The organism is Rhizobium leguminosarum (assembly GCF_010668065.1).
Taxonomy (GTDB): domain Bacteria; phylum Pseudomonadota; class Alphaproteobacteria; order Rhizobiales; family Rhizobiaceae; genus Rhizobium; species Rhizobium leguminosarum_S.
Map to the genome: position 1 here is coordinate 56,829 of NZ_WUEN01000020.1, position 42,932 is coordinate 99,760.

The 42,932-nt window shown below is 60.4% G+C and carries 37 protein-coding genes (1 of these 37 only partly in view); 22 read left to right on the forward strand and 15 right to left on the reverse strand.

Annotated elements, in window-relative coordinates:
• A protein-coding gene (locus tag GR198_RS32650) for a TonB-dependent hemoglobin/transferrin/lactoferrin family receptor (protein ID WP_164022815.1) crosses the window boundary here: on the reverse strand, positions 1–2,173 show its 5' portion. The gene continues 83 nt to the left of window position 1, outside the view; 2,173 of the gene's 2,256 nt are visible here — the first part of the coding sequence; its start codon is at positions 2,171–2,173; the stop codon falls past the left edge of the window.
• 209 nt (positions 2,174–2,382) lie between these two features.
• Between GR198_RS32650 and GR198_RS32655 the strand changes: the two genes are divergently transcribed.
• Positions 2,383–3,396, forward strand: a complete 1,014-nt coding sequence (locus GR198_RS32655; protein ID WP_204337300.1) for an extensin-like domain-containing protein — start codon at positions 2,383–2,385, stop codon at positions 3,394–3,396.
• Between the two features lie 395 nt (positions 3,397–3,791).
• Entirely contained in the window at positions 3,792–4,274 is a 483-nt protein-coding gene (locus tag GR198_RS32660) for a GNAT family N-acetyltransferase (RefSeq protein WP_164070324.1), read from the forward strand.
• Between the two features lie 67 nt (positions 4,275–4,341).
• On the opposite strand, the gene GR198_RS32665 is transcribed toward GR198_RS32660, so the two are convergent.
• Positions 4,342–6,021 carry a formate--tetrahydrofolate ligase gene (locus tag GR198_RS32665; protein WP_164046754.1) on the reverse strand — a complete coding sequence of 560 codons (1,680 nt, stop codon included), beginning with the start codon at positions 6,019–6,021 and terminating at the stop codon, positions 4,342–4,344.
• 259 nt (positions 6,022–6,280) lie between these two features.
• On the opposite strand from GR198_RS32665, the gene GR198_RS32670 reads away from it, so the two are divergent.
• Entirely contained in the window at positions 6,281–6,811 is a 531-nt protein-coding gene (locus GR198_RS32670; protein WP_164070325.1) for a TIGR00645 family protein, read from the forward strand.
• Between the two features lie 81 nt (positions 6,812–6,892).
• On the opposite strand, the gene GR198_RS32675 is transcribed toward GR198_RS32670, so the two are convergent.
• On the reverse strand, positions 6,893–8,575 hold the full coding sequence (locus tag GR198_RS32675) for a hypothetical protein (RefSeq protein WP_164070326.1): 1,683 nt from the start codon (positions 8,573–8,575) through the stop codon (positions 6,893–6,895).
• Positions 8,576–9,054: 479 nt separating this feature from the next.
• Between GR198_RS32675 and GR198_RS32680 the strand changes: the two genes are divergently transcribed.
• Both GR198_RS32680 and GR198_RS32685 read left to right on the forward strand, forming a co-directional pair.
• Positions 9,055–9,780 (forward strand): helix-turn-helix transcriptional regulator, encoded by a 726-nt coding sequence (locus GR198_RS32680; protein ID WP_003541839.1) that lies wholly within the window; start codon positions 9,055–9,057, stop codon positions 9,778–9,780.
• A gap of 46 nt (positions 9,781–9,826) precedes the next feature.
• Positions 9,827–10,288: a PAS domain-containing protein gene (locus tag GR198_RS32685; protein ID WP_029873247.1), complete on the forward strand. Its 462-nt coding sequence runs from the start codon at positions 9,827–9,829 to the stop codon at positions 10,286–10,288.
• An 11-nt stretch (positions 10,289–10,299) separates the two neighbouring features.
• On the opposite strand, the gene GR198_RS32690 is transcribed toward GR198_RS32685, so the two are convergent.
• The 3 genes from GR198_RS32690 to GR198_RS32700 all read right to left on the reverse strand — a co-directional run bounded on the left by GR198_RS32690 (position 10,300) and on the right by GR198_RS32700 (position 13,332).
• Entirely contained in the window at positions 10,300–11,430 is a 1,131-nt protein-coding gene (locus tag GR198_RS32690; protein ID WP_164022820.1) for a DUF2333 family protein, read from the reverse strand.
• A 150-nt stretch (positions 11,431–11,580) separates the two neighbouring features.
• A complete protein-coding gene (locus GR198_RS32695) occupies positions 11,581–12,654 on the reverse strand; it encodes a hypothetical protein (protein ID WP_164070327.1) in 1,074 nt (357 codons plus the stop codon).
• A gap of 75 nt (positions 12,655–12,729) precedes the next feature.
• The gene (locus GR198_RS32700; protein ID WP_029873244.1) at positions 12,730–13,332 is read right to left on the reverse strand and encodes a thymidine kinase; all 603 of its coding nucleotides are present in this window, start codon (positions 13,330–13,332) and stop codon (positions 12,730–12,732) included.
• Between the two features lie 236 nt (positions 13,333–13,568).
• On the opposite strand from GR198_RS32700, the gene GR198_RS32705 reads away from it, so the two are divergent.
• The 5 genes from GR198_RS32705 (at position 13,569) to GR198_RS32725 (ending at position 17,706) form a co-directional block, all read left to right on the forward strand.
• The gene (locus tag GR198_RS32705; protein WP_164070328.1) at positions 13,569–14,525 is read left to right on the forward strand and encodes a choline ABC transporter substrate-binding protein; all 957 of its coding nucleotides are present in this window, start codon (positions 13,569–13,571) and stop codon (positions 14,523–14,525) included.
• Between the two features lie 72 nt (positions 14,526–14,597).
• A complete protein-coding gene (gene choW / locus GR198_RS32710) occupies positions 14,598–15,443 on the forward strand; it encodes a choline ABC transporter permease subunit (protein ID WP_164070329.1) in 846 nt (281 codons plus the stop codon).
• Positions 15,440–16,492: a choline ABC transporter ATP-binding protein gene (choV, locus tag GR198_RS32715; RefSeq protein ID WP_020051154.1), complete on the forward strand. Its 1,053-nt coding sequence runs from the start codon at positions 15,440–15,442 to the stop codon at positions 16,490–16,492. Before choW ends, choV begins: the two co-directional genes overlap by 4 nt.
• Before the next feature lie 31 nt (positions 16,493–16,523).
• Entirely contained in the window at positions 16,524–17,273 is a 750-nt protein-coding gene (locus GR198_RS32720) for a HugZ family pyridoxamine 5'-phosphate oxidase (protein ID WP_164022824.1), read from the forward strand.
• Positions 17,274–17,388: 115 nt separating this feature from the next.
• On the forward strand, positions 17,389–17,706 hold the full coding sequence (locus GR198_RS32725; protein WP_003541857.1) for an ArsR/SmtB family transcription factor: 318 nt from the start codon (positions 17,389–17,391) through the stop codon (positions 17,704–17,706).
• A 265-nt stretch (positions 17,707–17,971) separates the two neighbouring features.
• Here the strand turns inward: GR198_RS32725 and GR198_RS32730 are convergent, their stop codons facing one another.
• On the reverse strand, positions 17,972–19,945 hold the full coding sequence (locus tag GR198_RS32730; RefSeq protein ID WP_029873241.1) for a PhoX family protein: 1,974 nt from the start codon (positions 19,943–19,945) through the stop codon (positions 17,972–17,974).
• 271 nt (positions 19,946–20,216) lie between these two features.
• Here GR198_RS32730 and GR198_RS32735 point away from each other — a divergent pair, with 271 nt between their 5' ends.
• Entirely contained in the window at positions 20,217–21,542 is a 1,326-nt protein-coding gene (locus GR198_RS32735) for an aspartate aminotransferase family protein (RefSeq protein WP_029873240.1), read from the forward strand.
• A 186-nt stretch (positions 21,543–21,728) separates the two neighbouring features.
• Here the strand turns inward: GR198_RS32735 and GR198_RS32740 are convergent, their stop codons facing one another.
• Positions 21,729–22,643, reverse strand: coding sequence for an HD-GYP domain-containing protein (locus GR198_RS32740; RefSeq protein WP_164070330.1), 915 nt, complete (start codon positions 22,641–22,643; stop codon positions 21,729–21,731).
• Positions 22,644–23,133: 490 nt separating this feature from the next.
• Here GR198_RS32740 and GR198_RS32745 point away from each other — a divergent pair, with 490 nt between their 5' ends.
• Both GR198_RS32745 and ade read left to right on the forward strand, forming a co-directional pair.
• Positions 23,134–24,237, forward strand: a complete 1,104-nt coding sequence (locus GR198_RS32745; protein ID WP_029873238.1) for a branched-chain amino acid ABC transporter substrate-binding protein — start codon at positions 23,134–23,136, stop codon at positions 24,235–24,237.
• Between the two features lie 119 nt (positions 24,238–24,356).
• Positions 24,357–26,054: an adenine deaminase gene (gene ade, locus GR198_RS32750; protein ID WP_029873237.1), complete on the forward strand. Its 1,698-nt coding sequence runs from the start codon at positions 24,357–24,359 to the stop codon at positions 26,052–26,054.
• Between the two features lie 28 nt (positions 26,055–26,082).
• Here the strand turns inward: ade and GR198_RS32755 are convergent, their stop codons facing one another.
• The 3 genes from GR198_RS32755 to bglA all read right to left on the reverse strand — a co-directional run bounded on the left by GR198_RS32755 (position 26,083) and on the right by bglA (position 28,392).
• A complete protein-coding gene (locus GR198_RS32755) occupies positions 26,083–26,373 on the reverse strand; it encodes an addiction module antidote protein (protein ID WP_029873236.1) in 291 nt (96 codons plus the stop codon).
• A complete protein-coding gene (locus tag GR198_RS32760) occupies positions 26,366–26,671 on the reverse strand; it encodes a type II toxin-antitoxin system RelE/ParE family toxin (RefSeq protein WP_029873235.1) in 306 nt (101 codons plus the stop codon). The genes GR198_RS32755 and GR198_RS32760 overlap by 8 nt, the downstream gene beginning before the upstream one ends.
• Positions 26,672–26,745: 74 nt before the next feature.
• The gene (gene bglA, locus GR198_RS32765; protein ID WP_029873234.1) at positions 26,746–28,392 is read right to left on the reverse strand and encodes a beta-galactosidase BglA; all 1,647 of its coding nucleotides are present in this window, start codon (positions 28,390–28,392) and stop codon (positions 26,746–26,748) included.
• A gap of 286 nt (positions 28,393–28,678) precedes the next feature.
• Here bglA and GR198_RS32770 point away from each other — a divergent pair, with 286 nt between their 5' ends.
• The 6 genes from GR198_RS32770 to GR198_RS32795 all read left to right on the forward strand — a co-directional run bounded on the left by GR198_RS32770 (position 28,679) and on the right by GR198_RS32795 (position 35,272).
• A complete protein-coding gene (locus tag GR198_RS32770; RefSeq protein ID WP_029873233.1) occupies positions 28,679–30,259 on the forward strand; it encodes a peptide ABC transporter substrate-binding protein in 1,581 nt (526 codons plus the stop codon).
• Positions 30,260–30,307: 48 nt separating this feature from the next.
• Positions 30,308–31,231 (forward strand): ABC transporter permease subunit, encoded by a 924-nt coding sequence (locus tag GR198_RS32775; protein WP_029873232.1) that lies wholly within the window; start codon positions 30,308–30,310, stop codon positions 31,229–31,231.
• Positions 31,228–32,145, forward strand: coding sequence for an ABC transporter permease (locus tag GR198_RS32780; RefSeq protein ID WP_018495229.1), 918 nt, complete (start codon positions 31,228–31,230; stop codon positions 32,143–32,145). The genes GR198_RS32775 and GR198_RS32780 overlap by 4 nt, the downstream gene beginning before the upstream one ends.
• 2 nt (positions 32,146–32,147) lie before the next feature.
• Complete coding sequence (locus tag GR198_RS32785) at positions 32,148–33,155, forward strand: ABC transporter ATP-binding protein (protein ID WP_029873231.1); 1,008 nt, start codon at positions 32,148–32,150, stop codon at positions 33,153–33,155.
• Entirely contained in the window at positions 33,148–34,134 is a 987-nt protein-coding gene (locus GR198_RS32790; protein ID WP_012758516.1) for an ABC transporter ATP-binding protein, read from the forward strand. The genes GR198_RS32785 and GR198_RS32790 overlap by 8 nt, the downstream gene beginning before the upstream one ends.
• 217 nt (positions 34,135–34,351) lie before the next feature.
• Positions 34,352–35,272 (forward strand): sugar kinase, encoded by a 921-nt coding sequence (locus GR198_RS32795; protein ID WP_164070331.1) that lies wholly within the window; start codon positions 34,352–34,354, stop codon positions 35,270–35,272.
• Positions 35,273–35,509: 237 nt separating this feature from the next.
• Here the strand turns inward: GR198_RS32795 and gstI are convergent, their stop codons facing one another.
• The gene (gene gstI / locus GR198_RS32800) at positions 35,510–35,701 is read right to left on the reverse strand and encodes a glutamine synthetase translation inhibitor GstI (RefSeq protein WP_027664062.1); all 192 of its coding nucleotides are present in this window, start codon (positions 35,699–35,701) and stop codon (positions 35,510–35,512) included.
• 432 nt (positions 35,702–36,133) lie between these two features.
• Here gstI and GR198_RS32805 point away from each other — a divergent pair, with 432 nt between their 5' ends.
• A complete protein-coding gene (locus tag GR198_RS32805; protein WP_003541898.1) occupies positions 36,134–37,174 on the forward strand; it encodes a glutamine synthetase beta-grasp domain-containing protein in 1,041 nt (346 codons plus the stop codon).
• Between the two features lie 245 nt (positions 37,175–37,419).
• Positions 37,420–38,601 (forward strand): glycosyltransferase family 4 protein, encoded by a 1,182-nt coding sequence (locus tag GR198_RS32810; RefSeq protein ID WP_164022832.1) that lies wholly within the window; start codon positions 37,420–37,422, stop codon positions 38,599–38,601.
• Positions 38,602–38,607: 6 nt separating this feature from the next.
• Here GR198_RS32810 and GR198_RS32815 read toward each other — a convergent pair whose 3' ends face one another.
• A complete protein-coding gene (locus GR198_RS32815) occupies positions 38,608–39,621 on the reverse strand; it encodes an alpha/beta hydrolase (protein ID WP_017961550.1) in 1,014 nt (337 codons plus the stop codon).
• A gap of 159 nt (positions 39,622–39,780) precedes the next feature.
• Here GR198_RS32815 and GR198_RS32820 point away from each other — a divergent pair, with 159 nt between their 5' ends.
• Positions 39,781–40,218 carry a MarR family winged helix-turn-helix transcriptional regulator gene (locus GR198_RS32820; RefSeq protein WP_164070332.1) on the forward strand — a complete coding sequence of 146 codons (438 nt, stop codon included), beginning with the start codon at positions 39,781–39,783 and terminating at the stop codon, positions 40,216–40,218.
• Between the two features lie 267 nt (positions 40,219–40,485).
• Here GR198_RS32820 and der read toward each other — a convergent pair whose 3' ends face one another.
• Entirely contained in the window at positions 40,486–41,907 is a 1,422-nt protein-coding gene (gene der, locus GR198_RS32825) for a ribosome biogenesis GTPase Der (RefSeq protein WP_003541907.1), read from the reverse strand.
• An 18-nt stretch (positions 41,908–41,925) separates the two neighbouring features.
• Positions 41,926–42,609: a tetratricopeptide repeat protein gene (locus GR198_RS32830; RefSeq protein WP_029873228.1), complete on the reverse strand. Its 684-nt coding sequence runs from the start codon at positions 42,607–42,609 to the stop codon at positions 41,926–41,928.
• Between the last annotated feature and the right edge of the window lie 323 nt (positions 42,610–42,932).

Here is a 42,932-nt window from a genome sequence, read left to right on the forward strand (position 1 = left end):
TGAGGTTGACCTCGCGCACGCCAAGCGCATTGAAATATTCCTGGTCGAAGATGTTGTAGACGCCTGCCTGCACGCGCAGACCCGGCACCTGTTCCGGCGTCCACCAGCCGGTCAGATCGACGATTGCATAGCCGGGCGCATCGAAGGTCGTGTCGTTGGTGTTGCTGACGGGCGTATCGAGATGGTCGGTGAGCATGCCGGCCGACAGCGTCGAGGAAAGGTCGAAGCCGAAATTCTCGTTGTTCCAGCCGCCGCCGACGATCGCCTTGAACGGTGCCACCGAGCGCAGGCGCTGGGTGGTTTCTTCGTTCCTACCGTAAGCATAGACAAGTGACGCATGCAGATTGATGCCATTGTTGAATGTCTTGGCGGCGCTGGCTTCAATACCCGAGATCGTCGCCGCAGCCACGTTGGTGTAATTAAACTCCGTAAAGTTGGCCGTGGCATCGAAGGTCCGCACCGTCTCAATAAAGTTCTGGTAGCGAGTGTGGAAAGCTGCGACCCTGCCGGTGAAATCGCCCGTGTCGAAATTGGCGCCGATTTCGACGCCTCGGCCGATTTCGGGTTCCAGATCGGGATTACCGAGCTGGGCGTAGCGGCCCGTCGGGTTGTAGAAGCGGCTGTAGAGTTCGTCCACGGTGGGTGCGCGGAAGCCGACTGCCAGCTGCATGTAGAGCTGCACGTCAGGCGTCAGCTCGTATGTCGCAAGAATCTTCGGCGACAGGCCGGCTTCCGTTCGGTCGTTCAGGTCCCCGAAACGGGTAAGCCCGGTATTGCTTGCGAAACTCCCGCCGGTCGAGGGATTGTAGTTGAACCAGTCGAAGCGGAAGCCGGGTGTCAGCGCGAAGCCGGTATTGCCGATTTCGATCTTGTCTTCAATAACAAGTCCAAGATTCTGGCTGTCGACATTGGGCACTTCCGCCTGGTTGTTCAGCGACGGGCAGGTCGTCGATGTCGGGCAAAGGGCCCAGCTATACTGGCTCCAGCTGGAAACGCCGACGTCGAGGCCCACCCGAACGGAGTGGCTGAGACCGGAATATTCGAAATCCTTCGTTGCCGTGCCGCTGAAGCCCCAGGTTTCGTTTTCAATCTCGTTGTTGCGGCCATAGGCCACATTGGCAGTCGTACGGCCCCTGCTGCCGGCTTCCTTCTTCAAATCCTGCCAATAGAGCGTGGCACGCGCACTGCTGAAGAACGCGTCGGAGGACTGCGATTCATAATCATAATCGAGCGATACACGATCGCGATCACGCAGTTCGCGACCGTCATAATTGTCGATCATATAAGTGCGGCCGGTACCCTGCTGTTCACGCAGATCGGTCTGTAGATCACGACGGAAACGCTCGGCAGTCAGACCGATACGATGGCCACCTTCCAGCTCCTGGCGCAGTTTGAAGAGCAGGTTGTTCTGATCGAAATCAGCCGGATCCGCCTCGGTGCGGAAACGACCGTAGCTGTCGTTGTCGCCCATATTGTCGCGTTCATGGCCCTTGCGGTAGCCGCCCTGAAAGAGGATCGACGTGTTGCCGATCTTCTTGGCAGCGGCGGCCGAGCCGGAAATGCTGCGGTCTTCGCTGTCATAGGTCGACTTGACGATCGCACCCCAATCCCGGCCTTCGGGAATAAGATCCTCCGGCTCCAGCGTATTGAGAACGATGGCGCCGCCGAGCATGCCGGAACCGCCCTTGCTCGAATCCGCGCCGCGCACGATATCGAGCGAGGACAGTGAATCGAAATCGAAGGTGTCGCCGCCGCCGTTGGCGTTGGCCGGCGCAAAGGCACCCTGACGCGAGCTGTTCGAAATATAGGGGATCGGAATGCCGTCGATCGTGGTCAGGATGCGAGCGCCGGAAAGGCCGCGCAGGTTGAAGCCTGCGTCGCCGCGCGAATAGTTCACACCTGCATCGATGCTGCGGCCGATATCGTCAAAATTGGTGACCTGCTTTTCTTCGAGCTGCTTGGCAGTGATCTCGGTGGCAAGCGGCGTGTCGGCGACGCTGCCCGGCGCCACGCGTTTGCCCTTGACGACGATCTTCTGCAGGACGGTACTGTCCTCCGACGTGGCTTGCGGCGTGGCTGCCGTAGCGCTTTGCGCGAAAGACTGCGAAACAGGAAGAACAACTGTGGCTGCCGTGCAGACCAATAGAACCGAGCGCCAATGCCGGACGATCATAACCTACCCTCTAATGATGATTACCGGGCTGGCTGGTCGTGGCGTGTCGTACGCTCGAGGGGCTGGCTGGGCTTTTATGGATGAAGACGAAGCAGAATTCCGCCTTCTTTTCGCCGCATAAAAAACATGAGGCGCATTGTCAACATAAGTCGCCGCTTTATGTTGAATATATCTATCAAGTTTTAGCGATCTTCAATCACGTTGCACAATTGCAACGAAAAACGCCCTCATGCGTTGTCTTTAGCCACGGATACGAGGAATCGGACGCGTTGAGAAAACTTTCGACATTGGCAATTCTTTTCGCCGCTACCGCCTGTCTTGCCGGCGCCCGTCTGCCCCCGCAAGGCCCGATGCCCGAACCTCGGCCAGATGCCGGACAGGCGACCAACCCAACCTCCCCGTCCTCGGAAAAGGCGGAACCGCCCCCGCCCGAAGAGGTCCCGGCTCCTCAGCCGAAGCCCGATGTAAAGGATCCGCAGGCACCGGTATCGAGCACGCCGCCAGTGCCGCAGGCCGCACCGTCAAAGCCCGGGTCGGCAGAACCGATGCAAGGTCCGCCACGACCGCCGGGCAGCCCTGAAAGCTCGCAGCCGCCGACGGAGGAAGGTAAGCCGCCCGGCGAGCAGACACTTGAAGAGCAGCATCTGACGATTGAGCCCGAAAGCGATGCCGAGCATGCCGAATGCACGGCCGCACTCCAGTCCCTGGGCGTCGTCTTCAAGGACACGCCGCGCATCGATGACGGTAACGGCTGCGGCATCGACAAGCCGATCATCGTCTCCGAAGCTCTGCCCGGAATCAAGCTGAAGCCGGAGGCGACGATCCGCTGCCCGGCAGCGCTTGCCCTCGCCCGCTGGATGAAGGACAGCGTGATCCCGGCGGCTTCCGCCGCCCTGCCGGAGCAGGGCCGCATCACCACCGTCAACCAGGCAACGTCCTATATGTGCCGCCTGCGCAACGGCGCCGGAACCGGCAAGATCTCCGAGCATGCCCGCGGCAACGCCATCGATATTGCGAGCTTCCATTTCGAAAAGGGTGAGGATGTCGCCGTCCGCTCCCGTCGCGAGGATCCGACGCTGACCGGCGCCTTCCAACGCACCGTCAGCGCCGCCGGCTGCCTCTACTTCACCACCGTCCTCGACCCCGAAAGCGACGCTGCCCACGAAACCCATTTCCATCTCGACGTCATCGAGAGGAAGGGTGGCTATCGCTATTGCCATTAGTCATTTCAGTAGCTTGCGGTTCCCACTTGAATCAGACCATCCAACCACTAAACCTGAATGCGGAGAACCGGCGGAGTGCCCATCATGACCTTATTGAGTTTCCAGATGAAGGATTCCACGGTTTCTCTGGATCGCCTGGCCGAAAAGCGAAAGCTTTCGCCGCCACAAATCGCAGCTCTGGCGGTCGAAGAATTCATCGAACGGGGAGGAATGGCAGCTCTCAGAGATCGAGGCCGCCGTTCGCGAAGCCGATCAAGACGACTTCGCATCCGATGAGGATGTCGCTGCAGTGCTGTCCAAATATGCCGGCAGCAACTGTTCCGGAAAATGAGCTTGCGTGTCAGATGGGTCCGCAGAGCGCTTGCCCGGCTTGAGGCTCACAAACAGGAAATACAATGATCTCATTCAGATCCATGCGTGATAGCGAATATCCGGCTTACCTCGATTATTTCATCACTGATTATGCGACCGAGATTTCGTCGAACTACGGTCTTTCAGGCCCTCAGGCCTTGGCACAGGCCAAACAGGAAATCGCGAACGACCTGCCACATGGCATCAATACTCCCGGCGAGGTCATGTTCTGTGTCGTAAATCAAACGCCGGAAGCTGAGAGCGTCGTGGGTTACCTTTGGTACCGACCGGATTTGGCAAGCCGCTCTGCATTCATCAAAGATTTCTATATCTTCGCTGCACATCAGGGAAAAGGGTTCGGCAAACAGGCATTATATGCGTTGGAAACTGAACTAGCGAGGACGGGGTTCGAGCAGATAAGGTTGCGTGTTGCAGAGGATAACAAGCGCGCCAAACATGTCTACGAGGGAACCGGCTTTCGCGTCACCGGCGTCAACATGAGCAAGACAATCAAAACGGGATGTTAATTCATTGCGGCTCTTGTGACCTGTCCCCAACTTGCTCCGCGTGCCACTTCGGCCAGCGCTCCCAGGATCAGAACAATCCCTCGATATAACCCTGGTCGTTGAGGAAAATCCGTTCCGCCGACGGCGATTTCGGCAGGCCCGGCATCGTCATGATCTCGCCGGTGATGGCGACGACGAAGCCCGCTCCCGCCGAAAGCCGCACCTCTCGCACGGTGACGATGTGGCCTTCCGGCGCGCCGCGCAGGTTCGGATCGGTGGAGAAGGAATATTGCGTCTTCGCCATGCAGATCGGCAGCTTGCCGTAACCCTGCTCCTCCCATGTCTGCAACTGGTCGCGCACCGCCTTGTCGGCCGTCACCTCGCCGGCGTGATAGATCTTCGAGGCGACGATCTCGATCTTCTCGAACAGCGAAAGATCGTCGCCGTAAAGCGGCCGGAATTTCGCCTGCCCGGATTCGGCCAGTTCCACCACCTTGTGCGCCAGTTCCTCGATGCCGGCCGAACCCAGCGCCCAGTGACGGCAGAGGATCGCCTCGGCGCCAAGCCTCGAGACGAATTCCTTGACCGCCGCGATCTCGGCCTCGGTATCCGAGACGAAATGGTTGATCGCCACGACGACGGGTACGCCGAAACGGCGCACATTGGCAACGTGCCGGCCAAGATTGGCGCAGCCCTTTTTCAGCGCCGCGACATCCTCCGTGCCGAGATCGTCCTTCTTCACCCCGCCATTCATCTTCAGTGCCCGGACGGTCGCGACGATGACCGCCGCATCCGGCTTCAGCCCCGCCTTGCGGCACTTGATGTCGAAGAATTTTTCCGCTCCGAGATCGGCGCCGAACCCTGCTTCCGTTACCACATAGTCGCCGAGCTTCAGCGCCGTCTTGGTCGCCGTCACCGAATTGCAGCCATGGGCGATATTGGCGAAGGGCCCGCCATGCACGAAGGCCGGATTGTTCTCCAGTGTCTGCACCAGGTTCGGCTGCATCGCATCTTTCAACAGCACCGCCATGGCGCCGTCGGCCTTCAGGTCGCGCGCATGGACCGGTGTCCGGTCGAAACGATAGCCGATGATGATGTCGCCGAGCCGCCGCTCCAGATCCTTGAGGTCGGTGGCGAGGCAGAGGATCGCCATCACCTCGGAGGCGACGGTGATGTCGAACCCGCCCTGGCGCGGGAAACCGTTGGCGACGCCTCCGAGCGATGAGACCATGCTTCTGAGCGCCCGGTCGTTCATGTCCATGACCCGCCGCCAGGTGATGCGGCGGATGTCGATATTCTCTTCGTTGCCCCAGTAGATGTGGTTGTCGACCATCGCCGCCAACAGATTGTGCGCCGAGGTGATCGCATGGAAATCGCCGGTGAAATGCAGGTTGATGTCTTCCATCGGCACGACCTGCGCATAACCGCCGCCGGCCGCCCCGCCCTTGACGCCAAAGCACGGACCGAGCGAGGCCTCGCGGATGCAGACTACGGCTTTCTTGCCGATCCGGTTCAGCCCGTCGCCGAGCCCGACGGTAGTGGTCGTCTTGCCCTCGCCCGCCGGTGTCGGATTGATCGCGGTGACGAGGATCAGCTTGCCGTCCTTCTTGCCCGCTTGCGCAGCGATGAACTCGGCGCTGACCTTTGCCTTGTCGTGACCATAGGGAACGAGTTGCTCGACCGGAATACCGAGTTTCGCCCCGATTTCGAAGATCGGCTTTTTGGCCGCGGCGCGCGCGATTTCGATATCGGATTTGATTGATGGCATGGATGTTCCCCCGTCCGGCCCCCGCGGGAGCGGAGTCGTTGTTTTTCTCTTCATCGAGATAGCGAAATATCGGCGGGGTGTGAATAGTGCTGCGCCTTGCGGCCGCCACGCTTACAGCGCCGCGCGTCTTTTCGGACGCGCAAAGGACGCTGTAACACTTTGAATCTACGCATCGACCCGAAAATGGGTTTCGATTTTCGGGTCGATGCGTTAGGCGTTTATGTGGCGGTCAACGATTACGGCTTCTTAGGGTGAAGACATGAAAGCATTGGAAATCTTCGTCGAGCGCATCATCCTGTCGAGCCGCTGGATCCTCGTGGTCTTCTATATCGGCCTGGTGCTGGCGCTCGCCATTTATGCCGTTTCCTTCGGCTACAAGCTTCTGAAGATTGCCGCCAGCGTTTTCGTGCTGGACGAAGCTGGGATGATCCTTGCCATGCTCAGCCTGATCGATGCGGCCCTCGTTGCAAGCCTCATCGTCATGGTGATGATCTCCGGCTACGAGAATTTCGTCAGCCGCTTCGACGAGGTCGACGAGGCCGACAGCGAAGTCTCCTTCCTCGGCAAACTCGATTCAGGCAGCCTCAAGATCAAGGTTGCCTCCTCGATCGTCGCCATCTCCTCGATCCATCTGCTGCAGGTCTTCCTCAATGCCGACCAATATGCGGACGGCAAGATCATGTGGCTGACCCTCATGCACCTCGCCTTCGTCGCCTCCGCCGTCATGCTCGGTTTCCTGGAGAAGCTGATGAGCGTCACGTCGAAAAATGATTTGAAGGATAAGGACTGACAGGCGGCACGAGCACCTTCGGAGCTTGAACAAGCCGCAGCCCGACGCAAACGCCGAGCTATCCTCTTTCACGTCCTGAGATCAATTGACCGAAGCAGCAACAGGAACGATCTCTGCCTCAGCTTTTCTCGGGCATCGAAGGCTTTCCTTCGCCTCCGGCCCACAGACGTGCAAGCCGGGCTCTTCATCATAAGGAATGATACCATTGATGATGCCAAGCTCGAGCGCCTGAGAAGGAACTATGATCCTCCCTCGCTCGGTTGATGTGGCGGGCATCATCGTCCCGTATGTCTCGGCATTGACGCCCATCTCGTCGAAATAAGCGGAAAATCTCGTATATTCAGCCGTCGTGGGCCTGGCGAGGCCGATCGAGGAATATCCGACAATCCGCGGCGTTCCGCTCATCAGGACAAGAGTACAGCTCGAAAGGCAGTACGCACGGCCGGCAAAGACTTCGCCCTCGGTCGGTCCGCTTTTGGCGATGCTGGCTTTGCAACGCGGATCCAGCTTTGGACAATTCGGCAACTGCGTTCTGCCAATCGAGGTCTCCAGACCTGCAGCACGGATCATACGCCCCATCGCAAAAGCTGCATCCATGTCCCCGCCATTAGATTGAAGAACGATCGGCAGCTTTCTTTCGCCGAGCGTCGTCAACATCGCCTTCAGCCGAGCCGGCGTATCCGGCATGATGTCTCCGTCCGCAGAAATCCACTGCGTGCACTCTTCCTGGCAGTTGCCATTGGACATCAGGAGGAAGTCCATCGGCTGGGTTTTCGGCAGTTTCTCGCTTGTCTCTGTGGCCGCATCCTGCACGGGCGCCTGAGATACGGGCGCCTTGGCCACCACAGGGGCTTCGGCTACCGGATGACTGTGACAGACAGCCTCGGCCACTGCATCTGGGGCGCAGAGCGGCATGCCGGGCCACTCATTGTAGGACAACATGTCCGTGATGAGACCTGTTCGAAGTGCCTCTGTAGCCGGTACGATAGTGATGTTGTCAGGCGTGGCGCTCATCATCAGACCGATCACATCTTCGCTGACGCCCATTTCTTTCAAATAAGCCGTCAAAGCAGCGGTAGCCTTCCTTCCAAGTTTGGTGGAACTGCTCTGCCCCGCCACCTTGCGTCCAACCTCCTTGCGGGAGATTTCCTTCTTCTTGCCGTTCACGATCTTGTATTCGATGCGATAGGAAACACGCACCTTGTTGTAGACGGTCGTGATCTGGTGGACGCCGATAAAGGCCCATTGCGACGAGACACGCGACACACCGCCCGCCAACGCCAGCGGACACGCAGAAAAGCAGTATGCACCTGACGAATAGGTGTAACCGACCGCGCTACCGTCCTTGGCAATAGCGGCTTGGCAGCGCGTATCCCCAACCGGGCAATCTTTGAGCCGGGTGCCGCCGACCGCCGTTTCCAGCCCGGCCTTGCGGATCATCCGGCCCATCGCATAGGCGGCATCGACGTCGCCGCCTTCCGAACGGAAAACGACAGGCAATGTACGGCCACCGATCTTCTTGAGTATTTTTCTAAGCCGCGCCGACGTATCGGACGTTATGCGCCCCTCCGCCGATATCCATTCCGGACAGTTTTCCTGGCAGAGGAGACTACGCACGAGGATGAAATTCATCGGGGGATGCGCTGCCTTCTTCTCCCCGGCGGCCCGCGAGGTTGCCGCGCCGATCGGCAAGGTCAAAAGGAGAAAAACAAGTAATAATCTGGAAAATAGACACTTCACCAAAAAGGAAATTGCAAAGCGCACGATTAAATTGCCTCAGTTGTACTGAGCATACGCTTAGCAATTGGCTTGACTGCCAGCAAGTCGGATTTCGCCGCCTGCTACCATCCTTCTTATCTCTGTTCTCTCACCGCAATCAGGCTGAAATGGCGACCCGCTGCGGCCGCGTTCACGCAGTTCACCTGCTCCAGCGCAAAGCGCTGCAGGCAGATCGGTTCATCGCCTTTTGCGCCCGTGCCGAAGAGACCCGAGTTCTTACGCAAAACTCTCCCAAGTGATTCTCTCCTTGCCCGGCTGCGCGAGACCATTGCTGTGCCGCCATGAAGGAACTCAAAGGTACCGCAACGCTATTTTTGCAAGTCGAAACTCAACCGAGGCGCGCACTACCGTGGCTATTTTTTCACAATTCGAATGAATCGGCTTGCGTTAGGTCAATTGGGGCTAGCATCCCGCCGATTTTCTGTATTTGATAGCGGTAACATTGGGCTGCCGGAGGCGTACAAATGTCTTACATGACTACCTCTGAAAGACAGTCATTGCTTTCGGCAGAACTTTCGACCGCACGAACGCGCAGCCTGTTTGCACAGGCGCTTGGCAGGGTCTCTACAGCCTTCGGATTGTCGCATGCGACGCTGATGCACGCCCCCTCCCCGGAAGACCTTCTCTTGAAACCCCTGCTGATCGAGAGCTCGCTTCCGGCCGCCTATGTCAGGGATTTCGACCGCGCCCACATGATGCGCGGCTGCCCTTTCGGCGTAAGGTTAAGGGCGTCTGCCGTGCCGCCGGCCTGGCACCTCAACGACGCCTCCAATGGTCAGGCCTTTCCCGCCGAACTTCGTGCCCTGATGCTGCGCCATGCCATACCGGCAGGCATTGCCATGCCGACCACTGCAGCCGACGGCCAGCGTCTGATCTTTTGGTTCTGCGGCGAGCGCGCCGCGCTCGGCCAGAGCGAGATCAACGAGCTGGCAATGATCATTCTCCATGCACTCGATGCATACAATGCAGTCAAACGCAACGAGGAATGCGCGCATAACGCGCTGTCGACTCGGGAACTAGAGGTTGTGCGCTGGACTGCCCAGGGCAAGACCTCGATCGAAATCGGTCAGATCCTCACGCTCTCGGACCATACGGTGAACGCCTATATGACTAACGCGATCAAAAAACTCGATTGCGTCAACCGGACCCAGTTGGTAGCTAAGGCAATTCGATTGAAGCTGATCAACTGAGGAATCAGAAGAGAGTCGGCACGTCGTCCCGTGATCTGGGGGAATCGTGCCTCTTCACTTCGAACAGCCCGTTATTGACAAGACAGAACAATCGCGCGCCCACATCGGCATCACCGATGCGGAAGTCGTCCAGATGCTTGCTGCCTATCGTCTTTTCGGTTTCTGGCGCATCGACATCGAGACAGGACATTTCTTTGCAAGCGAGGATGTCCACGCGATCTTCGGCCTCTCCTACAGCGACGGCCCTGTCAACCTGACAGAGCTGATGTCGCGCATCCACGAGGAGGACCGCAGCCTGATCGCCCAAACCTTCGAAGAGGCGAGCCTTCACGGCGTCGGCTTCCATTTCGTCTATCGTGTCGACAACCGGCTTGGCGGCTACAAGCTGGTGCGCAGCGTCGGCCGCTTCCGAAACGATGAAAGCGGCGGCGGCATCGTCGGCATCACCTATGAATTCGTCGAGAAACTGCGCGTCGTCGGCTTCGAGGACAACACGATACCCCGCTGAATCCAGACGTTTTAGCGGTCAAGCACCGAGCGGACCTCGACGAGGTTCGAGCGCACCCTCAGAATATAGAAGCCCATGGTGGCGAGATGGCTCGGCATGATCCAGCCATCTTCGCGCCCGTTCGAGATGATCGCCGGCTGGATGCGCAGCGCCGACTGGAACTGCCGCATGGTCCCGCCCCAGATCGCTCCGAGATTGCGTTCCGCCAGCACCTGCGAGAAATCCGCCTGGGCGGCGGCCATGATCGCGTAATAGCCGTAGAGCTGGCCATAAGCGAACCAGAACCGGTCGTCGGCGCGTGTATCGAACCAGCCGCGATTGTGGTTTTCCGAGCGCTCGGCGAGCATGTCGGAGGTGCCGCCGAGATCGTTGGCGATGCGGTCGATGAACTGCATCAGATTGTCGGCGCGGCCGTCGAAAATGACGTTGCAGAGGGCGAGATCGGTGTTGAACTTGCGCAGGCTGCCGATCGCCGAGCGGTAATAGGAAGGAGTCGGCGTCTTCGGCCCGAAGGGATTGAGCCCAAAATACCAGCTGTTTTCGTCGAACTGCAGATTGCCGCGCGCGCTCTGCAGGTCGTTGTTGATGCCCGACGTGCCGCGCACGCGCCCAAGCGTATCGACAAGTTCCGCCGAAGTCCGCCGGACCGCCTGGTTGACGCCGCGCTGGAAGGACGCCTTGTTGTCGAGGAAAGGCGTGTGATCCCAGTCGATGCCGAAGAAGCCCATCTTGTAGAGCAGCATGGAGGAGATCCATGCGTTCTGGTTGACGTTGAAATCGGTCAGATCGGCCGCCACGTCGACGATCGCCGAGCGTTGGCAGGTCTTCGGCGCCGTCGCATTGGCACCCTCGGCGACCGGCACTTCCTGCCCAGCGGCAACCTTGCGTTCGGAAAGCCGGTACTGATCGACGAAGGCGGGATTGAAATTCGTCCAGACCTGCGTCTGCCAGAAGAAATAACCGTAGAGCCCAACCAGCAGCACCACGAAAGCGATGACCGGCAGCCGGATCATCCAGGTTCGGCGCTGATACCAGCCGTGCGCGGCAAGAATGGGCCAGAAGGCCCAGGCGGCAAACAGGCGGGCCCAGCGGCCGATCATCTGGCCGATCAGCCTGAAAAAACCGGTGATCCGGTCAAGCATCGTCGTCTCCTGTCAGGTGAGGCGAACATCGGGACATTGCCGCCCCGCTGCATCCCACATATGCGCTCGATGGGCCGAGCACAACACGAGCCTTTCGATTTTTCGGAATGAAAGCATTGCGCAAGAGGGGTATTGCCTCGCCCCTGCTGGTCAGGAGCGCAGGAAAGGCAGGCTGAAACGGAAAGACCTGCGCGCTGTGTCGATCAGAGGCGCTCCCGATGTTTCCGGCGTCGGTTCGGCATAGGTCGGAAACCTTCTGGCGAATTCGAGATCGGCGCGGGTCTTGCGCCGCTCCAGATCCTGGGCGACCAGCATGCCCTTCTCGAACAACCTGATCGGCGCGGCGATATCGGGAAAGAGTTCCGGCTTGATCCTCACCTTCATGCCCGGCCGGTCGGTATCGACCTGCGCCTGGTAGATGATCAGCCGCTCCTCGACGTCGATCAACAGCTTGCGCAACAGCGCGTTGCAGGCGGCGATCCGGCCGTTCAGCGAATCGACAAAGGCTTGGAACAGGCCGATGAAGCGCTCACGCCTCTGGCTGTCGTCGCGCATCTCGTGCTCCCCGGCGGAAATCCGCTCGGCCTCTGCCTTCAGCGCCCGCCGCTCCGCCTCCATCTGCTCCCAATGCGCCCTGTTGCCATAGACGCCGATACGGCCTTGCGTCGTCAGCGCCTTGGCATTGAGCTCCTTCATCTTGAGACGGGCGATATCGATGGAAACGACCAGCCGTCGCCGCTGCTCGACGATGTCGACAAGGCTGAGTTCGGCGGCCTTGTGCCGCTCGCTGAGCGCGGCGCGCTGGCCGGCGATCAGCCCCGCGAGCGCGTCCGATTTCGTCAAAAGGTCGAGCAGCCGCTCGATGACGGGCGCCTCGCGCACGCGTTCGGTATACATGCGCCACATCCGTTGGCGCGACACCCAGCCGGCCATCTTCTCGCGCAGCGTCAGCCCCCGGAAACTGTCGAGATCGGCTGAGACCTCGGCCGTCAGCCGATCGAGGGAAAAGACCAGCTCGGCCAGTTGGGCGTCGAGCGCCGCAGCATCGGCGATATGGGCCTGGAAGCGGGCATTCTGCTCGAGGAAGACCTCGTCGGCCGATCGGGTTTCGTCGCCGCTGAAGGCGCCGATCGCGGCCACGCAATAGGCTCCCTCGGCCGCAATCCTTTCGGCAAGGCTGCCTGCGGCTTCATACTGGCTGTCGAATGGCGGGGGTTTGCGCACCAAGCCTCTCCAGGGAATCTCCTGCCCCAAGCTAGTCGCTTGCGGCGCCAAAGAAAACAGGCAGCATCGGCGGCTTTAGACCGGCTCGGCGATCCAGGCACCGTTCATCGCGTCGTCCCAGTGCCTGCGGCAGAGCGAGACATATTTCTCGTTGCCGCCGACATCGATCTGCGCGCCTTCGTGCAATACTTTTCCTTCCGCGTCGAGCCGCACAACCATCGTCGCCTTGCGTCCGCAATGGCAGATCGTGCGCACCTCGCGCATTTCGTCGGCGATCGCCAGCAGTTCCTGCGAGGCCGGAAACAGCTTGCCCTGGAAATCGGTTCTCAGCCCGTAGACCATCACAGGAATGTTGAGCCTGTCGACGACGCGGGCAAGCTGCCAGACATGGACAGGCGTCATGAAATGCGCCTCGTCGACGAAGATGCAGGAAATCGGCGCGCCCTCGCCACTCAGTCCCTTGACCAACCGGAACAGGTCCTCGTGCGACTCGAAAGGAATGGCGCTCGCCTCCAGCCCGATCCGCGAGCCGATGACGCCCCGACCAGTGCGCTCGTCGAAGGCTGCGATCAGTTGCACCGTGCGCATGCCGCGCTCCTGGTAATTATAGGAGGCCTGCAGCAGCATCGTCGACTTGCCGGCATTCATCGTCGAGTAGTTGAAATAGAGTTTTGCCATCCGATTTCTCCTTGATCGGCTTATTGAAAGCTCGGAATGGCAAAGAAAAGCCCTGAGTGAGCGATAATCACAGGAATCCGGCTCGAAAACCGCTGAGAGCCCCGAAAACAAGGCATTGCCAAAAAATCCGCGGACGTCGCAATCGCATGGGTCGATACGGCGCAAACGCACTGAGGTCGCTTGTCAAACTCGGTTATTGATGGTTGGCTTGGGAACTTAAAGACTGGGAGTCTAAAATGAAAACAACAAGCACGTTCAAACTCGTTACCGCAACTGCCGTCGCCGCCCTCTCCGTTGCGACCGCCGCCTTCGCCGCAGACCCTGACAGCTGCGCCACCGTCCGCTTCGCGGACGTCGGCTGGACGGATATCACCGCCACCACCGCCACCGCATCCGTGATCCTCAAGAGCATCGGCTATGAGACCGACGTCAAGGTTCTCTCGGTCCCGGTCACCTACACGTCGCTGAAGAACAAGGACATCGATGTCTTCCTCGGCAACTGGATGGAGACGCAGGAGAAGGACGTCCGTCCCTATCTCGACGACAAGTCGGTCGAATCCTTCGGCCCGAACCTCGTCGGCGCCAAGTACACGCTCGCAACCAACTCCAAGGGTGCGGAACTCGGCATCAAGGACTTCAAGGATATCGCCGCTCACAAGGACGATCTCGACGGCAAGATCTACGGCATCGAGCCCGGCAATGACGGCAACCGCCTCGTCATGGACATGATCGAGAAGAACGAGTTCGACCTGAAGGATATGGAAGTCGTCGAATCCTCCGAACAGGGCATGCTCGCCCAGGTCGCCCGTGCCGACAAATCGGGCAAGCCCGTAGTTTTCCTCGGCTGGGAACCCCATCCGATGAACACCAACTTCAAGCTGACCTACCTCACGGGCGGCGACAAGGTCTTCGGCCCTGACTTCGGCGGCGCCAAGGTCTTCACCAACGTGCGTGCCGGTTATCTCGACGAATGCCCGAATGTCGGCATGATGTTGAAGAACTTGAAGTTCTCCCTCGACATGGAGAACCAGATCATGGGCAAGATCCTCAACGACGGCAAGGAGCCGGAAGCTGCGGCTTCCGAATGGCTGAAGGCGAACCCTGCAGCGATCGAGCCCTGGCTTGCGGGCGTCAAGACCCGCGACGGCAGCGGCGAAGCCCTCGCGGCCGCCAAGACCGGCCTCGGCCTCTGATGATACGAACGGGGCGGCACGCCGCCCCGTTTCATTTTCATCCGATTGTTGTTTTTCTGGATGGGCGCGCCCTTGAATTGGATCACCGAATTTAAGATTCCCGTTGGCCCCTGGGCCAAATCCTTCGTGGATTGGCTGACCTCGAATGGCGAATGGTTCTTCAACCAGATCGCCTTCCTGCTGTCGAGCGCCATAGACGGCCTGCTCTTCGTGCTGCAGAAGCCCCATCCGCTGATCGTCATCGCGGCCATCACCGCCATCGCCTTTTGGCTGCGCCGGTCGATCGCGGTTGCCGCCTTCACCTGTCTCGGGCTGCTGCTGATCGTCAACCAGGACTATTGGAAGGAAACGACGGAGACGCTCGCCCTCGTGCTCGCCGCCACCTTCGTCTGTATGGTGATCGGTATTCCACTCGGCATTGCCGCCGCCCGCCGCCCCTGGGTCTATGCTGCCATGCGCCCGGTGCTCGATCTCATGCAGACTATACCGACATTCGTCTATCTGATCCCGGCGCTCATCCTGTTCGGCCTCGGCATGGTGCCGGGCCTGATCGCGACCGTCATCTTCGCAATCCCCGCCCCGATCCGGCTGACGCGCCTCGGCATCATCTCGACGCCGCCGTCCCTCGTCGAAGCCGCCGTCGCTTTCGGCGCGACGCCGATACAGGTGCTGCGCAAGATCGAGCTTCCCTTCGCCACGCCGCAGATCATGGCGGGTCTCACCCAGACCATCATGCTGTCGCTGTCGATGGTCGTCATCGCCGCCCTTGTCGGCGCTCCCGGGCTTGGCGTGCCCGTCGTCCGTGCGCTGAACACCGTCAATATCGCCAAGGGCTTCGAGGCGGGCTTCTGCATCGTCATCCTGGCAATCATTCTCGACCGGATGTTCCGCACCGCGGGTGAAGGAGGCGCTGCATGACCGCGGTAAGCTTTAACAATGTCAGCATCGTCTTCGGCGATCGGCCGGAAACCGCGCTTGCCATGGTCGACCAGGGCAAAACGCGCGACGAGATCGGCGCCGCCACCGGTCTGGTGCTCGGTGTGGCCAACGCCTCGCTGACGATCGAAGAAGGCGAGATCCTGGTGCTGATGGGTCTTTCCGGTTCCGGCAAGTCGACGCTCCTGCGCGCCGTCAACGGGCTCGCTCCCGTGGTGCGTGGCGATGTCGCGGTCTCGGCGGCCACCGGCCCCGTCAACCCCTATAGATGCAATGCCAAGGCGCTACGCGAGCTGCGCACTCACACCGTCTCCATGGTGTTCCAGCAATTCGCCCTCCTGCCCTGGCGCACCGTCGCCGACAATGTCGGCTTCGGTCTCGAGCTCGCCGGCATGCCGGAAGCCGAACGCAAGCTCCGCGTCGGCGAACAGCTTGAACTCGTCAACCTGACGAAATGGGCCGATCGCAAGGTCAACGAGCTTTCCGGCGGCATGCAGCAGCGTGTCGGTCTTGCCCGCGCCTTTGCCACCGGCGCCCCGATCCTGCTCATGGACGAGCCTTTCTCGGCGCTCGACCCATTGATCCGCACCCGCCTGCAGGATGAGCTCCTGGAATTCCAGCGGCGGCTGAAGAAGACCATTCTTTTCGTCAGCCACGATCTCGACGAGGCCTTCCGCATCGGCAATCGCATTGCCATCATGGAGAGCGGCCGCATCATCCAGTGCGGGACGCCGCACGATATCGTCAAGAACCCCGCAGACCAGTATGTCGCCGATTTCGTGCAGAACCTTAATCCGATCAACATGCTGACGGCGGCCGACGTCATGCAGCCAGGCCTCGGCCAGACTGCCGCCGGCATGAGCGTCAGCGCCACGGCCCGCGCCGCGACCCCGCTTATCGATATCCTCGATGCCCTCGCCCGCCAGCCGGGCAGTATCGGCATCGTCGAGAACGGTGCGATTGTCGGCACCATCTCGGCTCAGGATATCGTCGCTGGTCTCACCCGCCATCGCCGCAAGGAGGAAGCTTGATGTTTTCCATCCGCTTTGTCACAAAGCGGATATGAAAGATCAGCCCTCGCCCTTACGCGAAACCGACGACGACGCCCGCAAGCTCGCCCGCGTGCTTCTGCGCTCTGCCCGGCACGCGGCGATTGCCGTTCTCGACCCCGAGACCGGCTTTCCCTCCGCCAGCCGCGTGCTCGTCGCTACCGATATCGACGGCACGCCGGTCATCCTGGTTTCGCAGCTGTCGGCCCATACCAGGGCACTCGCCAGAGACCCGCACGCCTCGCTCTTGACCGGCGAGCCCGGCAAGGGCGATCCCCTCGCCTATCCTCGTCTGACGACCCAGTGCCTGGCAGAACCCGTCGAGCGCAGCAATGCATTCTACGAGCGTATCCGCACGCGTTTTCTCGCTCGCCACACCAAGGCGAAGCTTTATATCGACTTTCCTGATTTCCTGTTCTTTCGTCTCAAGCCGGAACAGGCCAGCCTCAATGGCGGTTTCGGCCGCGCCTACCAGCTCGATGGGAATGATCTCGTAATCCAGTCGGCGGCGAATGAGGCGATCGCCACCGAGGCGGCAGAGACAGTGCGAGATTTAGTAGAACGCCATCCCGATATAGCCGAAGCCCTCGCTATCAGGCTAATGGCGCCAGAATCGGGTCCTTGGCGCATTTGTGGTATCGATTCCTCAGGTTTCGATATGATTTCCGGCGACTTCCTGCTGCGATACGAGTTCGAAACCCTCGCTGTGGATGCCAATCACATTTGTTCAAACATGTCTAAAATAGCATACTCGATACCTTAAATTTAGGTATATACAATCTTCGAGCCTAGTTGGTAGCTTTTGGTGTCAGTCAAAATCCCGGCTGGCGCCCTGCGCCAACACGTTTGATGTACGTTTCGCATTAGGAAGATAACATATGGAAACCTCTGATTTGGCCGATCACACGACCGTGGCGGCAGCTTTATTATCGGCCATGGCCAATCCGAAGAGATTGCTGATCCTGTGTAGCCTCGTGAAGGGCGAAGTGGCCGTCGGCGTGCTTGCGACCCAGGTCGGGCTCAGCCAGTCGGCTCTTTCACAGCACCTGTCGAAACTGCGCGCTCAAAAGCTGGTCAAGACCCGCCGGGACGCACAAACCATCTACTATTCGAGCACCTCAGAGCCGGTCATGAAGATCCTGGCCACGCTCGAAGACATCTACCTCGTGCAGAACAGAAATAGATCCGCCGCTTGATGATAGCGCTGACATGAAGTTGGCCGATGTCCTGCTGAAGGGGATGTTCCCGGAGGCTTGGCAACGATATTTCAGCACCTGAACCTTATGGCGACCGGCAAATCGGAAGATTTGCCGGTCGTGCCTTTTCAAAACCGCCGTGCATGTTTGCGCGACATGTTCTAAAGCGCGTCGCGATCTTTCAGATTCGCTCCTCGCGCTTTAGGCCTTTGTTTTTACGCATGTCATTCTCGCAAAACCGCTGCACAGTTTTGCGCGATATGCTTTAGCTGCCGACCACGCCGTTATCGGCGCGGCTCAGCACCACCAGCGCCGGGCGTGCGGGCATGCCGGGCTTGAAGTCGGGCCAGTTGGTGCCGGCATCCTCCATCGAAGTCGCATCCTCGTTGTCGGCCATGCGCAATTCGCCCGGATGCTGGACCGAGAGGAAGGCGCTGCTGCCATCCGCAGTGAAGGTCGGCGAACAGGCTTCCGAACCGACGGGCGCAATATAGAACAGTTTCGGCAACGCCCGGCCCGGGCCTTCGGTATCCATCACATAGACGGAATCGGCAATGCCTTCCGGCGGCGGGCCGTCGGTGGTGACCCAGAGGCGTCCGGCCGGATCGACCGCGAGATTGTCGGGGTCTGTGAACCAGCCGGCCGAGGTCGTGGCCGGATGGAACATCGCCTGATCCTCAGCCTTGGCAGGATCGCCGCAGAGGATGAAGACATCCCATTTGAAGCTGTCAGCTGCATAATCCGGCTTTTCGGGACCGCCAGGTGCTGCGAGTTCCAGCAGGTGACCGTGCGGGTTGGGGCCGCGCGGATTGGCGATGTTGACCATCTCCTTCTCGTCGCCGCCCTCAACCTTGGGCAGCCGGTCTTCGTTCTCCGTCATGGCGACGTAAAGCTTGCCGGTGCCGAGATGCGGGATGAAGCCTTCCGGCGCGTCCATCGGCGTGGCGCCGACGAGATCGGCGGCGGCACGCGTCGCCAGCACGACGTCGGCCTGGCTCTTGAAGCCGGCTTCCGCCGTCAGCGGGCCCTGGCCGGCGATTAGCGGGATCCAGTGCATGCTGCCGTCGCTTTCGAACTTGGCGACATCAAGCGTGCCGTGGTCGAGCAGGTCCTTGTTGGCGGCGCGGTCGTTCGGGTTCCAGGGATCGCGGGTGACGAAACGGTAGATATATTCGAAGTCGTCGTCGTCGCCCATGAAGACCACCACGCGGCCGTCAGGGGCGACACAACACTGAGCGCCTTCATGCGTCATGCGGCCGAGCGAGGTGCGCTTGACCGGCTTTGCGGAGGGATCGAACGGATCGATCTCGACCACCCAGTCGAAACGCATCCATTCGTTCGGCTCTTCCTCGAACTTGAAGCGCGGCTCGACGCGGCTGACGGAATAGATGTCGTTTTCGTCCTCGTCCCAGCCCTGGCGTTCGACCAGTTCCTGGTTCGGCAGTTTCTTGTAGTCGCCGGAAAAGACGTCCATCGCGCCTTCCTCGCCCGAAAGCATCGTGCCCCAGGGCGTGATGCCGCCATTGCAGTTCGAGATCGTACCGAAGACGACCGTGCCGGTCGGATCGGCCTTGGTCTTCAGACGGTCGTCGCCGGCGGCAGGACCGGAGATGCCAATTTCGGTGCTCATGTGGACGCGGCGATTGTATTTGCCGTCCTTGACGATCACCCATTTGCCGTCCGTCTTCTTCACCTCGAAGATCGAGACGCCGAGGGCGGCCATGATGGCGCGGATCTGATTGTGCGTCAGCTTCTCGCGGTAGTTTTCGTCGGTCAGGCCGGGAAACATCAGGAAAGGCGTTGCATATTCATGGCTGACGACCATCAGCCCATGGTCGGAGCTCTTCTCGCCCCAGGGCAGCGGCAGAAACTGCGTGAAGTCGTTGTTGTAGCCGAACTGTCGCTCGGCCGCCTTACCATCAAGCGTTGCGATATCGAATTCCGGGCTGTCGGAGAAAAGTGCATCGCCCCAGCGCGCCAGGATCTGGCGCTCATAACCCTCCGGCCAGTGGTCGGCGGTATCGCGCACGCGCTTGAGTTCCGGAAATGTCAGGCTTGAGCCGGGAGCCTCGGCATGCGCGGTTCCGAGCGCCGGCGAAAGTGCCGCAGCGCCCATCGCTGCGAGAAAGCCCTTGAGCACGCTGCGGCGGCGTACACCCTCTTCGAGAATAGCGCCGTAACTTGGCGCGAATGCATGGCGCCGCGTGGGGCGCGCCCTTGTCTTCTGGCGGTCAGACATCAGTATCTCCGATCGAAATATCGTTTGATTTCAGTGAATTGATGAAATGCAATTGCGCCCTGCGAGCTATCGGTTTTTTGTAACAAGCCGAGGCAAAGGATTGATGACGGGCAGCCTGCAGTGCCCAAGCGAAGCAAGCTGAGCCTCCTGTCAGGAGGGGCTTTGGGGACTTTTCCCGTTGACGCCTTGGGAAGCCCTGATAATTTGACCGAGCAGTAAAAATATCGGCGTGAAGCCCCGGGAAAGGGCCGTCACCGGCCAGGAGAACAGCATGTCCAATCGCCTCAATGCACCGAACGATCTTCGCGCCTTCTGGATGCCGTTTACGGCAAATCGCCAGTTCAAGAAGGAGCCGCGTTTGTTCGTCGGCGCCAAGGACATGTACTATACGACCCATGACGGCCGTCAGGTGCTGGACGGCACGGCAGGTCTCTGGTGCGTCAATGCCGGGCACTGCCGCCCGAAGATCACCGAGGCGATCCGCGAACAGGTCGGCGAGCTCGATTACGCGCCGGCCTTCCAGCTCGGCCATCCCAAGGCCTTCGAACTGGCGAACCGCCTGGTCGACATTGCCCCGGAAGGCCTGAACCACGTTCTCTACACCAACTCCGGCTCCGAATCCGTTGAGACCGCGCTCAAGGTGGCGCTCGCCTATCACCGCGTGAAGGGCAATGGATCACGCTTTCGCCTGATCGGCCGCGAGCGCGGCTATCACGGCGTCAATTTCGGCGGCATCTCCGTCGGCGGCATCGTCACCAACCGCAAGATGTTCGGCACGCTTCTGACCGGCGTCGATCACATGCCGCACACCCACCAGCCCGGCAAGAACAATTTCACCCGCGGCGAGCCCGAGCATGGCGGCGACATCGCCACCGAGCTCGAGCGTATCGTCACCTTGCATGACGCCTCCACCGTCGCCGCCGTCATCGTCGAGCCGGTAGCGGGCTCCACCGGCGTCTTGATCCCGCCGAAGGGCTACCTGCAGAAGCTGCGCGAGATCTGCACCAAACACGGCATCCTTCTGATCTTCGACGAGGTCATCACCGGTTTTGGCCGCCTCGGCGCCCCCTTTGCCGCGCAATATTACGACGTCAAGCCCGACATGATCACCGCCGCCAAGGGACTGACCAACGGCGTCATTCCGATGGGCGCCGTCTTTGTCACCTCCGAGATCCATGATGCCTTCATGAACGGCCCGGAGCACATGATCGAGTTCTTCCACGGCTACACCTATTCCGGCAACCCGATCGCCTCCGCCGCCGCACTCGCCACGCTCGACACCTACAAGGAAGAGGGGCTGCTGACACGCGCCGCCGAGCTTTCCGACTACTGGGCCGACGCGCTGCATTCGCTGAAGGACTGCCCCAATGTCATCGACATCAGGAACACCGGCCTGATCGGCGCGATCGAACTCGACCCGATCGCCGGCGAGCCCACCAAGCGCGCCTTTACCGCTTTCCTAAAAGCCTATGAAAGCGGCCTGCTCATCCGCACCACCGGCGATATCATCGCACTCTCCCCGCCGCTGATCATCGAGAAACACCATATTGACGAGCTCTTCGGCAAGCTGCGGGCCATCCTGCAGAACAACATCTGAGAAAGCTCTAAAGGCTTCCAGCATCACGGCCTGCGGCGGATCTCCGGCATAATTCCTTAAATCGGAATCGATTTAAGGATAAAAATATGCAGCAATTCAAAGTGTTACAGCGTCCTTTGCGCGTCTGAAAAGACGCGCGGCGCTGTAAATCCATCCAGGCCCTTTTGTTGGGAAGACCGATAGGCCTCAGGTCACGGCGGCGACGGATAGGCAGAGGGCGAATTTCTTCAGCAGCCGGCGATCGAATTGCCCTTCGCTGCCAAGCATCCACTTCAGTGCTTGGCTGGCGTTCCATGGCGCCTTGTACGGCCGCACGGAGGTCACGGCGTCATAGACGTCGCAAATCGCAGCAAGACGCGCATGGAAGCTGACCTGCGTCTCGGAAAGCCTGCGAGGATAGCCCTTGCCGTCGATGCGCTCATGATGGTTGAGGCATACGTCGAGAACGATCTCCGACATGCCTTCCTGGCGCGACAGGATTGTATGCCCCTTTTCCGGATGATCGCGGATCATCTTGATCTCGTTCTCGTCCAGGCGCCCTTCCTTGTTGAGGATCTCGAGCGGAATTTCGAGCTTGCCGACGTCGTGCAGCAATCCTGCTGTGCCGAGCGTCTGCACGGTAGCCTCGTCAAGTCCGAGATGACGGCCGAAAAGGATCATCAGCGCACTCACCGAAAGGGAATGCAGAAACGTTACTTCGTCCTTGGATTTCAGACGCGTAACGCTGAGAAAGACAGTGGGATTGTCATCCATCGACTTGGAGACTGAGGAAATCACCGGCGCCACCTGATCGACGCTGATCCCATCGCCATGCTGGAGCCGGCCGAAAACGCTTTCCAGCACCTGCACGGATTTCTGGATGGTCTCGCGTGCCGCCTGGGTGTCGATCTCGATATTGCCGCCTGGCAGGCCGTCAATGTCGAGGCCTCTGCTGGTGTTGATGATAACACCTTCAATACCGCTCTTGCGAAGTTTCAGGGCATCGGCTTCACGCCGCAACAGAAATCTTCGCTTGGACAGAAAAGGATCCTGCCATGCACCCTCGATCGCCTCCACAAACATTCCGTTGCGCACCCGCCTGGCTTCGATACGCTTGAGCATCCAGATCTCAGTTCCCGAAATATCTCTCTGTTTATTATCGACCGCTCTTTTGCATCGCAGCAATATATGCACGGACAATGGTTCTACTCTAATTGGTAGAATCAAGTGTTAATCTCAAAACGGAATTCGAATATTCAGAAAGACGAGGCGGTTCCCCGAAATCCAGCAGGTTTATCAGCGAACCGCGCTGATGCCCGGGGGTACCGCACCCTCCAGAAATCGGCAGACGGCGCCAGGATCGACGATTCCGGGACGATTTCATGCCGGACCGGCTCCATTTTCGTTTCATTTTGTTATCAACTTGCGGAATCTCACCAAAATTCCTAGAAATCTTGCCGTTGCGCCCATTCGAGCCAAATATGGCCGGAGGGCGCATCGATCGCGCCGATAGCGATCGTCCTTGGCACGGCCTGGGGGCCGTTGAACGATCCGGAAAAGTCGGCGCGACGCTTCATCGTGGGTTGAATGACCCCATCCAAGGAGACAGACAATGACCCTCAAGACATTGACGGCGACCCTCGTCGCGTCGCTCGCCTTTGCGCCGCTTGCCCATGCCGATATCACCATCGGCCTGATCGCACCGCTGACCGGCCCCGTCGCTGCCTATGGCGACCAGGTGAAGAACGGCGCTCAGACAGCCGTCGACGAAATCAACAAGAAGGGCGGAATTCTCGGCGAGAAGGTCGTCCTCGAACTGGCCGACGATGCCGGCGAACCGAAACAGGGCGTTTCCGCCGCCAACAAGATCGTCGGCGACGGCATCCGTTTCGTCGTCGGACCGGTGACATCGGGCGTCGCCATTCCTGTTTCGGACGTGCTTGCTGAAAACGGCGTGCTGATGGTCACCCCGACTGCGACGGCCCCCGACCTGACCAAGCGCGGTCTCACCAACGTGCTGCGCACTTGCGGCCGCGACGACCAGCAGGCCGAAGTCGCCGCCAAATATGTGCTGAAGAATTTCAAGGACAAGCGCGTCGCCATCGTCAACGACAAGGGCGCCTACGGCAAGGGCCTCGCCGACGCCTTCAAGGCGACGCTGAACGCCGGCGGCATCACCGAAGTCGTCAATGACGCGATCACGCCTGGTGACAAGGATTTCAGCGCGCTCACCACCCGCATCAAGTCGGAGAAGGTCGACGTGGTCTATTTCGGCGGCTACCACCCGGAAGGCGGGCTGCTCGCCCGCCAGCTGCATGACCTCGCCGCCAACGCGACGATCATCGGCGGCGACGGACTCTCCAACACCGAATTCTGGGCAATCGGCACGGATGCGGCAGGAGGCACGATCTTCACCAACGCTTCGGACGCCACCAAGAGCCCGGATTCCAAGGCTGCAGCCGACGCGCTCGCCGCCAAGAACATCCCGGCCGAAGCCTTCACGCTGAACGCTTATGCCGCTGTCGAAGTGCTGAAAGCCGGCATCGAGAAGGCCGGCAGCGCCGAAGATGCGGAAGCCGTCGCGGCCGCGTTGAAGGACGGCAAGGAGATCCCGACCGCCATCGGCAAGGTCACCTACGGCGAGACCGGCGACCTGACCTCGCAAAGCTTCTCGCTCTACAAGTGGGAAGCTGGCAAGATCGTCGCCGCCGAGTAAACCATCGCTCACCGTCACCGACCGGGCGCCCCTGTGGCGCCCGGTTTCGTTTTGCGGCACTCGCTTGTCGCGGCAGATCGGCTATAAGTTTCGGAATCGGTTGTAATGTGAGCAATGCCATGACCAGCAGACTCGAGCGCTTCATCGACCAGGGCGTCGGCCGTGTACCTGCCGATATCGTGCTGAAGGGCGGCCGTTTCTTCGATCTCGTCACCGGCGAACTCGTCCAGTCGGACATTGCGATCGGCGCCGATCGCATCGTCGGCACCTCAGGCAATTATGAGGGCGAAACCGAGATCGATATCTCGGGCAGGATCGTCGTTCCCGGCTTCATCGACACCCATCTGCACATCGAATCTTCGCTCGTCACACCGCATGAATTCGATCGCTGCGTTCTGCCCTATGGTGTCACCACCGCCATCTGCGATCCGCACGAGATCGCCAATGTGCTCGGAACCGCCGGCATCGAATTTTTTCTCGAATCCGCGCTGGAGACGATCATGGACATCCGCGTCCAGCTCTCCTCCTGTGTGCCGGCGACGCATCTTGAAACCTCCGGTGCCGATCTTCCGATCGAGCGCCTCCTGCCCTTCCGCCACCATCCGAAGGTCATCGGACTTGCCGAATTCATGAATTTCCCCGGCGTGATCCACAAGGATCCCGTTTGCATGGCCAAGCTCGACGCCTTCCAGGGCGGCCATATCGACGGTCACGCGCCGCTGCTCTCCGGCAACGACCTCAACGGTTACCTCGCGGCCGGCATCCGCACCGAACACGAATGCACGACCGCCGGCGAAGCCTTGGAAAAGATCCGCAAGGGCATGCATATCCTCGTGCGCGAGGGTTCGGTATCCAAGGATCTCGCGGCGCTGATACCCATTATCACCGAGCGGCTTTCACCCTTCCTCGCGCTTTGCACCGACGACCGCAATCCGCTCGATATCGCCGAACAGGGTCATCTCGATCACATGATCCGCACGGCGATCGCAAGCGGCGTCGAGCCCCTGGCGATCTACCGCGCCGCCTCGATTTCGGCCGCCCGCGCCTTCGGCCTCAAAGACCGTGGCCTGGTCGCGCCGGGCTGGCGCGCCGATCTGGTGGTTCTCGACAGTCTGGAGAACTGCCGTGCCGACATGGTCTTTTCCGCCGGCCGCCGCGTCACCGATGCGCTCTTTTCCTCGCGCAGGCCGGTTGCCCCGATCGGCCTCGACAGCGTCAAGGCCCGGCCCGTCAACGCCGCCCATTTCGGCGTCCCGGTCGCCGAAGGCGAAACGCCTGTCATCGGCGTCATACCGGGCAAGATCATCACCGAGCATCGCCGCTACCGCCTGCCCGTCAGGGGTAACGAGACGACGGTCGATCTTGGCAACGACATCATCAAGGTCGCCGTCATCGAGCGCCACGGCAAGAACGGCAACCATGCCAACGGCTTCGTCCAGGGTTTTGGCCTGAAGAAGGGTGCGATCGCCTCGACCGTCGGCCATGACAGCCACAATATCTGCGTCGTCGGTGTCAGCGAGGACGACATGGCACGCGCCGCAAATCGACTTAGCGAGATCAAGGGCGGCTTCGTCGTCGTCGAAGACGGCAAAGTCACCGGCGAAATCGCCCTGCCCATCGCCGGCTTGATGAGCCTCGAGCCCTACGAGACGGTCCGCGATACGCTCCACCAGCTGCGCAAAGCCGCCTTGGCGCTCGGCGCCACGCTGGAAGAACCCTTCCTCCAGCTCGCCTTCCTGCCACTGCCGGTCATCCCGCACCTGAAGATATCCGACCGCGGCATGGTGGATGTGGACAAATTCGCGCTCATCGGGTGATGTGATCAATCGCCGGCGACAGACGCTCTCAGACCGCGTGATGCTTGGTCGTCAGCTCAAGCCCGATTGCCTTCATGACCGCCAGCGTGGTCTCCAGGGTGGGATTTCCGTTTTCGCTCAGTGCCTTATAAAGATGCTCGCGAGCAAGGCCTGTTTCCCTGGCGATCTTACTCATGCCCTTGGCACGCGCGACGACACCAAGCGCGGACGCGATGAATTTCGCGTCTCCCGTCTGCAATGCCTCGATGATAAAGGCTTCGATGGCCTCGTCGGAATCAAGCATCTCAGCCGGATCAAAGTCGAAAATCTGTTCAGCCATTATCGTCGCTCCATTCCGAGGCGATTCTTTTTGCCGTTCGTATATCGGTTTCCTGCGTGCTTTTGTCACCGCCGCAGAGAAGCACGATGATAGTTTCTCCGCGTTTGCAATAATAGATCCGATAGCCAGGCCCATAGTGAATGCGCAGTTCGCTCAGCCCCTCGCCGATCGGTGAGGCGTCGCCGGCATGCCCGGTCGCGAGACGCTGAAGACGCAAGGCAATCGTCGCCTTGGCCTTTCCATCCTTCAACTTTTTGTGCCACTTTCGAAAAGTAGCTGTCTGCTTCAAGATGAACATATCAATTGTAAGTTAAAAAATACAGCCCTGTCAAATTCGCCATTTCCACAACCGGAAACCGGTCTCGCGAGGTATCAAACCCGCGCACAAAACCCGTCCAGCGCCGCAAGCTTCACGAGCCCTGCGCCAGCCACGGCCTCGAAGCCCGGCATATCGAGCGGTTCGCCGAGCACCATGCCATCCGGCAGGCGGAATTCCGCCGGCTTGCGCGTCAGGTTGAAAACGAAGAGCAGTTTCTCTCCGTTCTTTTCACGAGTGAAGGCGAGCAGATCCTGGTTGGTGCCGATGAAGGTCATGTCGCCGTCGATCAGCGCCGGCTGGCTCTTCCGGAATTCGAGCATCCTGCGGTAGTGATGCAGCACCGAGCTTTCGCTCGCCTCCTGCGTATCCACGGAAAGCGCTGCCTGCTCGTAAGGCACCGGCAGCCAGCTCTTTTCCGCGGATGTGAAGCCCGCATGCGCCTTGCCGGCTTCCCAGGGCATCGGCGTGCGGCATCCATCGCGGCCCTTGAAGGCCGGCCAGAAGCGGATGCCGTAGGGGTCGCGCAGATCCTCGAAGGCGAGTTCGGCCTCCGGCAGGCCGAGTTCCTCGCCCTGATAGAGGCAGATCGAGCCGCGCAGCGCCGCGAGCACCGAAATCGCCAGCTTGGCGATGACAGGCCGCTCTTCCGCCGTCCGCGCAAAACGGCTGACATGGCGCATGACGTCGTGGTTGGAAAAAGCCCAGCAGACCCAGCCGTCCGTGACTGCTTTCTGGAAGGCCTCGACGCAACCGCGAATATGCTCGGCGGTGAAATCCGGCCCGAGCAGGTCGAATGTGTAGCACATGTGCAGTTTGTCGCCGCCGCTCGTATAGGCGCCAACCGTCTTCAGCGAACGCGCCCCGTCGCCGACCTCGCCGACGGTCGTGCGATCCTCGTACTGGTCGAGCAGCGCCCGGAAGCGCTTGAGGAAATCGACATTTTCCGGCTGCGTCTTGTCGTAGAGGTGGTTCTGCATGCCGTAGGGATTGCTGTCGGGCGCATCGAGGCCTGCGTCATCTTCATCCGGCTCGTGCGGCGGATTGCTCCTGAGCAGCCTGTCGCAGAAATAATAGTTGACCGTATCCAGGCGGAAGCCGTCGACGCCGCGGTCGAGCCAGAACTTCACCGTCTCCAGCACAGCATCCTGCACGGCCTTGCTGTGGAAGTTGAGGTCCGGCTGCGAGGTCAGGAAATTGTGCTGGTAATATTGCCGGCGCACGCCATCCCATTCCCAGCCCGGCCCGCCGAAGATCGACAGCCAGTTGTTCGGCGCCGTGCCGTCAGGCTTCGGATCGGCCCAGACGTACCAGTCCGCCTTGGGATTGGTCCGGCTCGACCGGCTCTCGACGAACCAGGGATGCCGGTCTGAAGTGTGCGAGATCACCTGGTCGATGACGACCTTGATGCCGAGCTTGTGCGCTTCGGCCATCATCTCATCGAAATCGGCGAGCGTCCCGAAGATCGGATCGACGTCGCAATAATCGGAAACGTCGTAGCCCATGTCGGCCATCGGCGACTTGAAGAAGGGCGAGAGCCAGATCGCGTCGACGCCGAGGCTGGCAATATGCGGCAGCCGGCGGGTGATTCCCCTGAGATCGCCGAGACCGTCGCTGTTGGTGTCCTGAAAAGAGCGCGGATAGACCTGATAGATCACCGCACCGCGCCACCAGTCCGCACTCCCGCCTGCCTGCAATGCCATCGGCTACATCTCCTGCCTCGTTTGTGCTCGCCACACTAAAGCGGACGAAACAAAAGACAACCATGTGAAGCGGTTATGAAGGCGTTGCGAAACGCCGCGACGCATCGTCGCGATCCGACAAGGGGGAGACGTATATAGGCTTGTCCACAACCCGGTTCCACCCTCCGGATTTGGGGTTGCAACGCAAAGCCTTTGCGATAATGTGCGCGCTGACCTGCACGTAAGAGGTCAAACACCGGGAACAAATGTCTAATAAAGGCGAAAAGCCTAGAAAGGTGGACCCACCATGAACCATTTCGCGAAAAAATTTCTCGCCTCTGCAATGCTTGGCACATTGCTGGCGTTTTCGGCCCATGCGGCCACGCTCAACATTCACAATGGTGGCGACCCGCAGTCGCTCGATCCGCAGAAACTGTCAGGCGACTGGGAGAACCGTATCGCCGGCGACATTTTCGAAGGCCTCGTCACCGAGGACGCCAAGGATAATCCGATCCCCGGCCAGGCCGCAAGCTGGACGATTTCGCCTGATGGCAAGGTCTACACCTTCAAGCTTCGCGACGGCATCAAGTGGTCCGATGGCCAGCCGGTAACGGCAGGAGACTTCGTCTTCGCCTTCCAGCGCCTCGTCGACCCGAAGAATGCCGCCGATTATGCCTATCTGCAGTTCACCATCAAGAATGCGGAAAAGATCAACAAGGGTGAGATCACCGATCTCAACCAGCTCGGCGTCAAGGCGATCGACGACAAGACGCTGGAGATCACCCTTGAAAACTCCACTCCCTATTTCATCAATGCCCTGATGCATTACACCGCCTATCCGCTGCCGAAGCATGTCGTCGAGGCGAAGGGTCAGGATTGGGTCAAGATCGGCAACATCGTCACCAACGGCCCCTACAAGCCCGTCGAATGGGTTCCGGGCTCGCATGTCACCACGGTCAAGAACGATCAGTGGTACGACACCAAGGACCTGAAGATCGACGGCGCGAAGTTCTTCGTGCTCGAAGATCAGGAAGCCGCGCTGAAACGCTACCGCGCCGGCGAATTCGACATTATGACCGACTTCCCGACCGACCAGTACGAGTGGATGAAGAAGAACCTGCCGGGTCAGGCGCATGTCGCCCCCTTCTCCGGCCTCTACTATTACGTCGTCAACTCGCAGAAGCCGCCCTTCAGCGACAAGCGCGTCCGCCAGGCTCTCTCCATGGCGATCAACCGTGAAGTGATCGGCCCGCAGATCCTCGGCACCGGCGAACTGCCGGCCTATTCATGGGTTCCGCCAGGCACGGCGAATTACGGCGAACCGGCCTATGTCAGCTGGAAGGACCTGCCCTATAGCGAGAAGGTCGCCGAAGCCAAGAAGCTTCTGACCGAAGCCGGCTTCGGCCCGGACAGGCCGCTTCACGCCGTGCTGAGCTACAATACCAACGACAACCACAAGCGCATCGCCGTTGCCATCGCTTCCATGTGGAAGCCGCTCGGCGTCGATGTCGAGCTCGTCAATGCCGAAACCAAGGTGCATTACGACCAGATGCAGCGCGGCCAGGTCGAAATCGGCCGCGCCGGCTGGCTCGCCGACTACAACGACCCGGATAACTTCCTGAACCTCCTGGTGACAGGCGTGCAGATGAACTACGGCCGCTGGTCCAATCCCGAATATGACAAGATGATCAAGGAAGGCAACGCCGAGACGGATCTCGCCAAGCGAGCCGCGATCTTCAAGAAGGCCGAACAGCTGGCGCTGGATGAATCCGCCGCCCTGCCGATCTACTACTATGTCTCGAAGAACGTCGTTTCGCCGAAGATCGAAGGCTTCGTCGACAATATCCAGGACATCCACCGCACCCGCTGGCTGTCGATGAAAGAGTAAGGGAAAACGGTCCTTTCCGCGCATTGCGGAAAGGACCGGCCCACGATCATGATCAAATACGCCCTCCGTCGCCTGCTATCGACGATCCCCGTTCTGTGGATCGCCGTCACAGCCTGCTTTTTTGTTTTGCGCCTTGCCCCCGGCGGCCCTTTCGATGGCGAAAGGCCATTGCCGCCGGTGATCCTGAAGAACCTTGCGATCCACTACAATCTCGACAAGCCGCTCATCCAGCAGTACCTGATCTATGTCGGCGACCTGCTCCGGGGCGATCTCGGCCCCTCCTTCGCGAGCGAAGACTTCACCGTCGCCCAGCAGATCATGATCGGCCTGCCCTACACCTTCACCATCGGTACGGCAGCTTTCCTGATTGCCATCATTGTCGGCGTGGCCGTCGGCTGTCTTGGGGCGCTCTATCAGAACAAGGCGCCGGATTATATTCTGGGCGCGCTCATTCTGATCGGCGTCGTGCTGCCGAACTTCCTGATTGCGCCCATCCTGCAGCTCGTCTTCGGTATCCAGCTCGCATGGTTTCCGGTTGGCGGCTGGGGTGATGGCTCGATCAAATACCTCATCCTGCCGATCGTCGTGCTCGCTCTGCCGCATGCCGGCCGTATCTCGCGCATCACACGCGGCTCGATGATCGAGGTAATGAACCAGAACTTCATCCGCACCGCCAAGGCCAAGGGCATCGGCCCCCGCCTGACGGTCATGCGCCATGCGCTGAAGCCCGCGCTGATGCCTGTTGTCTCCTACCTCGGGCCGGCGGCAAGCTACCTTCTCACCGGCTCGCTGGTTGTCGAAAGCATCTTCGGATTGCCCGGCATCGGCCGCTATTTCGTCAACGCAGCGCTGAACCGCGATTACGGCATGGTTCTCGGCACGGTGATCTTCTACATGGTGCTCATCGTGTTCCTGAACCTTCTCGTCGATATCGCCTATGCGTGGCTCGATCCGAAAGTGAGAAACAGATGATCCTCAACCCCGCAAAACGCGAGCTGCTCGCCCAGGAGCTGCTGGAGGCGGAAGGCCTTGCGCCCGAAAGCCGCTCGCTCACCAAGGATGCCTTGCGCCGCCTCGGGCGCAACAAGGCCGCCGTCCTGTCGATCGTCGTCCTGACGGTTCTGATCCTCGCAGCCTTCCTCGGCCCCTGGTTCATTCCCTTCAACTACGAGGATCCGGATTGGGCGGCCTTCCGCATCCCGCCCTCGATCGAGACCGGCCACTATTTCGGCACCGACCCGAACGGCCGCGACCTTCTCGCTCGCGTCCTTTACGGCACCCGCGTCTCGCTTGCCGTGGCGTTGACGGCGACCGTCGTCTCCGTCTTCATCGGCGTGCTCTACGGTGCGGTATCGGGCTATATCGGCGGCAGGCTGGATGCGATCATGATGCGCTTCGTCGATATCATGTACGCGCTTCCCTATATCCTCTTCGTCATCCTGCTGATGGTGATTTTCGGCCGCAACGTCTATCTGCTCTTTGCCGCCATCGGCGCGCTGGAATGGCTGACCATGGCCCGCATCGTGCGCGGCCAGACGCTGTCGATCAAGCATCGCGAATTCATCGAAGCGGCCCGTGCATCCGGGCAGCGGCCGTTCAAGATCATCATCAAGCACATCATCCCGAACCTCGTCGGCCCGGTGGTCATCTTCGCAGCGCTGACCGTTCCCGAGATCATCGCCACGGAAAGCTTCCTTTCCTATCTCGGCTTCGGCGTGCAGGAACCGCTGACCTCGCTCGGCACGCTGATCGCCGAGGGAACCGATGCCATGGAAAGCATGCCTTGGCTGCTGGTCTTCCCGGCAAGCTTCCTCGTGGCCCTGCTGCTCAGCCTGCTCTTCATCGGCGACGGCCTGCGCGACGCGTTCGACCCGAAGGATCGCTAAGAATGTCCCACGAAACACAAAAAGACACCCTTCTCGAACTCAAAGACTACTCGATCACCTTCAAAACGCCGGATGGAGAGGTCAAGGCCGTCTCCAACATGAACCTGACGGTCAGGCGCGGCGAGCGTATCGCCATCGTCGGCGAGTCCGGTTCCGGCAAGAGCCAGACCTTCCTCGGCATCATGGGCCTGCTCGCCAAGAACGGCAAAACGACGGGACAGGCGCTGCTCGAAGGCAAGGACGTGCTTTCGCTGAAACCGCGCGAGCTCGACCAGATCCGCGGCAAGGACATGGCCATGGTCTTCCAGGACCCGATGACCGCCCTCAATCCATCGCTGAAGATCTCCCGGCAACTGACGGAACAGCTCGAGGTGCACGGCGGGCTGACGGCACGCGCCGCATCCGCCGCAGCGCTCGACATGCTCAATCGCGTCGGCATTCCCGATCCGACGCGACGCTTTCATCTCTATCCGCACGAGCTCTCCGGCGGCATGCGCCAGCGCATCGTCATTGCCATGGCGCTGCTCACCCGGCCGAAGCTTTTGATCGCCGACGAGCCGACGACAGCGCTTGACGTCACCATCCAGGCGCAGATCCTCGATCTCTTCAACGATCTGACGGCGGAGATGAACACGGCGCTGATCATGATCACCCACGATCTCGGCGTCGTCGCCGGCCTCGCCGATCGCGTCGCCGTCATGTATGCCGGCCGCATTGTCGAGGAAGCGCCGGTCGACGAACTCTTCGACAATCCGGCCCATCCCTATACCGCAGCGCTGCATGCCTCGATCCCGCGGCCGGATCAGGATGTCGACGACCTCGTCGTCATCCCCGGGCGTCCACCGAACCTGCAGCACCTGCCGAAGGGCTGCAATTTCTCGCCCCGCTGTTCGCAGGTCCAGGACGATTGCATCGACCGTCCGCCATTGCTCGAAACGCTGGCGCCGCATCACTGCGCCGCCTGCTACCACCCCTTCCCGCGTCGCGAGGAGCTGCTGAACCATGGCTGAACGATCGCTTCTAAGGGTCGAGAACCTGACGACCCAATTCGAACTGCCGGCGAAAGGCCTCTTCAAGCCGCCGATCTTTCTCACAGCCGTCAACAATGTCAGCTTCGACCTCAGCGAGGGCCGCACGCTCGGCATCGTCGGCGAATCCGGCTGCGGCAAGTCCACGCTCGGGCGCTCTATCCTGCGGCTGTTGAAATCGCAGAAGGGCCGCATCCTCTGGCAGGGCCGCAACCTGCTCGACCTGTCGGATGAGGAAATGCGCGCCGCCCGCCGCGACATGCAGATCATCTTCCAGGATCCGATCGCCTCGCTCGACCCGCGCATGACGGTTGGCGACATCATCGCCGAGCCGCTCACCGTCTTCGAGCCGAAGCTATCAAGAGCCGAGCGCACCGAACGCGTCCGCGAGATCATGACCGCCGTCGGACTGGTGCCGGAGATGATCAACCGCTATCCACACGAATTCTCCGGCGGCCAGGCGCAGCGCATCGGCATCGCCCGCGCGGTGGTCACCAAACCGAAGCTCATCATCTGCGATGAGCCGGTTTCGGCCCTCGACGTCTCGATCCAGGGCCAGGTCATCACGCTTCTGCGCAAGCTGCGCAAGGAATTCGGCCTGACGCTGATCTTCATCAGCCACGACCTCTCCGTCGTGCGCCTGATCTCGGACGATGTGCTGGTGCTCTATCTCGGCAGGGTGGTGGAAGCCGGCGACTGCGCTACCGTCTTCGATCATCCCGCCCATCCCTATACGCAGGCGCTCTTCTCCGCCGCGCCGATCCCGGATCCGAAGCTTGCGCGCCTGCGCACCCGCATCCGTCTGCAGGGTGACCCGCCTTCGCCGCTCAACCCGCCGAAAGGCTGCGTCTTCTCGCCGCGCTGCTGGAAGGCGACCGACATCTGTCGCACCGAAATGCCGCCGACCGAGGAGGTCCGCCCCGGCCAGAAGGCCGCCTGTTATCACATGGACAGGCCATGAGCGGGACGAAGGCCGCGCAAGCCGCTTCACCTCACCCGCGAAAGTGGGGTTCCATCTTCCTTATTATCGGCGCTTGCCACCTTCATACTCTCCGCGTATCAGCGAATGAGACCAGCGCATAACCCCGAAATCGGAATCGATTTTCGGGGTTATGCGCCAATTCAAAGTGATAGCGCGTCCTGTTGGACGCGCGGCGCTCTAGTGCCGGGAGGACAAGGTGAGCAGACGGTTTCTATCGATCGGTGAATGCATGGTGGAACTCTCGCAGGCAGGCGATGGTCTGCTGCGCAAAGGCTTCGCCGGCGATACCTTCAACACCGCCTGGTATGCCCGCGCCTGCCTTGCCGCCGACTGGTCGGTCGACTACTTCACCGCGCTCGGCGACGACGCCATGTCGGACGAGATGGCGGCCTTTATCGACAAGGCAGGCATCGGCACCAGCCTCATTCGCCGCATCAGGGGCAGGACGCCGGGCCTTTACATGATCAACCTGAAGGACGGCGAACGCTCCTTCAGCTACTGGCGCGACAGCGCCGCCGCCCGCAGCCTGGCTGCCGATCCCGACCGCCTGCGCGAGGCTGTGGAGAGCGCTGAAGTCGTCTATTTCTCCGGCATCACGCTTGCCATCCTGCCGCATGAGGATGCCGAGACTTTGCTTGCCGAAGTCCGTCGCGCCAAAGCCGCCGGCAAGCTCGTCGTCTTCGATCCGAACATCCGCCCGCGCCTCTGGTCCAGCTACGACGTAATGCACACGACGATCAGCGAAGGCGCCCGCTCATCCGTGCTCGTCATGCCGAGCTTCGACGACGAGGCGGCCCATTTCGGCGACGATTCCATCGAGGCAACGATCCACCGCTACCGCGCACTCGGCGCCGTTCATATCGTCGTCAAGAACGGCGCTGACGGTGTCACGCTGAATTTTGCCGACGAGCAAACCTTCGTTCCTGCCGAAAAGGTGGAGAAGGTGGTCGACACGACCAGCGCCGGCGACAGCTTCAACGGCGCTTTTCTCGCACGATATCTCGAAGCCGGCGATGCACCTGCCGCCGCCCGCTTCGCAGCAAAGGTCGCTGCCCGCGTCGTCAGCGAACATGGTGCACTGGTCCCAAGGGAAAAGCTTGGATTGGATGGCGTCTAAAGCGGCGCGATCTTTCAGATTCGCTTAGCGAAACATGCCTTGGGCCGCACATGCTGACGCAGGTTGCACGCCATGTCCGGGCGCTCCCGTTTTGTCGGCATCGTTTGTCCGCTGCTAGAGCATGATGCCGAAAAGTGTGCGCGGTTTTCGGACGACATCATGCTCTATTTCTTTGATCTAGATCAGGATTCAGATTTCAGGCCGATCGGGCCTAAAATCATCCTGATCTAGGGGAAATCAGGACTTTGTCGGCCGATCGGCGTCGCGAACCGCCTCGTCATGGTACCAGCAGCTGTCGAGCGCAGCATCGCAGACGTCTGCGGCCTCGCGCTCCATCAGCCTGGCGCGTTCGAACCGGTTGGCGTTTCGTATCGCCTTAACGGGAAACTGGTAGATCGTTGCGGATTCACGATGGAAACCGGTGGGCATGAGATCGCCTCCATTCAGTTCGGCGCATCAACATTTCAGGACCATCTACATAGCACAATGCACATAGTTTATGCAAATTGCATAAAATAAGGGCAATGTTGCAATTGTAATCGGTCGGTATGCTGTCTCGGCCAAAAGCTTCCGATAATTTGTTTAACACTTCATCATTTCAGCCTAACGCCACAATTTTCATCCGGTTCCAGACGGGAAAAGTGCGTTTTCATGGGCGATACTGTCTATGAACGTTAAAAACAGCCTGTTTTTCCAAAAGGGAAAAAATCGGCCGGCACGCTGATTCGCGATTTTTCTTTCGCACGGTGCCAAAACTGGCACGCTACGTGCTTTTAAAGCGTCATCCCTGGCGGTCGGATGCGCTTGCGCGCCGAGATCACCTCCGGATTTGCTCACCTTCGTAGCATTGAGAGAGTCACGATGACAAAATATAAGCTCGAGTATATTTGGCTCGATGGGTACACTCCGGTACCGAACCTGCGTGGCAAGACGCAGATCAAGGAATTCGACGTATTCCCGACGCTGGAACAGCTTCCGCTCTGGGGCTTTGACGGCTCCTCGACGCAGCAGGCTGAAGGCCGCAGCTCCGATTGCGTGCTGAAGCCGGTCGCCATCTATCCCGACCCGGCCCGTACCAACGGCGCTCTCGTCATGTGCGAAGTCATGATGCCGGATGGCGTCACGCCGCACGCATCGAATGCCCGCGCCACCATCCTCGACGACGAAGATGCATGGTTCGGCTTCGAGCAGGAATATTTCTTTTACCAGAACGGCCGTCCGCTCGGCTTCCCTGAGCAGGGCTACCCCGCTCCGCAGGGCCCGTACTACACCGGCGTCGGCTATTCGAACGTCGGCGACGTTGCCCGCGAAATCGTCGAAGAGCACCTCGATCTCTGCCTCGCTGCCGGCATCAATCACGAAGGCATCAATGCCGAAGTCGCCAAGGGCCAGTGGGAATTCCAGATTTTCGGCAAGGGCTCCAAGAAAGCCGCCGACCAGATCTGGATGGCACGCTACCTCTTGCAGCGCCTGACCGAAAAGTACGGGATCGACATCGAGTATCACTGCAAGCCGCTCGGCGACACCGACTGGAACGGCTCGGGCATGCATTGCAACTTCTCGACCAAGTACATGCGCGAAGTCGGCGGCAAGGCCTATTTCGAAGCGCTGATGGCGCAGTTCGACAAGAACCTGATGGACCACATCGACGTCTACGGTCCTGACAACGACAAGCGCCTGACCGGCAAGCACGAGACGGCTCCGTGGAACAAGTTCTCCTACGGCGTTGCCGACCGTGGTGCCTCGATCCGCGTGCCGCACTCCTTCGTCAAGAACGACTACAAGGGTTATCTGGAAGATCGCCGCCCGAACTCGCAGGGCTGCCCCTACCAGATCGCTTCGCAGGTTCTGAAGACGATCTCGGAAGTTCCGACCGCAAGCTCGGCTTCCGCTGCAGCTTGACCTCCCAAGCGGCGCCGGTCCACGACCGGCGCCGTGACCTTCTTCTTTCAAATGAGAAACCGCCGCCACCCACTGACATAATCGGGGCGATCAGGCGGGCGAAAGCCCTGCAATCCTTGCAATATGGGCTGTAATATTTCCATCATGGTCATGCCTCAAAATAAAGAAGCGGGAATCGCCGTTCCGGAACCCCGCTGAGGGGTTGAGCGTTGGCATCTCACTGCGACGCGTATGGAAATCGTGACATGCTGCAACGTCCGGCAAACACTTATAGCGGCGAGAGCTGGGCCATTGCCGCAGCCGCCGGGAACCTGCCCGAGAGGCTGGTGATCGTCACCGATGCCTGGCACCCGCAGGTCAACGGCGTCGTGCGCTCGATCGAGAACACCAACCGCGAACTGGCGAAGATGGGCGTCGAGGTTTCCATGGTGACGCCGGAGCGGTTCAACAGCATCCCCTGCCCGACCTATCCTGAGATCCGCCTGTCGATCGTCAATTACCGCCGCATCGCCCGCGAGATCGAAAAGCACAATCCCTCCTACGTGCATATTGCCACCGAAGGCCCGCTGGGGCTGACCGCCCGCCGCTGGTGCCTGAAGAACCGCATGCCGTTTTCGACGAGCTACCACACCCGCTTCCCAGAATATGTCTCCGCGCGCCTGCCGATACCGAAGAGCTGGCTCTATTCCTTCGTCCGCTGGTTCCACAATGGCGGCGCCGGCTGCATGGTGGCGACGCCGAGTCTTGCCCGCGAACTGTCGGAAAAAGGCATCCGCAACCTCATGCCCTGGAGCCGCGGCATCGACGCCACGCAGTTCCGTCCGATGGAGCTTGAGGAAAACCCGTTCGGCTTGGCGCGCCCGATCTTCATGACCGTCGGCCGCGTGGCGCTGGAAAAGAACCTGCCGGCCTTCCTGGATCTCGATCTGCCGGGTTCCAAGGTCGTCGTCGGCGACGGTCCGGCCCGCGCCGAGCTCGAAAAGCAATATCCGGGCGTCTTCTTCGCCGGCGTGCAGTTCGGCGAGGATCTGGCGAAAACCTACGCCCAGGCCGACGTCTTCGTCTTTCCCTCGCTCACCGACACCTTCGGCAACACCATCCTCGAAGCGCTGGCATCGGGCGTGCCGGTTGCAGCCTATCCGGTCACCGGCCCGCTCGACATCATCGGCGAGGATAGCGAAGTCGGGGCGCTCGACCAGAACCTGCAGGCCGCATGCCTTGCCGCCCTCTCCGCCTCGCGCGGCAAGGCGCGTGAGCTTGCCATGCAATATTCCTGGGAAGCGGCGACGCTGCAGTTCATCAACAATATCCGCGCCGCCAATGGCGTCATCACGCCGAAATGGAAGAAGGCCTGGCAGTATGCCAAGTCGTTTCCAAGAGGCCGAAAGCCCGGCGAAACCGCCGGGCCTGTCCCATCCGCAGACTGATTGGTTTTACTTGTGAAGCGCGCTGCGAAGCGTGTCGTTCGCGACCGCAATCGCGCTGCGCGCGGCAGGCGTTTCGGCAATGGCGTTCAGCAGCACGAAGTCGTGGATCGTGCCGTTGTAACGCATCGACGTGACCTTGACGCCGGCCTGGCTGAGCTTGCGGGCATAGGCCTCACCCTCGTCGCGCAGCACATCGTTCTCATCGACGATGACCAGCGCAGGCGGCAGGCCGTTCAACTGCTCCAGCGATGCCTGCAGTGGTGAGGCCGTTGGCTCCTTGCGCTTGGCCTCGTCGGGCAGATAGGCGTTCCAGAACCACTTCATCGCTTCCTTCGTCAACCACGGGCCATCGGCGAACTGGTTATAGGAACCATTGTCGAAATTGGCGTCGGTGACGGGGTAGAACAGCACCTGCTGGTCGATCGCAGGACCGCCGCGCTCCTTGGCAAGCAGCGTCACCACCGCCGCCATATTGCCGCCGACGCTATCGCCTGCGACCGCGAGCCGGGAGGCATCCACCTTGAACTCCTTGGCATGTTCAGCGACATATTTGGTGGCGGCATAGGCCTGCTCGATGGCAACGGGATAGCGGGCTTCCGGCGAGCGCTCATAATCGACGAAGACGACGGCGGCATCGGCGCCGTTGGCGATCTCGCGCACCAGCCGGTCATGTGTATCGGCATCGCCCAGCACCCAGCCGCCGCCATGGAAATAGAGAATGGCCGGCAGCGTGCCCTTGGCATGTTCCGGGCGGACGATGCGCAGCTTGATGCTGCCTGTCGGGCCAGCCTTGATGACCCTGTCCTCTTCCTTGGCGGCAAGCATCTTCACGTCGCCCTTCTGCGCGCCGGCCAGGACATTGCGGGCATCGGCCGGCGACAGCGTGTAGATCGGCTTGCCGCCGGCAAGCCCGTCGATGAATTTCTGCGTTGTCGGTTCGAGTACCGGTTCGGCAAGCGCGCCGACGGCGGAAGCTGCGAGCAGTGCTGCTGCGGAAACGGTGGTCTTGATGGTCGACATTGTCTTGTCCTCTCGGGTTCGATGTTCGTCTTGAACACTTTTTATATCGCGCACGATTGTTTATTGGGCAATTTAAATTTGCGCATGGCAGCTATGCATAAAAATCGCTTACGATTATTTATTGCACGATATAAACTCCATCAGTTATGGAGAAACCCCATGCAGGATCAGCTAAAGCTCGACAATTTCATCTGCTTCGCCGTCTATACGGCAAGCCACGCACTGAACCGCGTCTACAAGCCGCTGCTCGATACGTTGGGTCTAACCTATCCGCAATATCTGGCGATGGTTTCTCTCTGGGAGCAGGACGGCCAGACCGTCGGTGGCCTCAGCGAAAAGCTCTTCCTGGAATCGAGCACGCTGACCCCGCTGCTCAAACGCCTGGAAACCGCAGGTTATGTCAGACGCGAACGCAGCCGGGAGGACGAACGCGTCGTCGTCATCCGCTTGAGCGAAGAAGGCATTCGCCTAAAGGAAAAGGCGCTCGGCATCCCGGGTTGCATCGCCGCTGCCAGCGGTCGCGATGCAGTCGACCTCACCCGCCTCCAAGCCGAGATCGTGGCGCTGCGTGAGGCGCTGAACAAGAGCGTGGCCTAGCAGGTAAACAGGCGGGATGGTTATCGCGGTGCTTGTGATACCCCCTCTGCCCTGCCGGGCATCTCCCCCACAGGTGGGGAGATTGGCTGGACGCACGGGCTTCCCCAAACAATCAGCGTTGCAGCACGACGAAACGGTAGTTGAGCAGAAAGGCCAATCCACTTGTGATCTCCCCACCTGTGGGGGATGCCCGGCAGGGCAGAGGGGGTGCCACACGGCACACGCTCACACTCCACAAAACGCCACCAATCAGCGCCAACCCCAGCCCTACGTCCGCCTCTTCTTGCCTTCGAACGGATTGTCAGGCGAGCGGAAATGGATGCGGATCGGCACGCTCGGCATGTCGAAATCGGCGCGCAAGCCGTTGATCAGATAACGCGTATAGGATTCCGGCAGCGCATCGGAGCGAGTGCATGAGATCATGAAGGCCGGCGGGCGGGCCTTTACCTGCGTCATGTATTTCAGCTTGATGCGGCGGCCGGAAACGGCCGGTGGCGGATGCTGGACCTGCTGCGTCTCCAGCCAGCGGTTCAGCCGCGCCGTCGAAATGCGCTTATTCCAGACCTTGTCGGTATCGATGATCGCCTGCATGAGCTTGTCGAGCCCCCAGCCGGTCTGGCCGGAGATCGGCACGGCGCGGATGCCGCGCGCCTGCGGCAGCAGCCGGTCGGTCTTTTCGCGGAGATCCGCAAGCACCGCCTGCCGATCTTCGATCATGTCCCACTTGTTGAAGGCGAGCACGGCGGCACGGCCTTCGCGGAGCACGAGGTCGACGATCTGCAGGTCCTGCTTCTCGAAGGGGATCGTCGCATCGAAGACGATGACGACGGTTTCGGCGAAGCGGATGGCGCGCAATGCGTCGGCGACCGAAAGCTTCTCCAGCTTCTCGATCACCCGTGCCTTGCGGCGCATGCCGGCCGTGTCGAACATCTTGATGGTGCGGCCGCGCCAGTCCCATTCGACCGAGATGGAATCGCGGGTGATGCCCGCTTCCGGTCCCGTCAGCAGCCGGTCCTCGCCGAGGAAACGATTGATCAGCGTCGACTTGCCGGCATTCGGCCGCCCGACGATCGCCACGCGCAACGGCTTCGTATCGTCATAGGTCGGCTCTTCGTCCTCGTCGCCCTCGTCTGATGATTGCGGAATGTCGACGTCGGTAACCGCCACATCCTCTTTCTCGGGATAGGCACGGTCCTCGCCGATCGCCGCGACGATCGCATCGCGCAGGTCGAGCATGCCCTGCCCGTGTTCTGCCGAAATCGGCGTCGGCTCGCCGAGGCCGAGCGTATAGGCGTCATAGAAGCCGCTGTCGGAGCCGCGCGCTTCGGATTTGTTGGCGACGAGCACCACCGGCTTGCCGCGCCGGCGCAGCATCTCCGCAAGGTCGGTATCGACGGGCGTCAATCCGCTCTTGGCGTCGACGACGAAAAGCGAAAGATCCGCCTCGTCGATCGCCGCTTCGGTCTGCGCCCGCATCCGGCCCTGCAGGCTTTCCGCGTCGGCCTCTTCCAGACCAGCCGTGTCGATGATCGTGAAGGTCAGGCCCATCAGCCGCGCATCGCCCGGCCGGCGGTCGCGGGTAACACCCGGCGTGTCATCGACAAGCGCCAGCTTCTTGCCTACCAGCCGGTTGAAAAGTGTCGACTTGCCGACATTCGGACGACCGACGATGGCGACCGTGAAACTCATATCTTGTCCTTAACGCGATCAGCCCTGAGCGGCGGGCGCCTTGCCGGATGCGGTAATCAGATCAAGCATCATATGGGCGCGATTGGCAACATTGCGTGGGCTGTCGGTATCGTCGACTATCGACTGAAACCACTGCCGCGCCTGCGCCATGTTGCCGGCTTTGTAAGCGGCAAGGCCGAGTGCCTCGCGCGCCGAATGACGGAAGGCGTTGCCCGGAACGGCCATTTCCTCGATCGCCGCCGAAGCCTGTTCGTAAGTGCCGTTCTCGATGAGCAACCAGCCGGCGCGCATCTTGGCGGCATCGCGCACGGCAGCCGGAACGGCATTGTCCTTGCCGATCTCGTTGAAGGCGGCGATTGCCGCGGCGGCATCGCCCTTCTGCACCTGAACGGTCGCGGCCCGCATGCGTGCCAGCACCGGATAGGCGCCATGGCCTTCCTTCTCGAGCTTGTCGAGCGCTGCCAGCGCCTCGTCGTTCTTGTTCTCGTCGGCAAGCTTCATCGCCGCCAGGAACTGGTCGCCGGTGCCGGAGGAACGGTTGTCGTCCCAATAGTCGTAGAGAACCTTGCCGGCGGTGCCGACGACGATCAGGATGGCGACGACGACGATATAGCGGCCGAACCGGCGCCAGACGCCCTTCATCTGGTCAGACCGCAATTCCTCATTGACTTCACGGATGAAGCTGTCGTCGTTGAATGCCATTCTCGTCTCCGGCCGCGGAAAAACCCATACACCATGCAAAACGCATATTGTCGGGCCTTCTACTCCATTTTGCTGCCGTTGTAAGGGGGATGTGAAAGATTAGAGCAATTCCAGGAAAAGTGCGAAGCGGTTTTCCGTCCGGAGTTGCGTAGAAACAAAAAGTTAGAGCGGTTCTGAGCTTCCATGAAAGCTGAACCGCTCTAGGCTCCAAACCCAATCAAGCCATTGATCAAAATGGATCGCTGTGATTCATTATGATGACAATGGGAGTTTTGATGATGGCAGGAGAGTTCTGGCTTGATGATCAGCAGTGGGCGGTGATT

Excerpts from the sequence above, each read along its gene's own strand:
- GR198_RS32790 (WP_012758516.1), top strand. The coding sequence starts at position 33,148 with ATGGCTGAACGATCGCTTCTAAGGGTCGAGAACCTGACGACCCAATTC.
- GR198_RS32705 (WP_164070328.1), top strand. The coding sequence starts at position 13,569 with ATGAAAACAACAAGCACGTTCAAACTCGTTACCGCAACTGCCGTCGCC.
- GR198_RS32660 (WP_164070324.1), top strand. The coding sequence starts at position 3,792 with ATGATCTCATTCAGATCCATGCGTGATAGCGAATATCCGGCTTACCTC.
- GR198_RS32670 (WP_164070325.1), top strand. The coding sequence starts at position 6,281 with ATGAAAGCATTGGAAATCTTCGTCGAGCGCATCATCCTGTCGAGCCGC.
- ade (WP_029873237.1), top strand. The coding sequence starts at position 24,357 with ATGACCAGCAGACTCGAGCGCTTCATCGACCAGGGCGTCGGCCGTGTA.
- GR198_RS32775 (WP_029873232.1), top strand. The coding sequence starts at position 30,308 with ATGATCAAATACGCCCTCCGTCGCCTGCTATCGACGATCCCCGTTCTG.
- GR198_RS32700 (WP_029873244.1), bottom strand. The coding sequence starts at position 13,332 with ATGGCAAAACTCTATTTCAACTACTCGACGATGAATGCCGGCAAGTCG.
- GR198_RS32820 (WP_164070332.1), top strand. The coding sequence starts at position 39,781 with ATGCAGGATCAGCTAAAGCTCGACAATTTCATCTGCTTCGCCGTCTAT.
- GR198_RS32830 (WP_029873228.1), bottom strand. The coding sequence starts at position 42,609 with ATGGCATTCAACGACGACAGCTTCATCCGTGAAGTCAATGAGGAATTG.
- GR198_RS32735 (WP_029873240.1), top strand. The coding sequence starts at position 20,217 with ATGTCCAATCGCCTCAATGCACCGAACGATCTTCGCGCCTTCTGGATG.
- GR198_RS32810 (WP_164022832.1), top strand. The coding sequence starts at position 37,420 with ATGCTGCAACGTCCGGCAAACACTTATAGCGGCGAGAGCTGGGCCATT.
- GR198_RS32720 (WP_164022824.1), top strand. The coding sequence starts at position 16,524 with ATGAAAGATCAGCCCTCGCCCTTACGCGAAACCGACGACGACGCCCGC.
- GR198_RS32730 (WP_029873241.1), bottom strand. The coding sequence starts at position 19,945 with ATGTCTGACCGCCAGAAGACAAGGGCGCGCCCCACGCGGCGCCATGCA.
- GR198_RS32665 (WP_164046754.1), bottom strand. The coding sequence starts at position 6,021 with ATGCCATCAATCAAATCCGATATCGAAATCGCGCGCGCCGCGGCCAAA.
- GR198_RS32780 (WP_018495229.1), top strand. The coding sequence starts at position 31,228 with ATGATCCTCAACCCCGCAAAACGCGAGCTGCTCGCCCAGGAGCTGCTG.
- GR198_RS32680 (WP_003541839.1), top strand. The coding sequence starts at position 9,055 with ATGTCTTACATGACTACCTCTGAAAGACAGTCATTGCTTTCGGCAGAA.
- GR198_RS32760 (WP_029873235.1), bottom strand. The coding sequence starts at position 26,671 with ATGTTCATCTTGAAGCAGACAGCTACTTTTCGAAAGTGGCACAAAAAG.
- GR198_RS32785 (WP_029873231.1), top strand. The coding sequence starts at position 32,148 with ATGTCCCACGAAACACAAAAAGACACCCTTCTCGAACTCAAAGACTAC.
- GR198_RS32755 (WP_029873236.1), bottom strand. The coding sequence starts at position 26,373 with ATGGCTGAACAGATTTTCGACTTTGATCCGGCTGAGATGCTTGATTCC.
- der (WP_003541907.1), bottom strand. The coding sequence starts at position 41,907 with ATGAGTTTCACGGTCGCCATCGTCGGTCGTCCGAATGTCGGCAAGTCG.
- GR198_RS32805 (WP_003541898.1), top strand. The coding sequence starts at position 36,134 with ATGACAAAATATAAGCTCGAGTATATTTGGCTCGATGGGTACACTCCG.
- GR198_RS32745 (WP_029873238.1), top strand. The coding sequence starts at position 23,134 with ATGACCCTCAAGACATTGACGGCGACCCTCGTCGCGTCGCTCGCCTTT.
- choV (WP_020051154.1), top strand. The coding sequence starts at position 15,440 with ATGACCGCGGTAAGCTTTAACAATGTCAGCATCGTCTTCGGCGATCGG.
- GR198_RS32725 (WP_003541857.1), top strand. The coding sequence starts at position 17,389 with ATGGAAACCTCTGATTTGGCCGATCACACGACCGTGGCGGCAGCTTTA.
- gstI (WP_027664062.1), bottom strand. The coding sequence starts at position 35,701 with ATGCCCACCGGTTTCCATCGTGAATCCGCAACGATCTACCAGTTTCCC.
- GR198_RS32770 (WP_029873233.1), top strand. The coding sequence starts at position 28,679 with ATGAACCATTTCGCGAAAAAATTTCTCGCCTCTGCAATGCTTGGCACA.
- GR198_RS32740 (WP_164070330.1), bottom strand. The coding sequence starts at position 22,643 with ATGCTCAAGCGTATCGAAGCCAGGCGGGTGCGCAACGGAATGTTTGTG.
- bglA (WP_029873234.1), bottom strand. The coding sequence starts at position 28,392 with ATGGCATTGCAGGCAGGCGGGAGTGCGGACTGGTGGCGCGGTGCGGTG.
- GR198_RS32815 (WP_017961550.1), bottom strand. The coding sequence starts at position 39,621 with ATGTCGACCATCAAGACCACCGTTTCCGCAGCAGCACTGCTCGCAGCT.
- GR198_RS32690 (WP_164022820.1), bottom strand. The coding sequence starts at position 11,430 with ATGCTTGACCGGATCACCGGTTTTTTCAGGCTGATCGGCCAGATGATC.